General features: G+C 74.1%; 46 protein-coding genes. 28 read left to right on the forward strand and 18 right to left on the reverse strand.

Annotated elements, in window-relative coordinates; all coding sequences use genetic code 11:
• A partial coding sequence (locus OO48_RS20900) for a non-reducing end alpha-L-arabinofuranosidase family hydrolase (RefSeq protein ID WP_033218542.1) occupies window positions 1-1,044 on the reverse strand: 1,044 nt, incomplete at its 3' end.
• Between the two features lie 204 nt (window positions 1,045-1,248).
• On the reverse strand, window positions 1,249-2,730 hold the full coding sequence (locus OO48_RS20905) for a glycoside hydrolase family 10 protein (RefSeq protein WP_033218546.1): 1,482 nt from the start codon (window positions 2,728-2,730) through the stop codon (window positions 1,249-1,251).
• A gap of 870 nt (window positions 2,731-3,600) precedes the next feature.
• On the opposite strand from OO48_RS20905, the gene OO48_RS20910 reads away from it, so the two are divergent.
• Window positions 3,601-4,947 (forward strand): extracellular catalytic domain type 1 short-chain-length polyhydroxyalkanoate depolymerase, encoded by a 1,347-nt coding sequence (locus tag OO48_RS20910; protein WP_033218547.1) that lies wholly within the window; start codon window positions 3,601-3,603, stop codon window positions 4,945-4,947.
• A 65-nt stretch (window positions 4,948-5,012) separates the two neighbouring features.
• Here OO48_RS20910 and OO48_RS20915 read toward each other — a convergent pair whose 3' ends face one another.
• Window positions 5,013-7,508 (reverse strand): glycoside hydrolase family 9 protein, encoded by a 2,496-nt coding sequence (locus OO48_RS20915; RefSeq protein ID WP_033218548.1) that lies wholly within the window; start codon window positions 7,506-7,508, stop codon window positions 5,013-5,015.
• Window positions 7,509-7,791: 283 nt separating this feature from the next.
• Between OO48_RS20915 and OO48_RS20920 the strand changes: the two genes are divergently transcribed.
• The 4 genes from OO48_RS20920 (at window position 7,792) to OO48_RS20935 (ending at window position 10,860) form a co-directional block, all read left to right on the forward strand.
• Window positions 7,792-8,541 carry an IclR family transcriptional regulator gene (locus tag OO48_RS20920; RefSeq protein WP_033218550.1) on the forward strand — a complete coding sequence of 250 codons (750 nt, stop codon included), beginning with the start codon at window positions 7,792-7,794 and terminating at the stop codon, window positions 8,539-8,541.
• 161 nt (window positions 8,542-8,702) lie between these two features.
• On the forward strand, window positions 8,703-9,731 hold the full coding sequence (locus OO48_RS20925) for an aromatic ring-hydroxylating oxygenase subunit alpha (protein WP_033218552.1): 1,029 nt from the start codon (window positions 8,703-8,705) through the stop codon (window positions 9,729-9,731).
• Window positions 9,728-9,907: a hypothetical protein gene (locus tag OO48_RS20930; RefSeq protein ID WP_033218554.1), complete on the forward strand. Its 180-nt coding sequence runs from the start codon at window positions 9,728-9,730 to the stop codon at window positions 9,905-9,907. Before OO48_RS20925 ends, OO48_RS20930 begins: the two co-directional genes overlap by 4 nt.
• Entirely contained in the window at window positions 9,904-10,860 is a 957-nt protein-coding gene (locus tag OO48_RS20935; RefSeq protein ID WP_033218556.1) for a PDR/VanB family oxidoreductase, read from the forward strand. Before OO48_RS20930 ends, OO48_RS20935 begins: the two co-directional genes overlap by 4 nt.
• Window positions 10,861-10,864: 4 nt before the next feature.
• Here the strand turns inward: OO48_RS20935 and OO48_RS20940 are convergent, their stop codons facing one another.
• Window positions 10,865-11,677: a PaaX family transcriptional regulator gene (locus tag OO48_RS20940; RefSeq protein WP_033218557.1), complete on the reverse strand. Its 813-nt coding sequence runs from the start codon at window positions 11,675-11,677 to the stop codon at window positions 10,865-10,867.
• A gap of 125 nt (window positions 11,678-11,802) precedes the next feature.
• Between OO48_RS20940 and OO48_RS20945 the strand changes: the two genes are divergently transcribed.
• The 6 genes from OO48_RS20945 to OO48_RS38960 all read left to right on the forward strand — a co-directional run bounded on the left by OO48_RS20945 (window position 11,803) and on the right by OO48_RS38960 (window position 18,984).
• On the forward strand, window positions 11,803-12,705 hold the full coding sequence (locus OO48_RS20945) for an SDR family NAD(P)-dependent oxidoreductase (protein WP_033218558.1): 903 nt from the start codon (window positions 11,803-11,805) through the stop codon (window positions 12,703-12,705).
• 13 nt (window positions 12,706-12,718) lie between these two features.
• Complete coding sequence (locus OO48_RS20950; RefSeq protein ID WP_033218560.1) at window positions 12,719-13,612, forward strand: amidohydrolase family protein; 894 nt, start codon at window positions 12,719-12,721, stop codon at window positions 13,610-13,612.
• A gap of 21 nt (window positions 13,613-13,633) precedes the next feature.
• On the forward strand, window positions 13,634-15,133 hold the full coding sequence (locus OO48_RS20955) for an acyl-CoA synthetase (RefSeq protein WP_033218565.1): 1,500 nt from the start codon (window positions 13,634-13,636) through the stop codon (window positions 15,131-15,133).
• A gap of 44 nt (window positions 15,134-15,177) precedes the next feature.
• Window positions 15,178-15,633 carry a MaoC family dehydratase gene (locus OO48_RS20960; protein ID WP_033218567.1) on the forward strand — a complete coding sequence of 152 codons (456 nt, stop codon included), beginning with the start codon at window positions 15,178-15,180 and terminating at the stop codon, window positions 15,631-15,633.
• Window positions 15,634-16,004: 371 nt separating this feature from the next.
• Window positions 16,005-17,576, forward strand: a complete 1,572-nt coding sequence (locus OO48_RS20965; protein WP_033218570.1) for an MFS transporter — start codon at window positions 16,005-16,007, stop codon at window positions 17,574-17,576.
• A gap of 40 nt (window positions 17,577-17,616) precedes the next feature.
• Window positions 17,617-18,984, forward strand: coding sequence for a hypothetical protein (locus OO48_RS38960; RefSeq protein WP_033218571.1), 1,368 nt, complete (start codon window positions 17,617-17,619; stop codon window positions 18,982-18,984).
• Window positions 18,985-19,054: 70 nt separating this feature from the next.
• Here the strand turns inward: OO48_RS38960 and OO48_RS20975 are convergent, their stop codons facing one another.
• Window positions 19,055-21,781, reverse strand: a complete 2,727-nt coding sequence (locus tag OO48_RS20975; RefSeq protein WP_033218573.1) for a beta-L-arabinofuranosidase domain-containing protein — start codon at window positions 21,779-21,781, stop codon at window positions 19,055-19,057.
• Between the two features lie 176 nt (window positions 21,782-21,957).
• A complete protein-coding gene (locus OO48_RS20980) occupies window positions 21,958-22,947 on the reverse strand; it encodes a LacI family DNA-binding transcriptional regulator (protein WP_051732380.1) in 990 nt (329 codons plus the stop codon).
• A gap of 844 nt (window positions 22,948-23,791) precedes the next feature.
• Here OO48_RS20980 and OO48_RS20985 point away from each other — a divergent pair.
• From OO48_RS20985 to OO48_RS21035, 11 genes are all read left to right on the forward strand, one after another.
• Window positions 23,792-24,775 carry an ABC transporter substrate-binding protein gene (locus tag OO48_RS20985; RefSeq protein ID WP_033218577.1) on the forward strand — a complete coding sequence of 328 codons (984 nt, stop codon included), beginning with the start codon at window positions 23,792-23,794 and terminating at the stop codon, window positions 24,773-24,775.
• Window positions 24,776-24,877: 102 nt separating this feature from the next.
• On the forward strand, window positions 24,878-26,398 hold the full coding sequence (locus OO48_RS20990) for a sugar ABC transporter ATP-binding protein (RefSeq protein ID WP_033218578.1): 1,521 nt from the start codon (window positions 24,878-24,880) through the stop codon (window positions 26,396-26,398).
• Window positions 26,395-27,477 carry an ABC transporter permease gene (locus OO48_RS20995; RefSeq protein ID WP_033218580.1) on the forward strand — a complete coding sequence of 361 codons (1,083 nt, stop codon included), beginning with the start codon at window positions 26,395-26,397 and terminating at the stop codon, window positions 27,475-27,477. The genes OO48_RS20990 and OO48_RS20995 overlap by 4 nt, the downstream gene beginning before the upstream one ends.
• Entirely contained in the window at window positions 27,474-28,445 is a 972-nt protein-coding gene (yjfF, locus tag OO48_RS21000; protein WP_209439522.1) for a galactofuranose ABC transporter, permease protein YjfF, read from the forward strand. Before OO48_RS20995 ends, yjfF begins: the two co-directional genes overlap by 4 nt.
• A 234-nt stretch (window positions 28,446-28,679) precedes the next feature.
• Window positions 28,680-30,383, forward strand: coding sequence for a ribulokinase (locus OO48_RS21005; protein ID WP_051732386.1), 1,704 nt, complete (start codon window positions 28,680-28,682; stop codon window positions 30,381-30,383).
• A gap of 7 nt (window positions 30,384-30,390) precedes the next feature.
• Complete coding sequence (locus OO48_RS21010; protein ID WP_033218582.1) at window positions 30,391-31,062, forward strand: L-ribulose-5-phosphate 4-epimerase; 672 nt, start codon at window positions 30,391-30,393, stop codon at window positions 31,060-31,062.
• A 13-nt stretch (window positions 31,063-31,075) separates the two neighbouring features.
• Complete coding sequence (gene araA, locus OO48_RS21015) at window positions 31,076-32,581, forward strand: L-arabinose isomerase (RefSeq protein WP_033218584.1); 1,506 nt, start codon at window positions 31,076-31,078, stop codon at window positions 32,579-32,581.
• A gap of 167 nt (window positions 32,582-32,748) precedes the next feature.
• Complete coding sequence (locus tag OO48_RS21020) at window positions 32,749-33,831, forward strand: aldose epimerase family protein (RefSeq protein ID WP_033218585.1); 1,083 nt, start codon at window positions 32,749-32,751, stop codon at window positions 33,829-33,831.
• Window positions 33,832-34,347: 516 nt separating this feature from the next.
• Entirely contained in the window at window positions 34,348-36,345 is a 1,998-nt protein-coding gene (locus tag OO48_RS21025) for a LodA/GoxA family CTQ-dependent oxidase (RefSeq protein WP_033218586.1), read from the forward strand.
• Entirely contained in the window at window positions 36,342-37,457 is a 1,116-nt protein-coding gene (locus OO48_RS21030) for a tryptophan 7-halogenase (RefSeq protein ID WP_033218587.1), read from the forward strand. Before OO48_RS21025 ends, OO48_RS21030 begins: the two co-directional genes overlap by 4 nt.
• Window positions 37,454-38,170, forward strand: coding sequence for a hypothetical protein (locus OO48_RS21035; RefSeq protein ID WP_033218590.1), 717 nt, complete (start codon window positions 37,454-37,456; stop codon window positions 38,168-38,170). Before OO48_RS21030 ends, OO48_RS21035 begins: the two co-directional genes overlap by 4 nt.
• A 93-nt stretch (window positions 38,171-38,263) precedes the next feature.
• Here the strand turns inward: OO48_RS21035 and OO48_RS21040 are convergent, their stop codons facing one another.
• Window positions 38,264-39,091 (reverse strand): helix-turn-helix transcriptional regulator, encoded by an 828-nt coding sequence (locus OO48_RS21040; RefSeq protein ID WP_167346463.1) that lies wholly within the window; start codon window positions 39,089-39,091, stop codon window positions 38,264-38,266.
• 201 nt (window positions 39,092-39,292) lie between these two features.
• Between OO48_RS21040 and OO48_RS21045 the strand changes: the two genes are divergently transcribed.
• Together OO48_RS21045 and OO48_RS21050 are read left to right on the forward strand one after the other, a co-directional pair.
• Window positions 39,293-39,853: a quercetin 2,3-dioxygenase gene (locus OO48_RS21045; RefSeq protein ID WP_033218624.1), complete on the forward strand. Its 561-nt coding sequence runs from the start codon at window positions 39,293-39,295 to the stop codon at window positions 39,851-39,853.
• Window positions 39,854-39,979: 126 nt separating this feature from the next.
• Window positions 39,980-40,915, forward strand: a complete 936-nt coding sequence (locus OO48_RS21050) for an alpha/beta hydrolase (RefSeq protein ID WP_033218592.1) — start codon at window positions 39,980-39,982, stop codon at window positions 40,913-40,915.
• A gap of 79 nt (window positions 40,916-40,994) precedes the next feature.
• On the opposite strand, the gene OO48_RS21055 is transcribed toward OO48_RS21050, so the two are convergent.
• The 9 genes from OO48_RS21055 to OO48_RS21095 form a co-directional block, all read right to left on the reverse strand.
• Complete coding sequence (locus OO48_RS21055; RefSeq protein WP_033218593.1) at window positions 40,995-42,206, reverse strand: type III PLP-dependent enzyme; 1,212 nt, start codon at window positions 42,204-42,206, stop codon at window positions 40,995-40,997.
• Window positions 42,203-43,945, reverse strand: a complete 1,743-nt coding sequence (locus tag OO48_RS21060; RefSeq protein WP_051732381.1) for an IucA/IucC family protein — start codon at window positions 43,943-43,945, stop codon at window positions 42,203-42,205. Before OO48_RS21060 ends, OO48_RS21055 begins: the two co-directional genes overlap by 4 nt.
• The gene (locus OO48_RS21065) at window positions 43,942-45,141 is read right to left on the reverse strand and encodes an MFS transporter (protein WP_081952267.1); all 1,200 of its coding nucleotides are present in this window, start codon (window positions 45,139-45,141) and stop codon (window positions 43,942-43,944) included. Before OO48_RS21065 ends, OO48_RS21060 begins: the two co-directional genes overlap by 4 nt.
• Complete coding sequence (locus OO48_RS21070; protein WP_063830714.1) at window positions 45,138-46,808, reverse strand: IucA/IucC family protein; 1,671 nt, start codon at window positions 46,806-46,808, stop codon at window positions 45,138-45,140. Before OO48_RS21070 ends, OO48_RS21065 begins: the two co-directional genes overlap by 4 nt.
• On the reverse strand, window positions 46,805-48,001 hold the full coding sequence (locus tag OO48_RS21075; RefSeq protein ID WP_033218594.1) for an ATP-grasp domain-containing protein: 1,197 nt from the start codon (window positions 47,999-48,001) through the stop codon (window positions 46,805-46,807). The genes OO48_RS21070 and OO48_RS21075 overlap by 4 nt, the downstream gene beginning before the upstream one ends.
• 35 nt (window positions 48,002-48,036) lie before the next feature.
• Complete coding sequence (locus OO48_RS21080) at window positions 48,037-49,035, reverse strand: ABC transporter substrate-binding protein (protein ID WP_033218595.1); 999 nt, start codon at window positions 49,033-49,035, stop codon at window positions 48,037-48,039.
• A gap of 118 nt (window positions 49,036-49,153) precedes the next feature.
• Complete coding sequence (locus tag OO48_RS21085; protein ID WP_033218597.1) at window positions 49,154-49,957, reverse strand: ABC transporter ATP-binding protein; 804 nt, start codon at window positions 49,955-49,957, stop codon at window positions 49,154-49,156.
• A complete protein-coding gene (locus OO48_RS21090) occupies window positions 49,954-51,027 on the reverse strand; it encodes a FecCD family ABC transporter permease (protein WP_033218599.1) in 1,074 nt (357 codons plus the stop codon). The genes OO48_RS21085 and OO48_RS21090 overlap by 4 nt, the downstream gene beginning before the upstream one ends.
• A complete protein-coding gene (locus OO48_RS21095; RefSeq protein WP_033218601.1) occupies window positions 51,024-52,040 on the reverse strand; it encodes a FecCD family ABC transporter permease in 1,017 nt (338 codons plus the stop codon). The genes OO48_RS21090 and OO48_RS21095 overlap by 4 nt, the downstream gene beginning before the upstream one ends.
• A 114-nt stretch (window positions 52,041-52,154) precedes the next feature.
• On the opposite strand from OO48_RS21095, the gene OO48_RS21100 reads away from it, so the two are divergent.
• The 4 genes from OO48_RS21100 to OO48_RS21115 all read left to right on the forward strand — a co-directional run bounded on the left by OO48_RS21100 (window position 52,155) and on the right by OO48_RS21115 (window position 55,213).
• Window positions 52,155-52,880, forward strand: a complete 726-nt coding sequence (locus OO48_RS21100; RefSeq protein ID WP_033218603.1) for a (2Fe-2S)-binding protein — start codon at window positions 52,155-52,157, stop codon at window positions 52,878-52,880.
• Window positions 52,881-53,160: 280 nt separating this feature from the next.
• Window positions 53,161-53,520 (forward strand): CBS domain-containing protein, encoded by a 360-nt coding sequence (locus OO48_RS35275; RefSeq protein WP_051732382.1) that lies wholly within the window; start codon window positions 53,161-53,163, stop codon window positions 53,518-53,520.
• A 119-nt stretch (window positions 53,521-53,639) separates the two neighbouring features.
• Window positions 53,640-54,530 (forward strand): SDR family NAD(P)-dependent oxidoreductase, encoded by an 891-nt coding sequence (locus tag OO48_RS21110; RefSeq protein WP_033218605.1) that lies wholly within the window; start codon window positions 53,640-53,642, stop codon window positions 54,528-54,530.
• 104 nt (window positions 54,531-54,634) lie between these two features.
• Window positions 54,635-55,213, forward strand: a complete 579-nt coding sequence (locus tag OO48_RS21115; protein WP_033218607.1) for a TetR/AcrR family transcriptional regulator — start codon at window positions 54,635-54,637, stop codon at window positions 55,211-55,213.
• Here the strand turns inward: OO48_RS21115 and OO48_RS37525 are convergent.
• Both OO48_RS37525 and dacB read right to left on the reverse strand, forming a co-directional pair.
• On the reverse strand, window positions 55,210-55,548 hold the full coding sequence (locus tag OO48_RS37525; protein WP_106970375.1) for a transposase: 339 nt from the start codon (window positions 55,546-55,548) through the stop codon (window positions 55,210-55,212). The two genes, OO48_RS21115 and OO48_RS37525, sit on opposite strands and share 4 nt — an antisense overlap.
• A 180-nt stretch (window positions 55,549-55,728) precedes the next feature.
• Complete coding sequence (gene dacB / locus OO48_RS21120) at window positions 55,729-57,336, reverse strand: D-alanyl-D-alanine carboxypeptidase/D-alanyl-D-alanine endopeptidase (RefSeq protein WP_051732383.1); 1,608 nt, start codon at window positions 57,334-57,336, stop codon at window positions 55,729-55,731.
• Window positions 57,337-57,671 lie beyond the last annotated feature (335 nt).

Consider the following 57,671-nt stretch of genomic DNA (forward strand, 5'->3'; position numbering starts at 1 on the left):
GAAGTTGCCGGGGAAGTTGCCGATCGGCATGCTCGCCCGGTAGATGCTGCCGTTGTCACCGGCGAAGAACAGGTACATGTTCTGGTCGTCGGCGATCAGGGTCTGGTCGATCGGGCCGGTGCCGGAGTTCGGGATGCTGCCGGTGAACAGCGGCTGCGGCGCGGACCAGCCGTTGGGGTTGGTCGGGTCGCTGGAGGTGCGGTAGATGAACGGCCAGGCGCCCCACTGGTAGGCGAGGATCCAGATGTTCTTGGGCGCGAAGTAGAACAGCGTCGGCGCCACCGCGGACTGGCTCATCCCGGTCTGGGCGGCGGAGGCCATGTCGGACCAGTTGGTGAACGGGGCGAACGCCATCGAGCCGTACGAGGAGCCGTTCACGTCCGAGGCGTACACCAGGTGCTTGCCGTTGTAGACGACGTTGGTGAAGTCCTTCACCGCGGCCCAGCCGTTGGCGGGCTGCGCCAGGGCGCCGGTGGAGCTCCACCGGTAGGTCGACGGCAGCGGGCAGGTGGTGCCGGACGGCGGGGGCGTGGTCGGGGTGCTCGCGCTCAGGCCGGTCCACTGCTGGTTGCTGCGGCCGTTGCAGGTCCACAGCTCCACGGCGGTGCCGTTGGCGGTGGCGCCGCCCGTGACGTCCAGGCAGAGCCCGGACTCGACGCCGGTGACCGTGCCGTCCGCGTTGACCTGCCACTGCTGGTTCGCGCCGCCGCTGCACGCCCAGATCTGCACCCGGGTGCCGGCGGTGGTGGCGTGGTTGGGGACGTCCAGGCACTTGTTGCCGAAGACGGTCAGCTGGTTGGTGGACGTCAGCGTCCACTGCTGGTTGGTGCCGTTCCAACAGTCGTAGACCTGCAGCAGCGCGCCGTCGGTCTGGCTGCCGCCCGCGACGTCGAGGCAGCGGCCGGACGAGACGCTCTTCAGGGCGCCGGTGGTGGCCGCCTGGGCGGGGCCCGCGACCAGCATCGCGGCCAGTGCGGCCACGGCCGCGACCACGGCGGTGAGCAGGGCGGGCAGCCGCGTGCGGCGGGAACTTCGTCTGCGCATGGGGGTTCTCTTACTCCTGGGGGAACGGGTGGGACTGCCGCCCGACGGCGATGTTAGCGCTAACAATCAGCGTCGTCGGGCGGCAGCGTCGGAGGGGGGTGGGGCGGTGGCCCCGGTGGGGTGGTGGCCCCGGAGCCCGTCCGCGGCGGAGCGGACTCCGGGGCGGATCGGGACCGGGGCCGCTCAGGACCCGGGCGGCTCAGCTCACTTGAAGTTCCAGTGCTGGTTGGCACCGCCGTTGGAGTCCCAGATCTGGACCGGGGAGCCGTTGGCGGTCTGGCCGCCGGGGATCTCCAGCGCCTTGCCGCTGGCGACGTTGGTCAGCGTGTAGGAGCCGTCGCCGTTGCGGGCCGCCCGCCAGTGCTGGTTGGCGCCGTTGTTGGCGTCCCAGACCTGCAACCGCGTCCCGTTGGCGGTCTGGCTGCCCGGCTCGTCCAGCACCTTGCCGCTGGCGATGTTGGTCAGCGTGTAGCTGCCGTCGCCGTTCTGGGTGGCCCGCCACTGCTGGTTGGCGGCGGTGCCGTTGGCGTCCCAGACCTGGAGCTGGGTGCCGTTGCCGTTCTGCCCGGCGGGCTCGTCCAGGACGCGCCCGGCCGCCACGTCGGTGAGCGTGTACACGGTGCCGGAGACGATGCCGTCGCTCGGGGTCCCGCTGCCGCCGCCGGCGTTGTTCAGCGTGTTGAGCACCGAGGTGTAGGCGGCCTTCTTGTTGCCGTTGTTGTCGAACAGCAGCGGGTTCTCGCCGGTGCGCCAGGAGTCGTTGTCGCGGATGCCCCAGACCGTGATCCCGGTGCAGCGGGCGACGTCCAGGCAGGCCTGGACGGCGCCGGCGTACGCGCTGGCCGACGCCTGGGCGATGTCCAGCTCGGTGAGCTGGACGTCGACGCCGAGCGCGGCGAAGTTGGACAGCGTGGTGCGGAAGCTGGCGGGCGCGCCGCCGCTGCCGAAGTGGCTCTGGAAGCCGACGCAGTCGATGGGCACGCCGCGGGACTTGAAGTCCTTGACCATGTTGTAGACGCCCTGGGTCTTGGCGTCCGACCAGTTCTCGATGTTGTAGTCGTTGTAGCAGAGCTTGGCCGCGGGGTCGACGTTCCGCGCGGTGCGGAACGCCTCCTCGATGAAGCCGTTGCCCAGCACGTTCTGGAACACCGAACTGCGGTGCTGGCCGCTGCCGTTGTCGGCGAACGCCTCGTTGACCACGTCCCAGGCGTAGATCTTGCCCTTGTAGTGGGACATCTCCTGGGTGATGTGGTTGTTCATCACGCTGCGCAGGGTGTTGGCGTCGTTGATCGAGCCGACCCAGCCGGGCAGCTGGTTGTGCCAGACCAGGGTGTGGCCGCGCATCCGCTGGCCGTGCGCGGTGGCGTGGTTGACGATCGCGTCGCCGGGTCCGAAGTTGAACGACCCCCGGGAGGGCTCGATGGTGTCCCACTTCATCTCGTTCTCCGGGGTGATCATGTTGAATTCCCGGTCGAGAATGCTGCTGTACGTCGAGTCGCCGAGCTTGCCCGCGGGGACCGCGGTGCCGAAGTAGTGGCCGCTGCCGGCCGCTGCTGCGCCGAGCGTGGTCTGCCCGGCGGCGGAGGCCGCGGGGATCGCGGCGACGCTGCCGACCGCGCCCGCGATCAGGCAGGCGGTCGCGGCCAGGGCCGTGCGGAGACGGACGGACTCGTGGAACCGTGGCATGACGGAATCTTCTCCTCGTGGGTGGGGGGAGGTGTTCGCGCACCGGTCGGGACCGGCGGCTCGCCCGGGCCGCCGACCTTTCCGTTAGCGCTAACAATTCACGGGGGGAGCAGGTGTCCTTCCTGGCGGTCCGGGAGAACCTCCAACGGGGATACGCGGTGGTCGACCTCCGGCGCGACCGGCTCCTGGTCTGCGGGGGGTGGCGGAGCCGGTGCGTGCCGCGACGGCCGCCGGTGCCGCCGACGGAACCGTCCCGGCGCCGGGGTCGCGTCGCCCGAGGGGGGACGGCGCCTTCGGGCCTGTCCGGCCGAGGCTCCGATCCCGGGCCGCTCGGACGGGTCGATGGCGACAGTGTTGGTCCGCGCCGGACGGGCTGTCAACGGTTTCGACATGAACGGTGAAACGATCGGAAACAATCGACCTCCCCCGATCCGGGCAAGTCGGCCGGTCAGGCGCCGGTCGGCAGCCCTCCGGCTGACGCGAGGTCAATAGGCTTGCCGCACCCCGGTGGACTTCGTCGCGGTCTCCCGCCATGCTGGTCGGCAATCCATGACCGGTGAAGCGAAAGGTTTCGGAACGGCGGCCCGGGCCACCCGGTGACCGACCCGCCCACCCCACCGGTTCCCCGCCGCACCCGTCCCCGGTGCCGGGCGCCGGACCGGATCGTGCAACTTTCACCGCGCGCGGCGGGAACACCGGCCGGCCGGAGGCGAACCCGCAGGTCGCGGAGGTGCCACCGGACCCGCCGTCACGAGGCCGCGGCAGGCCGTTGACGGCCGCGGCGGACCGCCCCGAGCATCGGAGGCGTCCTCTCGGCGGTGGCGACCGGAGCCTCCTTCACCCGCATGGCAACCCCGACGGAGAGGTCCCATGTTCCGATCACGCTCGCTCACGTCCCGCCTCCTCGGCATCGCCGCCGCGGTCGGCCTCGCGGTCGGCCTGAGCCTGCAGGCGGCCCCGCAGGCCGCCGCCGCCTCGCTGACCCAGGTCACCAACTTCGGCACCAACCCGACCGGCCTGGCCATGCACCTGTACGTGCCGGCCGCCGTCAAGCCCAACCCGCCCGTCCTGCTCGCCCTGCACGGCTGCCAGGGCACCGGCCCCTACCTGTACTCGAGCACCGACTTCGCCCAACTGGCCGACCAGTACGGCTTCCTGGTCATCTACCCCTCGACCAGCCCGAGCGGCAGCTGCTGGGACGTCTCCTCCGACCAGGCGCTCACCCGGGGCGGCGGCAGCGACCCGGTCGGGCTGATGTCGATGATCACCTACACCGAGCAGCACTACGGCGGCAACCCCAACGCCGTGTACGTCACCGGGGAGTCCTCCGGCGGCATGATGACCAACGTGATGCTCGCCGACTACCCCGACGTGTTCAAGGCGGGCGCGGCGTTCATGGGCGTGCCCCAGCACTGCTTCTACACCGCCTCGGTGCGCGGCTGGAACGCGCCCTGCGCGCAGGGCCAGGTCTCGATGACCCCGCAGCAGTGGGGCAACCTGGCGCGGGGCGCCTACCCCGGCTACACCGGCCCGCGCCCGCGCGTGCAGCTGTGGCACGGCACCGCCGACACCATCCTCAACTACAACAACCTCCGCGAGGAGATCAAGCAGTGGACCGACGTCCTCGGCGTGAGCCAGACGCCGTCGGCCACCGACACCCCCGCCTCCGGCTGGACCAGGACCCGCTACAACAACGGCGCCGGCACCACCCAGGTCGAGGCGTACAGCATCGCCGGCGCCGGGCACCAACTGCCGGTCCAGGGCGCCGGGATGGCCGCCAACGCGATCCACTTCATGGGCCTGGACGCGGCGGCCCCCGCCGGCGGCGGCACCGGCCAGCTGCGCGCGCTCGGCGCGGGCAAGTGCCTGACCGACCCGAGCACGGCGGCCGGCTCCCAGCAGCAGATCGCCGGATGCAACGGCGCCGCCAACCAGACCTGGACCCGCACCGCGTCGAACCAGCTGACCGTGACCGTCGGCGGCGCCACCCTCTGCCTGGACGCCGAGGCCAAGGGCACCGCCAACGGCACCAGGGCGATCGTCTGGACCTGCAACGGCCAGCCCAACCAGCAGTGGCAGGTCAACCAGAACGGCACCGTCACCGGCGTGCAGTCGGGCCTCTGCCTGGACGTGGCCGGGCTGGGCACCGCCGACGGCACGCCCGTCCAGCTGTGGAGCTGCAGCGGCGGCAGCAACCAGCAGTGGAAGCTGGGCTGACGCCGTGACGGCCCGGCCGCCGGTCCCCGGGGAGCCTCCCCGGGGACCGGCGGCCGGGCCCCGGTTCAGGCGCAGTCGGCGCCGTTCACGGTGAACCGGGCCGGCGTCGCGTTGCCGCCGGAGTACGTCGCCTGGAAGCCGAAGCTCGCGCTCGCACCGGGCGCCAGGGTGCCGTTCCACCCGGCGTCCCGCGCGGTCACGGTGCCGCCGGACTGGGACACCGCGGCGTTCCAGGCGTTGGTGATCCGCTGGTCACCGCCGAAGCTCCACCCCAGCGTCCAGCCGGAGACGGTCGAGGCGCCGGTGTTCTTCACCGTCACCGTCGCGGTGAACCCGTTGCCCCAGGAGCTGTCGACCCTGTACGCCACCGCGCAGGACGCCACCGGCGGCGCGCTGTCGTCGTCCGCCTCGGTCGCCGTGAAGGTCGCCGACTGGACGCCGGAGCCGCCGACCGTGAAGAGGGCGCTGCCCGCCGCCGTGTCCGCGTCCTGCGCCGCCGACAGCGGAACCTGCTGCGCGGTCGCCCAGTTGGCGGGGGTGAAGACCAGCGAGGAGACGGTCGCCGACAGGTCGGTGTCGCCCGAGGTGCGGACGACCGTCACCGTCACGTTCTGGGCGGGCGCGGCCGAGAGCTTCACCGCGACCGCCGCGGAGCCGCCCTCGGGGACGGTCACCGCCGCCGGGGTCACCTGCACGGCGGGCGTCGCCGGGGCCGCGCGCCGTTCGGCGGCGAACGCGGTCAGCCAGGCCAGCGAGGCGTTCCAGTTGATCGCCACCTCGTTGGTCGAGTACGAGCCGATGTCGTCGACGTAGCAGGCCGCCGGCGCGCAGCCGGCCAGCTGGGCCTCGGCGATCGGGTCCTGCAGGCCGGAGTTCGGGCCGCCCGCGAAGGAGCCGGCCGGCGGGTGCGGCAGCGAGGCGTCGTTCTGGTGCGCCCAGAAGCGGTGGTGCTCGTTCTCCGAGGCGCGCTCGCCGTAGCCGCTCACGTAGGAGCGGTCCAGGGCGTTGCGGCCCAGCAGGTAGTCCATCGTCTCCAGCGCGCCGGCGCGGTAGCGGGCGGTGCCGGTCAGTTCGTAGGCGACGGCCAGCACCATCGCGTTGTTGGCGACCGAGCTGTTGGAGCCCCACACGTAGCCGTCGGGGGCGAGCGGCACCGCGTAGCCCTGGCCGCCCATGGTGGACAGGTAGCCGTCGGCGGCGGTGGTCAGCAGGCCGCGCAGCCGGGTCACGTCGTCGGCGGGCAGCGCCACGCCGGGCACGGTGGCCAGGGTGATCCGGCCGAGCGTCGCGGTGCCGCCCCACCAGAAGGCGTCCACCGGCTTGGTGTGCAGCGGCGAGGAGGTCACCGCGTCCCGGTACTGCGACTCGCCGGTGGTGGCGAGGAGTTCGGCCGCCGCCCAGTAGAACTCGTCGGAGACGTCGGCGTCCTCGTAGGCGCCGCCGCCGGTGCTGTCGGTGGCCGGGGCGAGCACGTTCGGGTTGGCCTTGGCGGCCGTCCAGGCGCGGCGGGCCGCGTCCAGGCAGCGGGCGGCGAAGGCGCTGTCGTAGGGCGCGTAGACCCGGGCGCACTGGGCGGCGGTGGCGGCCAGGTTGAGCGTGGCGGCGGTCGACGGCTTGTGCAACTCGCGCTGCTGGTCGTCGAGTTCGGGACGGGTCGGCAGACCGGTCCACTGCGCGTCGTGGATCTTGTGGAAGGCCATGCCGGCCATCGGCTTGCCGTCCGGAACTTGCATCCGCAGCAGGAAGTCCAGCTCCCAGCGGGCCTCGTCCAGCACGTCCGGCACGCCGTTGCCGCGCTCGGGCACCCGCAGCGTGGAGTCGCCGAGGGCCGCGTCGCCGCCCGAACGGCGGGCCCGCTCGAAGGAGTTGACCAGCTCCCAGGTCGCGATGCCGCCGTTGACCACGTACTTGCCCTGGTCGCCGGCGTCGTACCAGCCGCCGCGGACGTCCAGCCGGTAGTCGCACACCCCGGCCTGGCACGGCACGCTGGTGTCGCCCTTGTTCGGCGCCACCCCCAGGTGCCCGGCGGGGCGGGCGTACGCGCTGCCGCCCGCGAGGCTCGCGTCGATCGCGATGCCGCTGCGCTGCTGGTAGAAGAAATTCAGGCTGTCGGCGCGCAGCCCGTCGTACAGCGACGCCGAGATGTCGAACGGGTGGCTGGCCTGGCCGCCGACGGCCAGGGTGAAGCCGGTGCCGGTGCCGGTGTACGCGCCGAAGTCCACCAGGTGGGTGGACTGGCCGGACGCCTGGTCGGCGCCGTGCACGGTGGTGGTGCCGGCCGCGACCTGCGCGCCGGAGGAGTCGCGCAGCTGCCAGGCGAGCGGGGCGGTCGCCGAGCTGACCACGGTGGCCCGCTTGGGGCCGTCCGGGAGGTAGCCGAGCTGGTTGACCCGGACGGGGAAGTCGGTGGCCGCGCCGGCGCCGGCCGCGCTGACGGTGGCGGCGCCGGCGGTGGCCGGGACGAGCGCGGTGGCGGTGACGCCGCCGGCGGCCAGCGTCAGGCCGGTGAGCAGGGCGGCCGCGCGCCGGGGCAGCCCGCGGCCTGAGGTGATCGGAGGCACGGGTGGGAGCCTTCCTGTGTGGGGGAGGGGGTGCGGGGTGGGAGCCCGAAGTGATGTGGGAGCGCTCCCATCCGCCCCAATGAAGCCAGCCGGGCGGTGGTCACGTCAAGAGGCGGTAAACAGCCAGGAATTGACGACCGTTCAGTAGCGGGCGGGCCCGCCGCCCCGGCGATCCGCGCCGGGCCGGGGGGATCCGCGCCGGTCGCGCCCGCCGGGACCACCGGCCCGGCGGCCCCGGAGCCACCCCTGTTCGAACGCCGTCCGATGCCCTACGGTCGCGCCCATGACCCTCCAGACACCGGCCACCAACGCCGCCGGGCGGCTGCTGTCCGTGCTGGCCGCCTTCGACCGGGCGGCCCCCGCCCTGACCCTCACCGAGATCAGCCGGCGCGCCGGCCTCTCCCTGCCCACCGCGCACCGGCTGCTGTCCGAGCTCACCGGCTGGGGCGCGCTGGAACGGGACGCCGACGGCGTCTACCACGTCGGACTGCGCCTGTTCGAACTCGGCACGCTCGCCCCGCGCGGACCGGTGCTGCGCGAGGCCGCCCTGCCGTTCCTGGAGGACCTGTACGAGGCGACCCGCGAGAACGTGCAACTGGCGGTCCGCGAGGACGGCGACGCGGTCTACGTGGAACGCCTGGCCGGCCGCTCCTCGGTCGGCGTGCGCACCCGGCTCGGCGCGCACTGGCCGCTGCACGCCACCGGCGTCGGCCTGGCCCTGCTCGCGCACGCCCCGGCCGGCTTCCAGGAGACCTACCTGGCGGCCGAACTCGCCGCCTTCACCCCCTGGACGGTGACCGACCCGGACCGGCTGCGCCGGATGCTGGCCCAGGTGCGCACCACCGGCCTGGCGGTGAGCGACCGCCAGGTCACCGAGGACGCGCTGTCGGTGGCGGCCCCGGTCCGCGGTCCGGACGGCGCGGTGGTCGCGGCGGTCTCCGTCGTGGTGCGCGCCCCGGGCAGCGCCGCCGCGCTCGGACCGGCCGTGCGGCTCGCGGCGCGCGGCATCTCCCGGGCGCTGGGGCCCGTCTGACGATTCCCGCCGCGCGCCGTGCGACGCGAATCGTCAGACGCGCCCCAGTGGCGGCCCGGGCGGAGCCTTTCGCCTGACGGAAGTCCCGTTGTCGGCCCGCGGGCGCGCTGGGAGCCTCGTCGCATCCCGCTGAACCCCACCCACCCCAGGGACGGCTCCCCATGACCCTGTTCGCCCGCAACCAGTGGTACGTCGCCGCGTACGCGACCGAAGTCGGCGAGGAACTGCTCGGCCGCACGATCCTCGGCGAGCCCGTGGTGCTCTACCGCTCCCGGCGGGACGGCCGGGCGATCGCCCTGGCGGACCGCTGCGTGCACCGCCGCTTCCCGCTCTCCGAGAGCCGCCGGGAGGGCGACGACATCACGTGCGGCTACCACGGCTTCACCTACGACCGCACCGGCGCGTGCGTGTCCGTCCCCGGGCAGACCCGGGTGCCGCGCACCGCGAGGGTGGCCGCCTACCCCGTGGTCGAGCGGGACTCGCTGGTGTGGATCTGGGTCGGCGACCCGGCCGCCGCCGACGAGGGCCGCGTCCCGCGCGCCCCGCACCTGGTCGACCCGGCGATGACGACGGTGCGCGGCATGGAGCCGATCGACGCCGACTACGGCCTGCTGGTGGACAACCTGCTCGACCTCTCGCACGAGACGTACCTGCACGGCGGGTACATCGGCACCCCCGAGGTGGCCGCCACCCCGATCACCACCGAGGTGGACGAGGAGGGCGGCGTCGTCCGGGTCTCGCGGCACATGCTCGACGCCGAGTGCCCGCCGTTCTACGCCCGCTCCACCGGCATCGAGGGCCGGATCAGCCGGCTCCAGGACATCGAGTACTTCGCGCCCTGCCTGTACCTGCTGCACAGCCGGATCACGCCGGTCGGGCAGCCCGCGCCGGTCTTCCGCACCGAGATCACCTACGCGATCACCCCGTCGGCGCCCGGCAGGGTCTACGACTTCTGGGCGGTCTCGCGGGACTTCGCGCTCGACGACGAGGAGGTCACCGCGTTCCTGCGGGACTTCAACCACACCGTGGTCATGCAGGACGTGGACGCCCTCAACCTGCTGCAGCGCGCCCTGGACGGCGAGCCCGGCCCCTACCAGGAGCTCAGCATCAACATCGACACCGGCGCGCTGGCCGCCCGCCGGATCCTCGCCGCCCTGGCCGCCGCGGGCACCGACCGGGCGGGCGCGTGAGCGGCGACCCGGAGCGCCCGGTGTACCGCGTCGACTGGCTGCCGGGCGGCGACGTGCTGGAGGCCCGCTGCTTCTGCGGCGCCCGCCGCGGCCTGCCGGACCCGGTCACCGCGTGGACCTGGCTGCTCGACCACCCCCGCCACGCCGCCCCGCCGCCGGAAGGAGGGCCGCGGTGACCGCGCCCGAACAGACCCTGGACCTGGTCGTCACCGGCCGCCGGGACGAGGCCGAGGGCGTCGTCTCGCTCACCCTGGCCCGCCCCGACCGCGCCCCGCTGCCCGCCTGGACGCCCGGCGCCCACCTCGACCTGCTGCTCGGCGACGGGCTGGAACGCCAGTACTCGCTGTGCGGCGACCCGGCCGAGCGCACCGCCTGGACCGTCGCCGTGCTGCGCGAACCCGGCGGGCGCGGCGGCTCCGCCCTCGTCCACGACACGCTCCGCGAGGGCGCGGGCGTCCGGGTGCGGGGCCCGCGCAACCACTTCGCGCTGCGGCCCGCCCCGCGGTACCTGTTCGTCGCGGGCGGCATCGGGATCACCCCGCTGGTGCCGATGCTCGCCGCTGCCGAGGAGGCCGGCGCCGACTGGACGCTGCTCTACGCCGGCCGCTCCCGCGCCTCGATGGCCTTCGCCGGGCAGCTCGCCGACCGCTACGGGCCGCGCGTCCTGCTCCGGCCCCGGGACGAGACGGGCCGGCCCGACCTGGCCGCCCACCTCGACGCCCTGGACCCGCGGGCCGAGGTCTACTGCTGCGGCCCCCGCCCGCTGCTGGAGGCCGTCGAGCGGCACTGCGAGCGGACCGGGCGGGCGCCCGCCCGGGTCGAGCGGTTCCAGCCGCGCGAGCCGGCCGGGGCCGGTCCGGACCGCGCCTTCACCCTGGTGCTGGCCCGTTCGGGGCTGACGCTGACCGTGCCGGCGGACGCCTCGGTGCTCGACACCGTCCGCCGGGCCGGGGTCGACGTCCTCTACTCCTGCGGGCAGGGCACCTGCGGGACGTGCGAGACCGACGTCCTGGAGGGGCGCCCGGAGCACCGGGACTCGCTGCTCACCGAGGCGGAGCGGGCGGAGTCCGCCAGCATGATGGTCTGCGTCTCGCGCTGCCTGGAGGAGCGGCTCGTGCTCGACCTGTGAGCGCTCACCCGGTGGCGAGCGTGTCCATCAGCCGGGCGGCCTCCTGGCCCGCGGCGGCGGCGACCCGCCGGGCGATGGTGCGGAACAGCTCCTCGGCCCGGATCGCCGGCCAGTCGGCCGGGAGGTGCTCGGCGGGCAGGTGGGGATCCCGTCGGACGAGCTCCAACCAGTCGGTGTGAAGCAGGAGTTGGCGGCTCATGGGGTCGTCGGGCCCGGTCGCGGGGCCGCTCCAGCGCTCCAGGAACGCGCGGTAGCCGGCGGCGATGGCCTCGGTGTCGAAGGCGGACTCCACCACCTGCGCGACCTCGGTCGGCGCCAGCACCGTGCCCCGGAAGACCCGCAGGTGGGCGTCGAGGTCGAGGTCGCCGAGCAGCGCGGCGACGTCCACCTCGCCCGGCGCCACCCACAGGCCGTTCTGCAGCGGTCCGAAGCCGCCCCAGGTCAGCCGGGAGCGCAGGTCGTGGCGCTGGCGGCGCCAGGCCTCCGGCAGCGAGAACCCGACCAGGGTCCACTGCCCCCGCCAGTGCCGGTTGACCGCCCCGGTGCTCCAGACCCGGTCGTGCCCGTCCTGCAGGACGGAGACGGCCCGCGGCGTGAGGCCGAAGTACATCTTGCGCCCCTGCCGGTGCCGGGCGAGCAGCCCCCGGTTGACCATCCGGGTCAGCGTGGAGCGCACCGCCTCCTCGGTGACGCCGACCCGCTCGAAGATCTCGATGACGCAGCCGGAGGACAGGGCGACGTCCCGCCCCAGGACGTGGACGCCGAAGAAGGTGAGCATCAGGGACTGGGGGCGCGGGGCGGGGTCGAGATCGATCACGGGCCCAGCCTAGGACCCGGGCCCGGGCCGGAGGAGCGGGGACCGCAATGTTTGGCAGTATCTTGACGGCAGACATCAAGCTGCCTAAGTTGGGGCCCGTTCCGCCCCTCGAAGGAGAAGCCCTCATGGATCTGAACGGCAAGGTCGCCGTGGTCACCGGCAGCGGTCGCGGCCTCGGACTCGCCTACGCCAAGGCGCTGGCCGCCGCCGGCGCGGCGGTCGTGGTCAACGACGTGGACGCGGAGGCCGCCGCCGCGGCCGTGAAGGAGATCGAGGCGGCCGGCGGCCGGGCGGTCGCCCAGGTCGGCGCGGTCGGCTCCGCGGAGACCGCCGACGCCCTGACGGCCCGCGCCGTGGAGGCGTACGGGCGGCTGGACGTGATGGTCACCAACGCCGGCGTGCTGCGCGACCGGGTGCTGTGGAAGATGACCGACGAGGACTTCGACACCGTCGTCCAGGTCCACCTGCGCGGCACCTTCACCTGCGTGCGCGCCGCCGTGGCGCGGATGCGCGAGCAGGGCGAGGGCGGGCGCGTCATCGTGGCCGGCTCCCCGGCGGGCCAGCGCGGCAACTTCGGCCAGACCAACTACGCCGCCGCCAAGGCCGGCATCGCCGCCATGGTCCGCACCTGGGCGATGGAGCTGGCCAGGGCGGGCATCACCGCCAACGCGGTGATCCCGGTCGCCGCCACCGCGATGACCAAGACCATCCCCGCCTTCGCCCCGCACGTCGAGGCGCTGGAGCAGCACGGCACGCCGCTGCCGGACAGCCTGCGCAAGGGCGAGGGCTTCGGCACCCCCGAGGACGTCGCCTCCCTGGTCGTCTACCTCGCCTCGGACGCCTCCGGGGCCGTCACCGGCCAGTGCATCGGCATCGGCGGCGACAAGCTCGCCCTCTGGTCGCACCCGCAGGAGGTCTCGGTGGCCTACGCGGACGGCGGCTGGAGCGCCGACGCGATCGCCGCGGCCTGGCCCGTCTCGGTCGGGCGGACGCCCGAGACCTACGGCATCCCCGCCCCGCGGATCTGAGCGGCGGCCCCCGATGACCCCCCGGCAGCCGCGCCTGCGGCTCGACGAACTCGTCGCCATCGACGTCCACACCCACGCCGAGGTCTCCGCGAACGGGCACGGCTCGCTCTCCGCCGAACTCGACGCCGCGGCCGGCGCCTACTTCCACGCCGACCACCGCCGGCCGACCCTGCCGGAGATCGCCGCCCACTACCGCGAGCGGAAGATGGCCTGCGTGGTCTTCACGGTGGACGCCGAGGCCGCCACCGGCACCCCGGCCGTCCCCAACGAGGAGGTCGCCGAGGCCGCCCGCGACAACCCCGACGTGATCATCCCGTTCGCCAGCATCGACCCGCACAAGGGCCGGGCCGGGGCGCGCCAGGTCCGCCGCCTGGTCGAGGAGTTCGGCGTCCGCGGCTTCAAGTTCCACCCCAACGTGCAGGCCTTCTTCCCGAACGACCGGCTCGCCTACCCGCTGTACGAGGCGATCGAGGAGGCCGGCGCCATCGCGGTCTTCCACACCGGCCAGACCGGCATCGGCGCCGGCGCGCCCGGCGGCGGCGGCATCCGGCTCAAGTACTCCGACCCGATGCTGGTGGACGACGTCGCCGCCGACTTCCCCGGCATGCCGATCGTGCTGGCCCACCCGTCCTTCCCCTGGCAGGACGAGGCGCTGGCGGTGGCGACCCACAAGCCGCAGGTCCACATCGACCTCTCCGGCTGGTCGCCCAAGTACTTCCCGCCGCAGCTCGTCCAGTACGCCAACAGCCTGCTCCAGGACAAGGTGCTGTTCGGCTCCGACTACCCGCTCATCAGCCCCGACCGCTGGCTCGCCGACTTCGCGAAGCTGCCGATCAAGGACGAGGTGCGGCCGAAGATCCTCAAGCAGAACGCCGCCCGCCTGCTCGGCCTCGACAAGCAGCAGTGACGCAGACGGAGGAGTCCCGCGTTGCACAACGACGGCATCGGTTCCTGGCCCGCCCGCCGGGCCCGTAAGACACCGCACCGCACCGCCCTGGTCCACGAGGGCCGGTCCACCAGCTACGCCGAACTGCACCGCCGGTCGAGCAGCCTGGCCCGGCTGCTGCACCTGCGGGGGGTGCGGCGCGGCGACCGGATCGCCTTCCTCGGCCCCAACCACCCCGCCTTCCTCGAAACCCTCTTCGCCGCGGGCCTGCTGGGCGCCGTCTTCGTCCCCCTCAACACCCGGCTGGCCCCGCCGGAGCTGCGCTACCAGCTCCGCGACTGCGGCAGCACCCTGCTGCTGGCGGTGCGCCAGGACGCCGCCCTGCTCGACGACCTGTCCCGGGACGCCGAGGTGTGGGAAGTCGAGGGGGAGGAGTTCGAGGCGCTGCTCGCCGGAGCCCCCGGCGAGGTGCCGGACCTGCCGGTGACCCACGACGACCTGTGCATGATCATGTACACCTCGGGGACCACCGGCCGGCCCAAGGGCACCCTGCTGACCCACGGCAACGTCGTGTGGAACAGCCTCAACGTGGTGGTCGACGTGGACCTCGCCGGCGACGAGGTCACCCTGGTCAGCGCCCCCCTGTTCCACACCGCCGCGCTCAACATGACCTGCCTGCCGACCCTCCTCAAGGGCGGCACCGCCGTCCTGGAGTCCGGCTTCGACGCCGAGCGGACCCTCGCGCTGATCGAACGGCTCGGGATCACCTGCCTGTTCGGCGTCCCGGCGATGTACGACGCGATGGCCCAGGCGCCCGGCTGGGCCGGGGCCGACCTGAGCAGCCTGCGCAACCTGATGTGCGGCGGCGCGCCGGTGCCCGCCCGCACCATGCGCAGCTACCTCGACCTCGGGCTGGCGTTCGTCCAGGGCTACGGCATGACCGAGACGGCCCCCGGCGTGCTGCTGCTCGACCGGGCGGACGCCCTGGAACACGCCGGCACCGCCGGCGTGCCGCACTTCTTCACCGACGTCCGGCTGCTCGACCCGGCCGGCGAGGAGGTCGGCACCGGCGAACCCGGCGAGGTGGTGGTCAGCGGCCCCAACGTCACCCCCGGCTACTGGGGGCTGCCGCGGGAGACCGCCGACGCCTACCACGACGGCCGGTGGTTCCGATCCGGCGACATCGCCGTCCAGGACCGGGACGGCTACGTCCGGCTGGTCGACCGCCTCAAGGACATGATCATCTCGGGCGGCGAGAACATCTACCCCGCCGAGGTGGAGGACGCCCTGCTCGAACACCCCGCCATCGCCGAGTGCGCCGTCTTCGGCGTCCCCGACGAGAGGTGGGGCGAGGTGGGCCGGGCCGTCGTGGTGCTCCAGCCCGGCGCCACCGCGAGCGCCGAGGAGATCCTCGCCCACCTCGACGGCCGGCTGGCCCGCTACAAGATCCCCAAGTCCGTGCGCTTCACCGAAGCACTGCCCCGCAGCGGCGCGGGCAAGCTCCTCAAGGGGCCGATCCGCACCGCCCACGGGCACGCCTGACCCCGCTCCCCGCGCGCCCGGCGCGCCCCAGGAAGGACCCCCACGTGCCCCGCACCGTCCACGGCCTCACCGACCTGCTCGCCCTCGGCGCCACCGACCTCGGCCACAGCCAGTGGCTGGAGATCGCCCAGGACCGGGTGAACACCTTCGCCGACGCCACCGGCGACCACCAGTGGATCCACACCGACCCCGAACGCGCCGCCCGGGGGCCGTTCGGCGCCCCGATCGCCCACGGCTACCTGACGCTCTCGCTGCTCATCCCGCTGTGGAGCGAACTGCTCCAGGTCGAGGACGTCGCGATGGCCGTCAACTACGGGCTCAACAAGGTCCGTTTCCCCTCGCCGGTCAAGGTCGGCGCCAAGATCCGCGCCCACGGCGCGATCGCCTCGGTCGCGGAGGTGAAGGGCGGCGCCGAGGTGACCGTGGACCTGACCATCGAGATCGACGGCGAGGCCAAGCCGGCGGTCGTGGCCCAGGCCGTCTACCGCTTCTACGCCTGAGCCCGGCGCGAGCCGCCCGAACGGCGCGAGCGGCCGCCCCGACCGGGGCGGCCGCTCGCGCCGTTCGGCGTCTGGGCTGGCGGTGCTGGCGGTGCTGGCGGTGCTGGCGGTGCGGGCGGAGCGCGGAGCGGGCGGCGGGCGGGTGGCGAGCGGCGGCCAATCTTGTGCAGATTATTGACGGCCGACAAAGAGTAGCCCTACATTCGCCGCACGGCCGGTACCCCGCCCCTTCGGCGCCCACTCGAACCGGCCCCCCCGTCCGGTGCCCCGCCGTTCCCCTCCGTGCGAACGCCGCCCCTCCGGCCCCCGGCCACCGCCTTCGCCCGGGCCCCACCGCATCCCCGCTCGCGCCCTCCCCAGGAGAAGCACCCATGTCCACCTCCACCCGCCCGACCGCGCGCACCGAGCAGGGCAGACCCGCCCTCCGGCGCGGCACCCTCGTCGCCGGACTGCTGGCCGTCTGCACGGCCCAGATCGGCCTGGCCATCCCGGCCACCCTCAACGGCCTCTTCCAGAGCCAACTGCACCCCGTCGGCTCGCAGTTGACGTGGATCTCGGACGCCTTCCTGCTGCCGGTCGCGGTGCTGGAACTGACCTTCGGCCTGCTCGGCGACCTGCTGGGCCGCAAGCGGCTGCTGGTCGGCGGGGCCGCGCTGCTGGCCGCCGGCGAGATCGTCAGCACCACGGCCTCCGGCATCCACCAGCTCTGGGTCGGCCAGGCCCTGGCCGGCCTCGGGGCCGCCGCGCTCTTCCCGACCTCGCTGGCGATCCTCGCCGCCGGCGCCGCCTCCACCGCTGAGCGGGCCCGGGTCGTCGCGCTGTGGGCCGCCCTGCTCTCCACCGGCGGCTTCGTCGCCCCGCTGATCGGCGGCATCACCGCCACCTACGGCTCCTGGCGGTGGGCCTTCGTGGTCGTCACCCTGGTCGGCGCGGCCAGCGCCGCGATCAGCGCGGCCTTCGCCACCGAATCGCGCGCCCCCGAGGGCCGCTCGCTCGACCCGGCCGGCCAGATCACCATCGGCGTCGGCCTGTTCGCCCTGCTCTACGCGATCATCCAGGGCCCCGAGGACGGCTGGACCTCCACCCCCGTGCTCGCCGCCTTCGTCCTCGCCCTGCTCGGCCTGGCCGGCTTCGTGGTCGCCGAACTCCGGGCCGCCTCACCGCTGCTGCGCCTGGACCTGTTCCGCAACCGCTCCTTCGCGGTCGCCTCCGTCATCGCCGTGGTCGGCATGTTCAGCTTCCTCGGCACCGCCTACTCGGTCAGCATCCGGCTCGGCCCCGTCCAGGAACTGCCCCCCATGCGGACCGCGATGGCCTTCCTGCTGCTCAACGGCATCGCCCTGGCCATGCTGCCGGTCACCCACCGGCTGCTGAACGCGGTCGCGCCGCGCCTGCTGCTCGGCTCCGGCCTGCTGCTGATCGCGGCCGGCAACTACTGGGCGGCGGCCCTGCCGGTCCACGACCACTCCTTCGCCCCGCTGATCGCGCCGCTCGCCCTGGTCGGCCTGGGCTTCGCCGTGACCGTCTCCTCCGTCACCGCCACCGCCGTCACCACCGTGCCCCCGCACCTGGCCGGCATGGCCAGCGCCACCACCAACCTGCTGCGCGACTTCGGCTTCACCCTGGGACCCGCCGTGATCGGCGCGATCGCCCTCAGCCGGGCCGGCGACCACTTCACCACCGCCCTCGGCGCCTCCGACCTGCCCGCCCCGCTCAAGGGCGCGGGCACCGCGATCCTGGAGGAGGGCGGCCCGCTGGCCGTCAACGGCGCGTCGAACGCGCCGAAGCTCTCCGCCCTGCACCCGCTCGCCGAGAACGCGCTCGGCGCCGGCTACTCGGTCGGCTTCGTGGTCTGCGGCTGCGCCGCGCTCTTCTCCGCCGTGCTCGCACTGCTGGCCCTGCGCGGCCGGGCGGCGGCCACGGAGCCGGCGCCCGCCCACTAGGCCCTGCGCCCCCACCCACCCCACCGTGATGGAGCCCTCCATGACCCGATCGCCCCGCCGGGCCCTGGCCGCGCTGTGCGCCGCCACCGCGCTCGCCCTCACCGCACCGCTCGCCGCCACCGCCCCGGCCGCCGCCGCCCCGGCCACCACCACGGCCACCCACTACAGCGGCACTCTGCCGGACGGCGCGACCTGGATCGCCGACAAGCCCGCCCGGTGGAACGGCGTCCTGCTGCTGTTCAGCCACGGCTTCGGCCCGCTCACCGCCGCCGACGCCCCGTCCGACGCCGCCAAGGCCGAACTCCTCGCCGAGGGCTACGCCCTGGCCGGCTCCTCCTACGACCCCAACGGGTCGGCCTGGGCCCTCAAGTCCGCCGAGCAGGACCAGTACGCCACCATCACCGCGTTCGGCAGCACCGCCGGCCGGCCCGCCCACGTCGTCACCGTCGGCGCCTCGATGGGCGGCCTGGTCAACGCCCGGATCGCCCGCGACGGCGCCGGGCGCGTCGACGGCGCGCTGAACCTGTGCGGACTCGTCGCCGGCGGCGTCGACCTGGAGGACTACCAGCTCGACGCCGAGTACACCCTGGCCTGGTTCTTCGACCGCGCCGACCTGCCGCTGCTGGTCGACCTGCCCAGCCAGGCCGCCGCCGCCGCGCTGGCCGACCGGCTCACCGCCGCCGTCAACGCCGCCCAGCAGACCCCGGCGGGCCGCGCCCGGATCGCCCTCGCCGCCGCCTACCTCAACCAGTCGGCCTGGGCGCCGAACCAGGCCCCGCCCGCCCCCGCCGACTACGCCGGCCAGCAGGCCCAGCAGTACCAGTGGCTGCAGCAGGGCGTGCTGAACTTCATCGTCCCCGGCCGCTACGCCGTCGAGCAGTCCGCCGGCGGCAACCCGTCCTCCACCCGGGGCGTCGACTACGCCGCGGTGCTGAACAAGTCCTGGCACGCCGACGAGGTCCGGGCCCTGTACGCCGCGGCGGGGCTCGACCTGAACGCCGACACCGCCGCCCTCACGGCCGGCGCCACCATCACCGGCTCCGCCACCGCCCGGGCGAACCTGACCGCCAGCTCCACCGTCAGCTCGCTCGGCGTCCCGATGCTGTCCCTCCACACCACCTCCGACCAGCTCGTCCCGGTCGAGCAGGAGAACGCCTACGCCGCGCGGATCCAGGCCGCAGGCAGGGGGGACCTGCTCCGGCAGGCGTACGTCGCCCGGCAGGGGCACTGCAACTTCACCACCGCCGAGATCGTGGCGGGCCTGCACGCCCTGGAACAGCGGCTCGTCACCGGATCCTGGGGCACCGCCACCACCCCCGGCGCCCTGCAGAGCCGAGCCGTCGCGCTCCACCTGGACGGCGCCGCCTTCACCGGCTGGACGCCCTCCCCGCTGACCGGAGTCCGCTGAGCCCCGGGCCCCGGGCGGCCGGACCACCGTCCGGCCGCCCGGGGCCGTTCCGCCCCGAGGGGCGGTTCCGTCAGAGGAAGCGCCAGAGGTGGTCGGACGTGCCGTTGTCGTCCCAGAGCACGACCTGCGCCCCCTGGGCGGTGGACGCCCCGGAGACGCCGAGCACGCGGCCGCTGACGGCGGACCGGATGCGGAAGGTGTCGCCGCCGCCGTGCGCCAGGCGCCAGCGGTGGTCGGCGGCCCCGTCGTCGGCCCACTGGACGACCCGGGAGCCGTTGGCCGTGGCGCCGCCCTCCACGGCGAGGACCTTGCCGCTGTTGGCGTTGCGCAGCCGCAGGTAGCCGCCGGAGTCGACCACCGCGGTCCACAGGTGGTCCGCGGTGCCGTTGTCCGCCCACTGGAGCACGAGGGCGCCGTCGGCGGTCGACATGTTCTGCACGCCCAGCAGCAGTCCGCTGCCGACGTTCTGGACGCGCCGGGTGCCGGTCGGGAGGAACCACCACCGGCTGGTCGGCGCACCGGTGTCCGGGACCTGCGCGGCGAAGGCGCCCTGGGCCGTCGAGCCGCCGGCGATGCCGAGCAGCTTGCCGCTGTTGGCGTTGCGCAGGCCGTGCGAGCCGTCGGCCGTCCCGACGACGGTCCAGCGGTGGTCGGCGGTGCCGTTGTCCGCCCACTGGAGCACGGGGGCGCCGTCGGCCGTGGACATGTTCTGCACGCCCAGCACCCTGCCGCTGTTGGCGTTGCGCAGCCGCAGCGCGGTGCCGTCGACCAGCAGCCCCCAGTCGTGGTCGGCGGTGCCGCTGTCGGCCCACTGCAGGGCGCGCCCGCCGTCCGCGGTGGACATGTCCTGCACGCCGAGCACGAGTCCGCTGCCCGCGTTGAGCAGCCGGAACCCGCTGCTCCTGGTGTTCCAGTAGACGGTGTAGTTGAAGCCCTGCGCGTCGTGGAACGGGCCCAGGGCGACGGGGGAGCCGTCGGCGGTCGCGGTGAAGGACAGGCCCGTGGTGCCGTTGCGGGTGATCGAGTCCGGGTTCAGGGCCGGGAGCGCGGCGAGGGCGGTGCTGCCGTAGTTGCCGCACAGCACGACCGGGCCGTAGGTGACGGCGGCGACGTCCGGGTTGTCGTTGGCGGGCGCGAGCGCGACGCGCATGGGCAGCTTGACGGTCACCGTGTCGCCGGAGGCCCAGGCGCGGGTGAGGACGGCGTAACCGCCGGGCGCGGCGGTGACGTTCTGCACGGCGCCGTTGACGCTCAGGGTGGCGCCGGACGTCCAGGCCGGGATGCGGACGCGCATCGACCAGGTGTCGCCGGTGCTGCCGGACAGCTTGATCGTGGTGGTGTCCTCGGCGGGGTACGCGGTGGTCTGGGTGACCGTGAGGCCGCGCTCGGCCCAGGTGAGGACGGTGGGCACGAACAGGTTCACGATCAGCGTGGTGCCGTCGTGGAAGTAGACCGAGTCCGCCAGCTTGGTGTTGGACTCCACGCCGGTGCCCTGGCAGCACCAGAAGGAGTCGTAGTCGGTGCTCCAGGTGCCGCCGCCCCAGGCCGGACCGACGCCCCGGCGGCCGCCGGGCTTCAGCGGGGTGAAGTAGGTGACGTGCCCGTGCGGGTCGGCGGGGTTCTGCGCGCCGACCACGTGGTTGAGCAGGGTGCGCTCGTAGAAGTCGAAGTACGCGGCCCGGCCCGGGTCCAACTGCCAAAGCTCGCGGGTGAGTTTGAGCATGTTGTACGAGTTGCACAGTTCGCAGTTGTCGTTGGTCAGCTGCGAGGCGATGGCGTTCGGGGCGCGGAAGTGCTCGGCCTGGCTGTTCCCGCCGATGGCGTAGCTGTGCGCGGTGGTGCAGATGTTCCAGGCGTTGGAGGCGATGTCGTGGTAGCGGGCCGTCCCGGTGGCCAGGTACTCGCGGACGGCGCCGATCCACTTGGGCACCTGGGTGTTGGCGTGCAGGCCGTTCAACTGGTCCTGGCCGGCCGCCAGCGGGTTGAACACGGCGGCGTGGTCGAAGCGTTGGGCGACGGTCAGCCAGCGGGCGTCCCCGGTCCGCAGGTGGAGGTCGGCCAGGACCTCGTTCATGCCGCCGAACTCGGTTCCCAGCTGCGCCTGCAGCTGGCCCTGCGACAGCGCGGCGGTGCGCCGGTCGACCCAGCCCGCCAGGGCCAGCAGGACGTCCCGGGCCTGGGCGCTGCCCATCAGGCGCCACACGTCGAGCAGACCGGCCATGGTCTTGTGGACGCAGTAGTAGGGCACGTTGCCGTTCTTGAGGGTGCCGGCCTCCAACTGGGCGAAGTCGCTCTCCGGGAAGCCGGAGAGGTATCCGGCGGAGAAGCCCGCCGCGGCGTTGTTGGCCTGGCACTTGGCCAGTTCGGCGACCGTGTACGCGGCCTTGTCCCGGCAGACGGTGTCGCCCGTCCCGGCGTAGGCCTGGGCCCACGCGCTGAGGAAGTGCCCCTGCACGTGGGTGCGGAACGGGAACGCCGGGGCGTCCCAACCGCCGTTCGCGGCAGCGGCGTTGGTGGACAGGCGGTGGTTCGCGCGGAAGTTGTACAGCAGGCGGTCGGCGTCGACGAACCGCAGGTACGCCAGCGTGCGGTCCTGGTTCTCGCGCAGCCGGCCGGCGGTGAGCCGGACCTGGCCGAGGTCGAACGGCTGCGTCGAGGAGCCGACGGCGGCCGCCGCCGTCGCTTCGGCCGCCGCCGCGGACGACGCCGTGGCCGTGGAGGCGAGAGCGGCGGTCGGTGCGAGGGCCAGCACGCCGGTGGCCTTGAGCAGGCTGCGGCGGTTGGGGGAGGGCGACATCGCGGATCTGGTCCTTCCGGGTGGGGGAGGAAACCGATGGGATGTTAGCGCTAACAAGGTTGTTATATCCCGGCGCCCGGAGCCCGTCCAGGGGTACGGCAGCACCGGACCGGAGCGGCCCACGACGGGCTCGCCCGGGGGCGGCGCGGAGCGGTCAGGGTCGACGCGCGGAGCGGTCAGGCGCGCCGCGCGGGCCCCGCGCTGCGGCGCAGGACCATCTCGGGGGCGATCCGGATCCGGCTGATCGGGTGGTCGCTGCCGCCGAGTTCGGCCACCAGCAGTTCCAGGGCGCGGCGGCCGAGCTCGCCGAAGTCCTGCCGGACGGTGGTGAGCGGCGGGATGAAGTAGGCGGCCTCGGGGATGTCGTCGAAGCCGACCACGCTGATGTCGCCCGGCACCGAGCGGCCGGCCTCGTGCAGGGCGCGCAGCAGCCCGAGGGCCATGTGGTCGTTGGCGCAGAAGACCGCGGTGACGTCGGTGAGCAGGGCGATCCGCTGCCCCGCCTCGTACCCGGATCGGGAGCTCCAGTCGCCGGCCGCCAGGGTCGGCACCCGGGCGTCGGCGGCCTTCAGGGCGCGGCGCCAGCCCTCCTGGCGGTCCTGGCTCTCCAACCAGCCGGCCGGGCCCGCCAGGTGGTGGACGGTGCGGTGGCCGAGGTCGAGCAGCTGCCGGGTGGCGGCCTCCGCGCCGGAGCGGTTGTCGACCGTGACCGTCGGGATGCTGGAGCGGGCGCCGGAGCCGACCGCCACCACCGGCACCGAGCTGGAGACCTTGGCGACGGCGCTGACGGCCGAGGTCTGCGGCGCGATCACCACGATCCCCTCGACGCCCTGGTCGCGGAGCCGGTCGACGGCCTCCTGGACGGAGCGGGTGTCCAGCGAGCGCAGGCTGGCGACGCTGACGAAGTACCCGGCGCTGCGGGCGGCGCGCTCGATGCCGTCCAGCATCGAGGCGGGCCCGTACAGGGTGGACTCGAAGCTGACCACGCCGAGGGTCTGCGAGCGGCGGGTGACCAGGGCCCGGGCCGCCGAGTTGGGACGGTAGTCGAGTTCCCGGATGGCGGCGAGCACCCGGTCCCGGGTGCCGGGGCGGACGTGCGGGGCGCCGTTGAGGACCCGTGACACCGTCTGGTGGGACACCCCCGCCAGTTTCGCGACGTCCGCCATCACGGGCTGCCGTGCCTCCGGGCCGGCCGTTTCGGTCCCCAACGTTCCACTCCCTCGCCGACCGCGGACGTGCGCCGGGCGGCCGGTCCGCCCCGTGCGGTGCGGGGAGAGCGGTGGTGACGTCACGCGCCGGTGCTTCAGAAGAGTACCCGTTCCGTTTGTTCGCGCTCACAACCGGGCCCGGCCGCGCTCGGCGACCGGGCCCGAGGGGCGCCGGACGGGGTTCAGCAGGTGCGGTTGGTCTGCGTCGGCAGGCCCGTGCGGTAGGGGAGTTGGAGGTGGTCGCCGGTGGCGGCCGGGTCCGGCCCCCGGTGGACGTACTGGAGGTTGCAGGGGTTGACGGCCAGCGTCTGGTCACTGCCCGCCCGGACCGTCTCGCCGTGGCTGGTGCCCTGGGCTCACGCGCCGCAGCCGGATGATCTCCGTTAGCGCTCACAACAGGAAGGGGAGCGGCTCGTGGGACGGAGAAAAGCACCGGCGGGGGAGAGGTGTCAAGGAAGGCGGCGCACGGCCGCCGACGGCCGTTCCGGGCGGTCGGGGCGGGGTGCGGGCGGGGGCGGTGGCGTGCACTCCCCGCGAACTGCGGAAAGGGGGTCCGCCGTCGGCTCCGGGCAGGCCGAGCCCCGGTCAAGATTGGGTAACAGGCGGTGACTTGGCTTGTCGACCACGAATGTGAGCGCTAACAATCTCCCTCAAGCGAAACGGCGCCGCCACACCGCGTTCACACGGACGAGATGGTGCGCCTTCCCCGGTCGCGCCCCGGCCCGGTCGTCTCGCCCCACCCCGTGAACGCCGGCCGGTGCTGCCGTCCGTGCGATCGACGATCCCGAGAGGAATTCCCCACATGTCCAAGAGAGCTGCGGCGGCCCTGGTCGCCGGCGCGATGGTCGCCGTCCTCACCGCGTGCGGTTCCGGCGGTGGTTCAGGCTCCGCCGACAAGGGTTCCGGCCACAAGCTCGTCGTGGGCTTCTCCCAGGTCGGCGCCGAGAGCGGTTGGCGCACCGCCAACACCAAGTCGATCCAGGAGTCGGCGAAGAAGGCCGGCGTCGAGCTGAAGTTCTCCGACGCGCAGCAGAAGCAGGAGAACCAGATCAAGGCGATCCGCTCGTTCATCCAGCAGAAGGTCGACGTGATCGCCTTCTCGCCGGTGGTCGAGTCGGGCTGGGACACCGTCCTGAAGGAGGCCAAGGACGCGCACATCCCGGTCATCCTGACCGACCGCGCGGTCGACTCCAAGGACGAGTCGCTGTACGTCTCCTTCCTCGGTTCCGACTTCGTCGAGGAGGGCAAGAAGGCCGGCGACTGGCTGGTCAAGGAGTACGCGGCCACCAGCGGCGACGTGAACATCGTCCAGCTGGAGGGCACCACCGGCTCCGCGCCCGCCAACGACCGCAAGTCCGGCTTCGCGGACGCCGTCAAGGGCGAGCCGAAGTTCAAGGTGGTCGCCTCGCAGACCGGCGACTTCACCCGCGCCAAGGGCAAGGAGGTCATGCAGGCCTTCCTGAAGTCCCAGCCGAAGATCGACGTGCTGTACGCGCACAACGACGACATGGCGCTCGGCGCGATCCAGGCGATCGAGGAGGCCGGCAAGAAGCCCGGCACCGACATCAAGATCGTCTCCGTCGACGGCGTCAAGGACGCCTTCACCGCGATGAGCCAGGGCAAGATCAACTACGACGTCGAGTGCAACCCGCTGCTCGGCGACCAGCTGATGGAACTGGTGAAGAAGGTCAAGGCGGGTGAGAGCGTGCCGCGCCGGATCAAGACCGAGGAGGGCACCTTCACCCCCGAGCAGGCCGCCGCAGCCCTCCCCAACCGCCAGTACTGACCCACCCCGCCGTGCGGGGCCGCCCCTGAGGTCCGGCCCCGCACGGCCGGGCCGGGCCGCCCGCGGGCGGCCCGGCCCGGGAGACACGAGAGGAGAACCGGGGTGCGGCAGCAACCGGTCCTGGAAGTCCGGGGGATCCGCAAGGAGTTCCCCGGGGTGGTGGCGCTGGACGGGGTCGACTTCCGGCTCTTCCCCGGCGAGGTGCACGCCCTGATGGGGGAGAACGGCGCCGGGAAGTCCACGCTGATCAAGGTGCTCACCGGCGTCTACCAGTCGGACGGCGGCGAGGTCGTGCTGGCCGGCGAGCGGGTGCGGATCGCCGGGCCGTTGCAGGCCCAGCAGGCCGGCATCAGCACGGTCTACCAGGAGGTGAACCTCTGCCCCAACCTGTCGGTGGCGGAGAACATCTTCATCGGCCGCGAACCCCGCCGGTTCGGCCTGGTCGACTGGGCGGCGATGCGCCGCCGGGCCGCCGAACTGGTCCGCGAACTGGACCTGGACGTCGACGTCAGCGCCCCGCTGAACAGCTACTCCATCGCCGTCCAGCAACTGGTGGCCATCGTCCGCGCGGTCGACGTCTCCGCCAAGGTCCTGATCCTGGACGAGCCGACCTCCAGCCTGGACCGCGACGAGGTGCGCCAGCTCTTCGCCGTCATGCGGCGGCTGCGCGACCAGGGCGTGGCGATCCTGTTCGTCTCGCACTTCCTCGACCAGATCTACGAGATCTGCGACCGGATGACCGTGCTGCGCAACGGCCGGCTGGAGGGCGAGTACCTGACCAGCGAACTGAACCAGGTCGAACTCGTCTCCCGGATGATCGGCGCCGAACTCGCCGGACTCCACCAGCTCGGCGGCGGCAAGCGGCGCGAACGCACCGCGCCGACCGGCAAGGCGTTCCTGCAGGCCGACCGGCTGACCAGGCGGGGCGCCGTCGAACCGTACGACCTGGACATCCGGCCCGGCGAAGTGATCGGCCTGGCCGGGCTGCTCGGCTCCGGACGCACCGAGGCCGCCCGGCTGCTGTTCGGCGCCGACCAGAGCGACGGCGGCACGCTGCGGATCGAGGGCGCCGTGACCGCGCTGCGCAGCCCGCGCGACGCGATCGCCCACGGCATCGCGTTCTGCTCGGAGAACCGCAAGACCGAGGGCCTGGTCGGCGAACTCACCGTCCGCGAGAACATCGTGCTGGCCCTGCAGGCCTCCCGCGGCTGGATGCGCCCGCTGCCGCGCGCGGCGCAGGACGCGTACGCGCTGCGCTGGATCCGCGCCCTGGACATCCGCCCCAACAACCCCGAGGCGCTGGTGCGCAACCTCAGCGGCGGCAACCAGCAGAAGGTGCTGCTCGCCCGCTGGCTGATCACCGACCCGAAGCTGCTGATCCTCGACGAACCCACCCGCGGCATCGACGTCGGCGCCAAGGCCGAGATCCAGAAGCTGGTGGCGAACCTCGCCGAGGACGGCATGGCGGTGCTGTTCATCTCCGCCGAACTGGAGGAGGTGCTGCGGCTCAGCCACCGGATCGGCGTGCTGCGCGACCACCGGATGGTCGCCCAGCTCGACAACGACGGCGAGCTCACCCCGGAGCGCGTCATGGCCACCATCGCGAGCGGAGCGGACCAATGAGCACGGCAACGGCGACGAGCCCGGTGAGGGCGGTGACCCGGTCGCGGCTGTTCTGGCCGGCCGTGGTGCTGGTCGTGCTGCTGCTCGCGAACCTCGCCTTCACCCCCGACTTCTTCGCCCTCCACCTCCGGGGCGGCCACCTCTACGGCTCCCTGATCGACATCCTGCACTTCGGCGCCCCGCTGATCCTGGTCTCCCTGGGCATGACCCTGGTGATCGCCACCGGCGGCATCGACCTCTCGGTCGGCTCCACCGTCGCGATCTCCGGCGCCCTGGCCTGCCTGCACATCAGCGAGTCCACCGACCCGGGCAGCCTCGCCACCGTGCTGACCGCCCTCGGCATCGCGCTGGGCACCGCCCTGGTGCTCGGCGCCGTCAACGGCCTGCTGGTGGCCAAGGCCGGCGTCCAGCCGATCATCGCCACCCTGATCCTGATGGTCGCCGGCCGCGGCGTGGCCCAGCTGATCACCGACGGCCAGATCATCACCGTCACCAGCGACCCGTACAAGATGATCGGCGGCGGCTACTGGCTGACCATGCCGTTCGCGATCCTGCTCAGCGCCCTGGTGGTGCTGGCCACCGTGCTGCTGACCCGCTCCACCGCCCTCGGCCTGCTGCTGGAGTCCGTCGGCGGCAACCCGGTGGCCAGCCGGCTGGTCGGCATCCGGGCGATGCGCCTGGTCGCCCTGGTCTACGTGTTCAGCGCGCTGTGCGCGGCGCTGGCCGGCCTGATGGTCTCCTCCAACGTCTCGGCCGCCGACGGCAACAACGCCGGGCTGTGGATCGAGCTCGACGCCATCCTCGCGGTCGTGCTCGGCGGGACCTCGCTCAACGGCGGCCGGTTCTCGATCGGCGGCACCGTCCTGGGCGCCCTCATCATCCAGACCCTCTCCACCACCGTCTACACCATCGGCATCCCGCCGGAGACCACCCTGGTGTTCAAGGCGTTCGTGGTGATCGTGGTCTGCCTGATCCAGTCGCCCGTCTTCCGCGCCAAGTTCGCCGCCCGCGGCGCCCGTACCCGGCGCACCACCCGGTCGCACACCGCGGCCCCCACCAACCGGGAGGTCGGCGCATGAACGCCCACGCCCTGCTGACCCGCCTGCGCGGGCAGATCCCGCTGCTGGTCACCGCGGTCCTGCTGGTGTCGATGTTCAGCGTCGGCTCGGTGCAGTACGAAGGCTTCTTCTCCGGCCAGGTCGTGCTCAACCTGCTGATCGACAACGCCTTCCTGCTGGTCGTCGCGGTCGGCATGACCTTCGTCGTGCTGACCGGCGGCATCGACCTGTCGGTCGGCGCGGTGGTGGCGCTGTCCACCATGGTCTCCGCCTGGCTGGTCGAACAGCACGGCTGGCCGCCGCTGCTGGTGATCCCGCTGGTCCTGCTGATGGGCACCGCCGGCGGCTGGCTGATGGGCTGGATCATCCACGTCTTCGAGATCCAGCCGTTCATCGTCACCCTGGCCGGCATGTTCCTGGCCCGCGGCCTGTGCTACACCATCAGCGTCGAGTCGATCTCCATCACCGACCCGCAGTACACCGCCATGGCGCAGACCCGCATCCCGCTCGGCAGCCTGTTCGTCTCGCCGAGCGCGCTGATCGCCCTGCTGGTGGTCGCCGTCGCGTTCGTGGTCCTGCACTACACCCGGCTGGGCCGCAACGTGTACGCGCTCGGCGGGAGCGAGCAGTCCGCGCTGCTGATGGGCCTGCCGGTGCAGCGCACCAAGACCACGGTCTACGCGATCAGCGGCTTCTGCTCGGCGCTCGGCGGCGTCCTGCTCACCTTCTACATGCTCTCCGGCTACGGCCTGCACGCGGTGGGCCTGGAACTCGACGCGATCGCCGCGGTCGTCATCGGCGGCACCCTGCTGACCGGCGGCTCCGGCTACCTGCTGGGCACCCTGCTCGGCGTGCTCGTGCTCGGCCTGATCCAGACCGTGATCAGCTTCCAGGGCACCCTCAGCTCCTGGTGGACCCGGATCGTCATCGGCGCCCTGCTGTTCGTCTTCATCGTCCTGCAGCGCCTGATCACCGCCCGCCGTCGCTGACGCCCCGCCCGGGCCCCGCACCCGCGCCGCGGGGCCCGGGCGGGCGCCGCCCGAAACCCCGCCGGACCGTCCGGCCCCCCGCTTCGCCGGGCGGCCCGCGCGGCTCCCGTCCGCCCTCCCAACAGGCGACGACGGGACCAGGCCGGCCGCCGGCCCGCAAGGACGCGGAACCGCCGGCGGCCGCCAACCCCACCGTCCACGCCCCCACCCCATGCCAAGGAAGAGACAGTGAGCTTGACTCCCCACCACGACCGGGCGAACGAGCCGGAGAGCTACGTCGTCGGCGTGGACTTCGGCACCCTGTCGGGGCGCGCGGTCGTGGTCCGCACCGGTGACGGTGAGGAACTCGGCACCGGCGTGCACGTCTACCCGCACGCCGTGATCGAGGACCGGCTGCCCGGGACGGGCCGCCGGTTGCCTCCGGACTGGGCGCTGCAGCATCCCGAGGACTGGCGCGAGGTGCTGCGGGTCGCGGTGCCGGCGGCGCTGGCGGCCGCCGGGGTCGACCCGTCCCGCGTGGTCGGCATCGCCACCGACTTCACCGCCTGCACGGTGCTGCCGGCCCTGGCCGACGGCACCCCGCTGGCCGAGGTGCCCGAGTGGGCCGGGCGTCCGCACGCCTGGCCGAAGTTGTGGAAGCACCACGCCGCGCAGGGCCAGGCGGACCGGATCAACGCGCTGGCGCACGCCCGTGGCGAGAAGTGGATCGGCCGTTACGGCGGGAAGATCTCCGCCGAGTGGCAGTACGCCAAGGCGTTGCAGGTGCTGGAGGAGGACCCGCAGGTCTACGCGGCGTGCGAGCGGTGGATCGAGGCGGCGGACTGGATCGTGTGGCAGCTGACCGGCGCCGAGTCCCGCAACACCTGCACCGCCGGCTACAAGGGGATCTTCCAGGACGGCGGTTACCCGTCCGAGGAGTACCTGGCCGCCCTGCACCCCGACTTCGCGGACTTCGCCCGCACCCGTCTGGAGCACCCGAAGGGTCTGGCGCCGCTGGGCTCGCGGGTCGGTTCGCTGACGGCCGAGGCGGCCGCCTGGACGGGCCTGCCGCAGGGCATCGCGGTCGCGGCGGGGAACGTGGACGCGCACGTGGCCGCGCCCGCCGCGCAGGCCGTGGACAACGGCAGGCTGCTGGCGATCATGGGCACCTCGACCTGCCACGTCGTCAACGGCCCGGTTCTGGCCGACGTCCCGGGCATCTGCGGGGTCGTCGACGGCGGCATCGCCGAGGGCGCCTGGGGCTACGAGGCCGGGCAGAGCGCGGTGGGCGACATCTTCGCCTGGTGGCTGCGCCAGGGCCTGCCCGCCGACTACCTCGCCGAGGCCGAGGCCAACGGCGAGGACGCCCACCAGCTGCTGACCCGCAAGGCCGCCGCGCAGCGGGTCGGCGCGCACGGCCTGGTGGCGCTGGACTGGATGAACGGCAACCGCTCCACCCTGGTCGACCACCACCTGTCCGGTGTGATCGCCGGGCTGACCCTGGCCACCACCCCCGAGGACGTCTACCGGGCGCTGCTGGAGGCGACCGCCTACGGCACCCGCACCATCGTCGAGGCCCTGGAGAGCGGCGGCGTCCCCGTGAGCGAGTTCGTCGTCACCGGCGGACTGAAGAAGAACGCCCTGCTGATGCAGATCTACGCGGACGTGCTGCGCCGCCCGGTCTCGCTGGCCGTCTCCGAGCAGGGCCCGGCGCTGGGCTCGGCGATCCACGCCGCCGTCGCCGCCGGCGCCTACCCGGACGTGCGGGCCGCCTCCGCCGCGATGGGCCGCCTCCAGCGCCACGCCTACCTGCCCGACGCGGAGCGCGCCGACGCCTACGACGCGCTCTACGCCGAGTACCGCCTGCTGCACGACCACTTCGGCACCGGAGGCGACCTGCTGCTGCACCGCCTGCGCCGCCTGCGCAACACCGCCCTCAGCCACGACAACGAGGACTGACACCCCTATGAGCGACACCATCGACCTGCTGCGCCGTCAGGTCTGCGACCTGCACCAGGAGCTGGTCCGCTACGGCCTGGTCGTGTGGACGGCGGGCAACGTCTCCGCCCGCGTGCCCGGTGAGGACCTGCTGGTCATCAAGCCCAGCGGCGTCTCCTACGACGAGCTGACGCCGCAGAACATGATCCTGTGCGACCTGGACGGCAACGTGGTGGAGGGTGAGCACGCGCCGTCCTCCGACACCGCCGCGCACGCCTACGTCTACCGCCACCGCGCGGACGTCGGGGGTGTGGTGCACACCCACTCCACCTACGCCAGTGCGTGGGCGGCGCGCGGTGAGGCGGTGCCGTGCGTGCTGACGGCGATGGCCGACGAGTTCGGCGCGGAGATCCCCGTCGGGCCGTTCGCGCTGATCGGCGACGACTCGATCGGCCGCGGCATCGTCGAGACCCTGGACGGGCACCGCTCGCCGGCGGTCTTGATGAAGAGCCACGGTGTGTTCACCATCGGCAAGGACGCCCGGGCCGCGGTCAAGGCCGCCGTGATGTGCGAGGACGTCGCCCGCACCGTCCACCTCTCGCGCCAGCTCGGTGAGCCGCTGCCCATCGCGCAGGCGGACATCGACCGCCTCAACTACCGCTACCAGAACGTCTACGGCCAGCGTCCCGCTGCCCAGTGAAGGAGTACCACCAGTGACCGAGGTTTTCACCGGACGCGAGATCTGGTTCCTCACCGGGAGCCAGGGCCTCTACGGCCCCGACACGCTGCAGCAGGTCGCCGAGCAGTCGCAGCAGGTCATCAACCAGCTCGCCCGCACCGGCCTGCCCGTGCGCCTGATCTGGAAGCCCGTCCTGACCGACGCCGACGCGATCCGCCGGGTGTGCCTGGAGGCCAACGCCGACGACGCCTGCGTGGGCCTGATCGCCTGGATGCACACCTTCTCCCCGGCGAAGATGTGGATCTCCGGCCTGGACGCGCTGCGCAAGCCGCTGCTGCACCTGCACACCCAGGCCAACCGCGACCTGCCCTGGGCCACCATCGACATGGACTTCATGAACCTGAACCAGGCCGCCCACGGCGACCGCGAGTTCGGCTACATCCAGTCCCGCCTCGGCGTCGCCCGCAAGACCGTCGCCGGCCACGTCAGCGACCCCGCCGTCGCCCACCGGATCGCCGCCTGGTCCCGCGCCGCCGCCGGCCGTGCCGACCTCGCCGGCCTCAAGCTCGCCCGCTTCGGCGACAACATGCGCGACGTCGCCGTCACCGAAGGCGACAAGGTCGAAGCCCAACTGCGCTTCGGCGTCTCCGTCAACACCTACGGCGTCAACGACCTGACCGCCGCCGTCGACAACACCGCCGACGCGGACGTCGACAAGCTCGTCACCGAGTACGAGGAGCTCTACCGCCTGGCCCCCGAACTGCGCACCGGCGGCGAGCGGCACGAATCCCTGCGCTACGCCGCCCGGATCGAACTCGGCCTGCGCCACTTCCTCACCGACGGCGGCTTCGGCGCCTTCACCACCAACTTCGAGGACCTCGGCGGCCTGCGCCAGCTCCCCGGCCTGGCCGTGCAGCGCCTGATGGCCGACGGCTACGGCTTCGGCGGCGAAGGCGACTGGAAGACCTCCGTCCTGCTGCGCACCCTCAAGACGGTCGCCACCGGTCTGGACGGCGGCACCTCCTTCATGGAGGACTACACCTACCACCTGGAGCCCGGACGGGAGTTGATCCTGGGCGCGCACATGCTGGAGGTCTGCCCGACCATCGCCTCCGCCACCCCGTCCTGCGAGATCCACCCGCTGTCCATCGGCGGCCGCGAGGACCCCGTCCGCCTGGTCTTCGACGCCGCCCCCGGACCGGCCGTCGTCGTCGGCCTGGCCGACCTCGGCGAGCGCTTCCGCCTGGTCGCCAACGAGATCGACGTCGTCGACCCCGCCGAACCGCTGCCCCACCTGCCCGTCGCCCGCGCCGTCTGGCAGCCCCGGCCGAACCTGCGCACCTCCACCGAGGCGTGGCTGACCGCCGGCGGCCCCCACCACACCGTCCTGTCCAGCGCCCTCACCACCGAACACCTCGACGACCTCGCCGAGATGCTCGCCACCGAACTCGTCGTCATCGACGCCGACACCACCATGCGCGCCTTCACCCGCGAACTGCGCTGGAACCAGGCCTACCACCGCCTCGCCCAACGCCTCTGACCGTCCGCCGGAACAACCGCCGGAACACCCGCCCGGGAGCGACCGCACCCGGAACGACGACGCCCGCCACCCGGCGGGCGTCGTCCCCTTTCCCCGCCCGGTCGGCCGTCCACCCGGCCGTCCGCGCTGCGATCCCCCTGATGCCCGCACACCGAACGGAGCCCCCCGTGTCCTCAGAAGCACCCGCCCGACTGAGGGTCACCCAGACCGAGACGGCGCCCCTCCCCGATGGCCGGCGGATCACCCGCTGGACGTTCGGCGCCCCCGGCGGCGTCACGGCGGAGGTCCTCGACCTCGGCGCCCGCCTCGAAGCCCTGCACGCCCCCGACCGGGACGGACACCGCGCCAACGTCGTCCTCGGCGCCGGACACGTCGCCGAACTGCTCGGCCCCGCCGCCTACTTCGGTGCCACCGTCGGCCGCTACGCCAACCGCGTGGCCCGCGGCCTGCTGCCCCTCGACGGCACCGTCCACCGCCTCGCCACCCAGGACACCGGCCACACCCTGCACGGCGGACCCGACGGCTACGCCACCCGGCTGTGGGACGGCGAACCCGTCCGGGAAGCGGACCGGGTCGGCGTCCGCCTGCGCCTGCACAGCCCCGACGGCGACCAGGGCTTCCCCGGCGCGCTCACCGCCGAAGTCGGCTACCTGCTCGACGCCCACGGCGAGCTGACCATCGAGTACCGGGCCACCACCGACGCGCCCACCGTCGTCAACCTCACCAACCACGCCTACTTCAACCTCGCCGGCGAGGGCAACGGCACCGTCCTCGACCACCTGCTGCGCGTGGACGCCTCCGGCTACCTCCCCGTCGACGACGAACTGATCCCGCTCGGCCCGGTCGAACCCGTCGCCGGCACCCCCTTCGACCTCCGCGAACCCCGCACGCTCGGCGACCGGTTCGCCCTGCCCCACCCGCAGCTCGGCCCGGCCGGCTCCGGCTACGACCACAACTGGGTCCTGGACGGCACCGGCCTGCGGACCGCCGCCGTCCTCACCGACCCGGCCAGCGGCCGCCGCCTGGAGTGCCGCACCACCGAGCCCGGCCTGCAGGTCTACAGCGGCAACCTCTTCGACGGCTCGGTCACCGGCCGCTCCGGCCGCCCCTACCGCGCGTACGCGGGCGTCGCCCTGGAGACCCAGCACTTCCCCGACTCCCCGAACCGGCCCGACTACCCCTCCACCGTCCTGCGCCCGGGGGAGGAGTACCGCTCCACCACGGTCTACCGGTTCACCACCGAGAGCTGACCGACCCCGAGGAGCGGCGCCGGGAATGCCGAAGAAGGCGGCGGCGTGCCCGCGCCGGACGTCCTTGCCGTGGTACCGCTCCGGGGCGGGTCGCGGACGGTGGTGGAGCGTGTGCGCACCACTCTCCGTTGCCACGGCCGCAGCCCTGGGCGGCCCGGGCCTCCCGCCGGGACGCCGGAATCCGGGCGAGCCCCGCGTGGCGAGATCCCGGTTCGCCGATTCCCTTTCTGCATATGGGAATCGGCGCGCCGATCGAGGCGGGGGAGCCCCGGCGTGCCCGGGTGGCGCGGAGGCCGCCCGCGCTCCGGCACGCCGCCCATTGGGGTGACATCGCGTAGTCGGTGACGGGTTGTGAGGCCCGCCGCTGATAGCCGTAGGGGTGGCCGCGGCGTGCTGTCGTCCAACCGGTCGTTCACGCACGACCGTCCGGGTGCGAGGGGAGCGCAGCGCAACGGGGCGGCCCGCCGACGGCTCGCGGCTCCCTTCCCGCCCACCCACGAAAGGACAGCGCGACCCATGACGGACGAGATCGCCTACGCCAAGATCCACCCCGCGATCGGGGTGGCCCGCGTCGGCAACAGCACCGCCGAGGACGGCTGGTTCTACGGCCCCGAGACGCCCGCGCCCGAACCGGCGCCGGTCGGCTTCTACAAGGACGCCGCCGGCGCGATCAAGCGCCAGGCCGCCCGGTTCCGGATCTACGGCTACGACGCCCAGCACCGCGTGGTGAAGGAGCTGAAGCCCTCCGAGGCCGGGGTCGAGGTCGAGTGGACCGTGCACGTGGCCAACCGCAAGGCCGCCTGGTACAACTTCGACCTCGCCCTCGACATCCCCGACATGCGGGGCAAGGCGTCGCTGCGCCGCAACGGCAAGACCGGCGACGCGGACCGCGCGCACCTGATCATCGACCCCGGCCGCAAGACCCTCGTCCCCGGCAGCAAGGAGGCGGTGGAGTTCACCGGCGGCAGCTGCTTCGGCGTCCCCGTCCCGCTGGGCCGGATGCAGGCCGACGAGGACGGGCGGCTGGTCGTCCTCGGCGGCAGCGGCACCTCCGCCTCGCCCGGCAACGACCCGCTGGTCTCCTTCGGCAACAACGACGGCTGGTACGACGACACCTCCGACGGCCCGGTCACCGCGACCCTGGAACTGAACGGCAGGCCCGTCGAGGTCAAGGGCGCCTGGGTGGTGGTCGGCCCGCCCAACTTCGCCCCCGACGTGAAGACCCCGCGCACCCTGTGGGACCTGCTGCACGACGTCTTCCGGCCCGAGCGGCCGGTCGGAGCGGGCGAGGAGGTGGTGTTCGAACGGGACATCAAGCCGATCCTGCAGCGCTTCTGCGAACTCCAGTGGGTCAACAAGGGCTACGCCACCCACCACGGCTTCGGCGGCCCCGAGGACTTCACGGCCCCCGCCCTGCTGGAGCGCCTGGCCGGCAAGGCCGAGCGCAACCGCGAGCTGCGCCGCCAGGTGTTCACCGCGATGCGCGACTACGAGCGCGACGGGCTCTCCCCGCAGCCCTGGCCGTGGTTCTACGGCGACGGCATGGCCAGCAGGCCCAAGTCGAAACTGCAGTACATGACGCTGTCCGACACCCAGATCGAGCAGCTGGAGAAGTGGGCGAACGGGGAGTTCAGCACCGCCGCGGTGCCAGACTTCCCGAGCCGGATCGAGGACGCACCCCTCGCCGAGCAGCCCGGCCTGCTGGACCGCGCCGCCCTGGACTTCTGCCTGGCCGACGCCTTCCACCCCGGCTGCGAGGTCACCTGGCCGATCCGGCATACCAGCATGTACCAGGAGCCCTTCCGCATCCTGCACCGCGCCGAGAACGACCCCGAGCCCGACTACGGCCCGCAGCTGAGCGCCGAGCGGGCCCTCGGCGCGGACGGCCCGCTGCACGCCCAGCCGCCCGGCGGGCTGACCCGCTGGATGGCGATCCCGTGGCAGACCGACACCGCCAGCTGCCGCTCCGGCTACGAGTCCAACGCCCTGCCCAAGGGCCGCTACGACCCGCACCTGCCGACCTTCTGGCCGGCCCGGGTGCCCAATCACGTGCTCACCGAGGAGGACTTCCGGATCGTCAACGAGGAAGGCGGCGGCGGTTCGGAGGACGAGCGGCTGGACGCGTTCGCCCGCCGGGCCTCCTGGCTGCGCGGCCTGCGCGGCGAGTACCGGGAGCAGCTCGCCCAGGCGGTCGAGGAGTGGCACCACTTCGGCATCGTGGAGACCCGCCGCTACACGGTCGGCGACGGGAAGTTCCCCGAGACCGTCCAGGTCGAGTCCGAGCCGGGCTTCCCGCTGGAGGGCGTCTCGCCGGACCGCAACCTGGTGACCGTGCACGTCCCGGAGGCCACCGCGCTGGACACCGCCGCCTACAGCGGCGTGCTCGGGGACGTCGTCGAACGGACCGGCTACAGCGCGGAGGAGGTCACGGTCGGCTACATCGACAAGCTCGACCCGTTCGGCGAGGAGTCCGCCAACGGCGGCGGCGCCCGTCCCGCGGACGGCGGCGCGTGAGCCCGGCCGCACCCGCCGGGGCCCGCGCCCCCCGCGTCGACGTGGTCGTGGCGGGCGGCGGTCCGGCGGGTGCGGCCGCCGCCCTCGCCCTGGTCCGGGCGGGCCGGACGGTGCTGCTGGCCGACGCCGGGCGCGGCCCGGCCCCGGTCGGCGAGGCGCTGCCCGCCGCCGCCCGCGTCCTGCTGCGCGACCTGGGCGCCGACGGCGTCCTGGCCGACGGCCACCTGCCGTGCCTGGCCAACCGCTCCGCGTGGGGAGGTCCGGCGCTGGGGTCGACGGACAGCATCCTCGATCCGCACGGCCACGGCTGGCACCTCGACCGGCAGTCGTTCGACCGTCAACTGCGCGCCCGGGCCCGGGAACAGGGTGCCGTGCTCGCCACCGGGTCGGCGGTCCGCCCGCTGGACCGCACGGCCGACGGCGGGTGGACGGTCGGGCTGGGCGGCCGGGAGACGGTCCGCTGCCGGTGGATCGTGGACGCCACCGGCCGCCGGGCCGCCGTCGCCACCGCCTGCGGGGCGCGCCGGCTGGTCCGCGACCGGCTGCTGGCCGTCCACCTCACCCTCGGCCCCGCCGCGCGCCCCGCCGACACCACCACCACGGTCGAGGCGGTCCGGGACGGCTGGTGGTACACCGCACCGCTGCCCGCGGGCCGCCGCCTGCTCGCCTGGTACACCGACGCCGACCTGCCCGCCGCCCGGACCGCCCTACCGGCCGGCCTGGCCGCCACCCGGCACATCGGACCCCTCGCGGACGCCCACCCGTGGCCCCCGGGCGCCGCGCCCCGGCGCGCGCCCGCCCACACCGCCCGCCTCGACACCGTCCACGGCGAGGGCTGGACCGCCGCCGGGGACGCCGCCCTCGCGTTCGACCCGCTGTCCTCGCAGGGCATCCTCACCGCCCTGTTCACCGGCCTGAGCGCCGGCCGGGCCGTGCACGCCCACCTGGACGGCGACCCGGCCGCCCTCGCGGGCCACGCGCGCGCCGTCGACCAGGTCCACGCCCTCTACCTGCGCAACCACCGGACCCACTACGCCGCCGAACAGCGCTGGCCCGACCGGCCGTTCTGGCAGCGCCGACACACCCGAACCCACCAGGAGGTCCCCGCATGAGCACCGAACCCCTCGCCGACACCGTCAGCGCCGACGCCGCCGACCGGCACGGCCACCGCTTCCTGCTGATCGGCAAGAAGACGATCTTCAGCTACCACCTGGGCCTGTACCACGTCCCGATCCACGCCTTCCAGCTGATCACCAGGTTCGGGCTGCCCGACACCCTGCGCGAGAGGTACCTGGCCGACCTGGCCGCGCACGAGAACCAGCAGGTCTACTACTCGCTGTTCACCGAGGGCCACTGGCCGCTGAGCGAGCTCGTCGAGGGCACCCGGACCTCGCTGGAGGTGGAACTGGAGCGGGTCACCGTCAACTCCGCGGGCGAGCGGACCTTCACCCCGATCCTCGACGCCGTCGACGTCACCAGCCGCAAGGAGGACGTCGCCCACTACCGGCCGCTCGAACCCGGCTCCGATTACCCCGACTTCGTGACCGAGCTCTCCTTCGGCCAGGACGACGAGGTCCACCTCGCCCACCAGTTGGCCGGCGCCCCGAACTGGGACGAGGTGATCACCACCGTCGACCCCCAGGGCCTCCGGCCCGGCTCCGCCACGGAGACGGTCGTCCTGGCGGTCAAGGACCCGCACGGCGCCGCCCCGAAGAGCCCGCTGACCCCCGGCACCCGCTACGAGGGGAGGACCGGCGACCGCGCGGTCTCCTTCACCGTCGGCCGACAGGGCTGGTGGAACAACACCTCCCTCAACAAGGAGTAACGCCGCGGCGTCGCCGGGGACCCGCGGGTCCCCGGCGGCACGGTGCTCCCCGTACGCACTGATCGGCGCTCCGGCCGACCGGCCGGGCCGGGGTCAGGCCCGGGTCAGGGTGCGGAACTCGGTGGGTGTCATGCCGGTGCGGTGGCGGAAGAAGGCGCTGAAGGCGGTCGGGTGGGTGAAGCCGACGCGTTTGCCGATGGTGCTCTGCGGGAGCGAGGTGTAGATCAGCAGGCGTTTCGCCTCCAGCAGGACGCGGTCGTCGATGTACTGCTTCGCCCCGCACCCCAGCGCCTGCCTGGTCGCACGGGTGAGGGTGCGCGGGCTGTAGCCGAGCCGGGCGGCGTAGCTCTCCAGCCGGTGGGTGCGGGTGAAGTCCTCCTCGACGGCGCGGCGGAACCTGTCGAACAGTTCGTCGGTGCCCGACCGGCCCTGCCCGCCCGGGCCGACGAGGTGGGCCAGCCGCATGACGATCACCGAGAGGAGGCTGCGCAGGGTCTCCACGTAGGACTCCAGGGCCAGGCCGGGCAGGTCCCCGTACTCCTCGACCAGGGCGTCGAGCAGCCGCAGCAGGGTCTCCTGGCGCGGTGCGCCGGGCGCGACGAGGCGGGACGGCGCGTGTTCGGCCTCGCGGATCGCGCGGTGGGCGACCTCGCCGAGGAAACCGGCGGGGAAGATCAGCGCCGTCCCGTCGCCGTCCGGGGCGACCTCCATCGAGTCCAGTACCTGGCCGGGCCGGATCCAGAGCCAGTCCCCGGGCCCGGCGGTGTACTCGGTGAAGTCGAGCGAGCACGACAGGGTGCCGGCGCGCACCGCGACGAGCAGGTGGAAGGCGGGGCGGGCGGGCAGGGCCGGCAGCGGCGGGGAGGGGCCGGACGGGGCGGCGAGCTCGCGCAGCCCGGCGACGTTCAGGCCGGGGGGCATGCCGGGCGAGGGACGGTACGGGACCGCCGGCGGGCCGTACTGCCGCGGCCCGGAAGCAGTGTGTCCGTTTTTCTTCATGGTGCGGCCGAGTGTATGCCGTCCGCCCCGCCCACCGGGCCTAGGTTGGGAGGCGCTCCGCGGGTCGCGAACCGCCCGAGCGGTCACCGGAAAGAAAGTGGTCACCGGCAAGAAGGGGTCATGATGACCATCCAGTTCTCCACCCGCCACCGCGAGCGCTCCCACATCCCGCCGGGAGCGGGAAAGCCGTACTTCATCGAGAAGGGCATGGGGGACCGCGCCCAGCTGTTCACGGACGTCTTCACCATCTACGCCGGGGGCGAGCAGACCGAGAACACCTTCAACTTCTTCACCTGCGAAGGGCCGAAGGGCGACGTGATCCCGGCGCACTCGCACGCGGACACCTACGAGGTCTTCTTCGTCACGGACGGCGCGGTCCGCCTGTTCGTGGAGGACGCCGAGGGCGAGCAGCGCGACCAGCTGCTCACCAGCGGGGACTTCGGGTTCGTACCGAAGAACTGCCCGCACGCCTACCGCATCGAGCGCCACCACAGCAGGATCGTCGGCGTGGCGGCCGGCCCCGGCGGCACCTTCGAGCGGTTCTTCGAGAACCTGGGGACGCCCACCGACGCGATCGGACTGCCGGCCGCCCCCTTCGTGCCCGAGCCGCACAAGTTCGGCACCGTGCCGCAGCAGTACGACGTGACCTTCCTGCCCGACCACCGGTGGCGCTCCCTCGGATGAGCGGCGCCGCGCGGCCGTTTTTCTTCATCCGCACCCGCCCGTCCGCGCCCGTCCGCGCCCGTCCGGCGCCACCCGCCTCTTCTCTCGTCCAGTGAACCCCGCCCAGCGAACAGGGAAGGACCGACCATGCCGGAGAGCCGCCCCGCGCCCTTTCCGTTCCACCTGCTGTCGCCGCCCGACCCGGCCGCGCTCCCGCTGCCCCGTCCGGTCCGGCCGGCGGAGGGCGTCCGGCTGCTGCGCGACGCGGTCTACCGGGTGCCGGAGGGCGGGCGCCCCCTGACGGTGGACCTGTGGCTGCCCGAGACCGCCGCCGCGCAGCCCGTCCCCGTCGTCGTGTTCGTGCACGGCGGGGGCTGGCGGGCGGGCCGCAAGGACGATCCGGGGCCGAGGTTCCGGGACTGGGAGCCGGGACCCTTCGCCCGGCTGGCGCAGCAGGGCTTCGGCGTGGCCTGCCCGCAGTACCGCCTCAGCGGCGAGGCCCGCTACCCCGCGCAGAGCGACGACCTCGCCGCGGCGCTCGCCTGGCTCCACGCCCGCGCCGGCGAACTGGGCCTGGACACCGCCAGGACCGTGCTGTGGGGCGAGTCCGCGGGAGGGCACCTCGCGGCCCTCGCCGCGCTGTCGTCGCCCGCGCCCGGGGCGAGCGCCACGATCACGGGCTGCGTGACCTGGTACGCCCCGACCGACCTGCCGAACCTCGGCGAGGACCTCCCCGGGGAGGGCCGCCACCACGCCGACGACCCCTGCTCGCGCGAGGCGCTCCTGCTCGGCGGCCCTCCCGGCCGCGAGCGGGAGGCCGCGCGCGCCGCCAGCCCGGTCTCGCACGCGGGCCCCGGCGCGCCGCCGTTCCTGCTGCTGCACGGAACGGACGACGCCCTGGTGCCCGCCCGCCAGTCCGTCCGCCTCGCGGAGGCCCTGCGGGAGCACGGACACCAGCCGGAGCTGCGCCTGATCGCGGGCGGCAACCACCTCTGGGTGGGCCTGGACGACGAGGAGGTCCGGGACTGCTACCTCCGCACGCTCGACTTCGCCCGCCGGTGCACCCGGGCCCGCGGCGACTGAACCGGCCGCCTGCCACCGGCACCCCGCGTGCGCGCGCCCGCACCTCCGGCGCCCCCGGCCCCACGGCCGGCCGGGGGCGTCAGGGAGCCCGCGCCGGGTGGTCGGGCGTCTCGTCGGGGAGGTAGTGGAACGCCGGGCGGGGGTGCATCAGGAACTCGTGGTGCGAGATGTTCCAGGCGTAGGCGCCGGCCATCGCGAACAGCAGGCGGTCGCCGGCGCGCAGGGCCGCCACGGGGGTGCGGGCGGCGAGGACGTCCTTGGGGGTGCAGAGTTGGCCGGAGACGGTGACGGGGACGTCGGTCACGCCGGGGCGCGGCCAGGGGTGCGGCCAGTGGTCCACGGGCAGGACGGTGAAGGGCTGCGAGTGCCCCCGGGTGGCGGGGGTGCGCAGGTGGTGGGTGCCGCCGCGGACGACCGCGAAGTCCTCGCCGTGGCTGTGCTTCACGTCCAGGACCTCGGTGGCGTACCAGCCGCAGTGGGCGGTCAGGGCGCGGCCCGGTTCGATGCGCAGCCTCAGGGACGGGTGGCGGGCGAGCAGGTCGGCCAGGCCCCGGCCGAAGGCGGGCCAGTCGAACCGGGCGTCGGGGTCGTCGTAGTCGACGGCCATGCCGCCGCCGACGTTCACCTCGTCGAGGGCCAGGCGGTGGCGGACGGCGAGGGCGGCCGACCAGGTGACGATCCGTTCGGCGACGCGCAGGTGCTCGACGGCGGACAGGCCGCTGGCCAGGTGGGCGTGGATGCCGCGCAGCCGCAGGTGGGCGAAGCCGGGGGAGGCGAGCAGGGACAGGCAGCGCTCGACCCGCTCGGGGTCCAGGCCGAACGGGGTGGGGCGGCCGCCCATCGCGAGGGCGACGCCGTCCAGGGCGCCGCCGCCGACCGGGAGGTTGACCCGCAGCAGCACGTCCACCGGGCGGGCGGCGGTCGCGGCGGCCGCGGCCAGCGCGTGCAGTTCGCGTTCGCTCTCCACGTGCCACCGGTGGACGGCGGGCAGCCGGAGCGCGGCGGCGATCTCCTCCGGGGACTTGCCCGGGCCGCCGAACGCCAGCGGCGCGTCCGGCACGGCGGCGTGCACGTGCGCCAACTCGCCGCCGGAGGAGACCTCGTAGCCGTCCACCAGGCCGTGCAACGCGGCCAGGACCGGGACTTCCGGGTTGGCCTTGGCGGCGTAGTACAGCTCGACCCGCCCGGGCAGCGCGGCCCGGACCCGCCGGACGTGCGCCCGCAGCGCCGCCAGGTCGTAGAGGTAGGCCGGAAGTTCGCTCAGCCCGGCGGCCGTCGTCTGGACGTTCACGGGCGCTCCTGCACGGAGGGGGAGGGGGCGGGGGAGACGGGGGCGCAGGCCGCGGCCGGGATCGACAGCGGCGAGGCCAGCGGGACGTAGCCCGCCTCGCGGTCCGGGCGGCGGCTCCACCGGGTGAGCAGGTTGGCCTTCGCGGGCAGCGGGACGCCGGCGAGCAGCGCGGCCAGCCGGGGCGGGCAGCCGTGCGCGGCGGCGTACTCCGCCAGCACGGCCCGGACGTCCGCCCACAGGGCGGCCTCCAGGTGGGGGTGCCGGTCGGCGAGGGCGGCGAGCAGCTCGGCGAGGTGGTTGACGACCAGGCAGTACACGACGCGGTCCCAGCCGCGCTGTGCGTCGTACGTCATCGGGCCGGCGGTTCCGGCGGGCAGCGCGGCGAGGGCGTCGGCGTGGTGCTCGGGCAGCAGCTTGGTGCCCTCCAGGTCGCGGAAGAGCACCTGGGCGGGCCGGCCCCGGCCGTCCACGCAGATCAGCACGTTCTGCAGGTGCGGTTCGAGGACGACCCCGTGGTCGAAGTACGCGGCGAGCACCGGCGGGACGACCAGCCGCAGGTAGGCGGCCCACCAGTCGCGGGCGGCCGCGGCGTCCAGCCCGGCGGGCAGCGCGCCGATCTGGGCCGAGCTGGTCGGGTACTCGTCGGCGACGGCCCCGGCCAGCAGCGGGGTCAGGCCGGGGCGGACGACTCCGTCCAGGCCCTCGCGCACGATCAGCCCGAACCCCTCGTACAGGGCGAGGTCCGGCGTGCCGTCCGGGCCGGGCAGCGCCAGCGTGCGGAACGCGGGCTCGCGCAGCACCGCGGTGCCGGGGAAGCGGCGGGCCAGGTCGGCGAGGGGCTCGGCGAGCAGCCGGGTGAGGGTGACGGCGCCGGTCAGCTCGTACGCGGAGTTCTTGCGCAGGCAGTTGGTGATCCGCACGTTCAGGCTGAACTTCAGGAACGCGCCCTCGCCGTAGAGGGTGCGCACCGAGGCGGTGGCCGCGTACGGGGCGCCGCCCTCGCCGAGGTCGAGCACGTCGCCGCGGGCCAGGGCGGCGGTGAACAGCGAGTGGTCGGCCAGCAGCCGGTACTGCCAGGGGTGGGCGGGCAGCAGGGTGTAGCCGTCCGGCACCGGGCGCAGCGCGTCCAGGCGGGCGAGCGCGGCCGGGTCGGCGGTGTCCTGCGCGACGTACCCGGTGCGCACGGCGAGGTGCCGCAGGCGGAACGCGGCGCGGGCCTCGGGGGCGTAGTCGGACCAGGAACCGCGTTGCGCGGAGCGGGACTTGGGCGCCGGGTGGAAGCGGTGGCCGAAGAGCAACGCCTGCTCCGACTCCAGGTACCGGTCGCCGCCGGGGGCCGGGCGCCCGGCGAGCGCGGCGGCCACCACCCGGTGGCTGGAGGCGACCTGGTCGAGGAACTCCTCGTTGGCGACACCGGTGCGCAGGGCCAGTTCGGCGCGGACGTGCTCGGCCAGCTCGCGCCAGCCCAACTCCCGCCAGCCGCCAGGGACCTGCTCGCCGACCGGGCCGGTGAAGCGGTGCGCGCCGAGCAGCGAGGTGCGGCGCAGCGCGACCCGCAGCAGCACCCCGCGACGCGGCAGGCGCAGCAGCAGGGTGCCGTCCGCGACGGCGGTCTGGTGCTCGGGCCCGGAGACCTCGCGCAGCAGGCAGTTGAGCAGGGTGTGGGCGACGGCGTCGTCGGCGGCGGGCAGGGCGTCCGGGCCCGCCGACGTCGGCCGGCGGTCGGTCTTCGTGGTCATCGGGGGCTCCAGCGGGTCAGGAGGACGAGGGCGGCGGCGAGGGCGGCCGCGGCGGTGCCGGCGAGCACGGGGGCGGTCGGGCCGAAGGCGCCGTTGACGACGGCGGCCACCGCGCCCGCGGCGACCGCGCCGCCCTTGGAGACCAGCTCCAGGGTGCCGAACATCCGCCCCGGGGCCCGCCCTTCGGCGGCGGCCGCGGCGAGCACGGACAGGCAGACCAGGCCGAGCGTCAGGCCGGCGCCCAGGACCGTCCGGGCGAGGACGAGGGCGGGCAGCGTGTGGGCGGCGCCGTGCCCGGCGAGGCCGAGGCCGACCAGCGCGAAGGAGGCGAACAGGCCGCTGCGCGGCCGCTGGTGGAACAGGTGGTGCACCCGGCCCGCGGTGAGCAGGTACACCAGGTGCGGCAGCGCGAACAGCACGCCCGCCACGGTGCCGGAGACGCCGGGCAGCCGCTGCTCGACCAGTGCGACCAGGTAGGGGAAGGAGACGATGGTGGCGAAGACGAACGCGAACTCGAAGGCGTAGAGCAGGCGCAGCAGCCGCGCCGGCGCCGGACCTGTCCGCTCGCCGGACGCTTCGGCGCGGGCCGGCTGCTCCGGCTCGGGCAGGAAGGCCAGCAGCACGGCCGCCGCCAGCGGCAGTACGGCCATCAGCAGGTACTGCCGGTGCGGCGGGAGCCACGGCGAGAGCGCGCCGACCAGGATCGGGGCGGCCACCAGCGAGGCACGGGCGCTGCCCTGCATCAGGGTGAGCGCCCGGGACAGGTCGGGACCGCGCAGCGCCGCCCCAAGGTAGCCGTTGGTGGCGGCGAACGTGCCGCCGAGGAAGCCCTGCAGGACGAGGGCGGCGGTGAAGGCGGGCAGCGAGTCGGCGGCGCCCGCCAGCAGGAAGGAGACGGTGAGCCCCAGTTGCGCGCGCAGCAGCAGCCGTTTGCGGCCGAACCGGTCCGCGAGCCGCCCCCACAGGGGCGCGCCGAGGGCACTGAACACGGTCGGCACGACGTACAGCAGGCCGGCCCAGTGCCCGTCGCGGTCGCCCAGGGCGGGCAGGATCTCGGTCAGGTACGGCGGCAGGCCGAGCGCCGCGAACGAGGCGACGAAGTAGCAGGCGGCCACGCCGTGGACCTGGCGGCGGTCCAGGCCGCCGCCGGGCCGCTCGACGGCGCGGGCGCCGCGTTCCAGTGCGCCGGTGCTCACGGCCGCCCCGCAGCGCGCAGGTAGTTGGGGCCGTCGGTGTAGTGCTTGTTGACGTCGGCGGCGCCCGAGCGCTCCTTGGTCAGCAGGGTGCCGGCGGTGACCATCGCCTTGACCGGCAGCCGCCGGGCCTCCAGCAGGTCGGCGCGCAGCGGGTCGCCGGCCGGCCCGAGCCGGTCGACGGCCGAGCCGAGCGTCTCGCGCAGCAGGCCGAGGGTCCGCTCCAGCGGGGCGCGGCCGTGCTCGGCCAGGCCGAAGGCGAGCGCGGCGGTGCACAGGTGGCCGGTGATGGTGGTGAACAGGTCGGTCAGCGGCCGGTCCCGGTCGCCGAAGATCCGCTCGTCGTCGAACAGCCTGCGGTAGGGGGCGAGTTCACCGAGCCGGGCGAGGTTGACCCGGGGGCCGTCGTTGTCCTTGTACAGCAGCCGCAGCCTGGTCCGGCCGCCCTCGTCGTCCAGCACCAGCGAGGTGTTCTGCTGGTGCGACTCCAGCGCGATGCCGTACCCGAACAGGGTGGTCTGCCAGTCGACCAGCAACCCGGTGAGCTCCCGGTACAGCTCCAGGGCCGAGCCCGCGTAGAAGCGGTCCGCGAGGTGGTCGACCACCAGGCGCCCGCCGGGTGCGACGGCCAGCAGCGCCGCCAGCGGGACGGTGACCGCGTCGTCGAGCCCGGCGGGCTGGCGCCGGACCAGGACGGCGAGCAGTTCCTCGCCGGCGGCCTGCGCGTGGCCCTGCTCGTCGGCGTGCAGGATCCGCCCGGCGAACCGGGGTTCGCGGTCCAGGACGGCCTGGAACAGCAGTTGCCCGGCGGCCCCGTCGGCGAGGGTGCCGGGTTTGATGGTGCGCCGGTTGCGCTGGCCCAGGGTGGCGGTGGCCAGCGGCAGTTTGAGGTGGACCGAAGGGTCCCGGGAGACCGCGACGGTGCGCATCGACAGGGTCGGCACCACCTCCAGGTACGGCTCCTCGGCCAGCACCGCGCCGGGCAGGTCCGGGAGCCGGTCGGCGGCCAGCGGGTGCACCGGGACGGTCAGGTAGGCGCCGTCCACGCCGAAGCGGCGGGCGCTCGGCCACCAGTGGGGGAGCGGCTCGGTTCCCCGCACGTCCAGTTCGCCGGCCGGCACGGCCAGCCAGCGCAGCTCGAACGACGGATGGAACTCCGGCGCATACGACCGGAGTTGATGCTCCATCAGGCCGGAGCGGCCGCGTGCGGTGGGGTACACCGGGTGGTCGAGGTAGGCGGCGAGGGTGTCGAAGGCGAGCGAGGCGGCCGGGCCGGTCCAGCGGGCCGGGTCCGGGCCGTGCGCCGCGGCGAGCCGGTCGTGCACCCCGTCGCGGACCGCCTCGTGCAGCTCCATGGTGGCCAGGGTCTGGCGGCACTCCTCGGCGAAGGCCAGGTGCCCCGGCCGGTCCGGCGGATCGGCCTCCTCGGCCAACCGGGCCAGGATCGCCGGGAGTCCGGTCAGCGGCGCGCCGTCCGCCTCCAGCAGCGGCAGCCGGGCGGCGTACTCGCACTGGAAGCCGTCGGGCGCCACCGGCAGGGCGAAGGCGCCGCTGCGCAGCCACGGCCCGTCGGCGCGCTGTTCGAGGGCCGCGCCGCCGCGCAGGCCGAGCACGTCCTCGCGCAGCAGCGCGCTCAGCACCCGCAGCGTCAACTGCTCCGCGGGGCTCACGGGGTGATCTCCCAGCGGTTGGCCGCGAGGAACTCGGCGACGGCGGCGTCCACCCGCTGCTGGCTCGGACCGACGGCCCAGACCACGCCCAGGTAGTCGCGGTTGGTGCGGTGCAGCGGGTGGTGCTCGCCGATCCGGCGCACCGGCCGGTAGGAGAGCTCCACGCCGTCGTGCTCGGCGTCGTACGGGCCGGGGGCGGCGGTGAGGGTGCCGGCCCGGTCGGCGAGGACCGCCTCGTTGCGGGCCCGCCGGTCGGCGCGCGGGCCGAGGTCGGCGGGCAGCCGCTCGCCGAGGTGGGCGCGCAGCACCAGTTCGAAGAACGGGACGCCGAGGATGCGTTCCAGCATCAGGTCGCACTGGTCGCCGATGGCGCGGTAGTTGACCTCGATGATCCGGGCCCGGCCGTCCGGCTGGACGACGAACTCGGTGTGGCAGGCGCCGAGCCCGACGCCGAGCGCGTCGAGCTGGGCGAGCACCTGCGCGGTGACGTCGGCCGGGTGGGCCGGGACGAAGGTCAGGACCTCCTCGACGAAGTCCGGCGGCGGGGAGAGCCGGGTGCGGAACCCGCCGAGGACGTGCCGGGCGTGCCCGTCGCCCAGGGTCTCCAGGGTGTGCAGCTCGCCCGCCAGGAACTCCTCGACGACCAGCACCGCCCCCGGCCGCCGCGCGCGGACCTCCGCGCAGCGGCGGGCGAGTTCGGCCGCGTCGGCGACCAGCGAGACGTCCTCGCTGGCCACGCCCTCGCGCGGCTTGACCACGCACGGGAAGGGCACGTCCAGTTCCGCCGGGTCGGCGCCGGGCGGCAGTTCGGCGGAGCGGACGGTGTCCAGGCCGGCCAGTGCCAGGTGGCGGCGCGACTGGCCCTTGTCCTTGGCGCGCAGCGCCGCCCGCCAGTCCTTGCCGGGCAGCCCGAAGTACTCGGCGGCCAGCGCGGTCTGGGTCTGCAGGTGGTCGCTGTTGCTGAACACCGCGTCCGGGGCGCCGAGTTGCGAGACGGTACTGATCACCGAGCGGAAGTCCCGGACGTCGCACTCGACCAGGCGCGGTCTGAACTCCCGTCGGGCGTAGGCCCGGCGGTGGTCCTCGACGCTGTCGGTGAGGATGGTGACGTCGAGTCCGAGCCGGGCCGCGGCGGGCAGGAAGCCGTCGGTCACCGAGTCGGTCGGGTTCAGGGCGAGCAGGTGGAGCCGCAAGGCGATCAGTCCCGTTCGAGTAGGGGGGCGGGTGGTTACTTGGGCGCGTCGACGCCGGCGGCCTCGGCGATGTCACCGAGCATCTGGTCGGCGGCCTGGACGCCGATGCCGGACATCCAGGTCTCGTCCGGCACGGTGAAGACCTTGCCGTTCTTCACGGCGTTCAGGCCCTGCCAGACGGCGGTCTGCTGGACCTCGGCCTGCTTGGTCTTGGACGGGTCGTCGGAGGTGGTGACGAACACCAGGTCGGCATCGGCCTGGTTGATCAGCTCCGGGCTGACCTCCAGCATCGACTTGTCGACGTCCGGCGCCTTGATCGCGCGGGCCAGGCCGACGTCCTTGAGCACCACGCCGCTGAACGAGGCGTTCTGGTACAGGCGGGTCGGGCCGGCCACGAAGCGGACCACCGAGACGGTCGGGGCGGTGCCGTCGTACTTGGCCTTGATCTCCTCGCCGAGCTTGGCGGCGCGGGCCTCGTAGTCGCTCAGCGCCTTCGCGGCCTCGGTCTCCTTGCCGAGGGCCTGCGCGTACAGCTTGAGGTTGGCCTTCCACGGCTCGCCGGTAGTCTCGGCCATCACGGTCGGGGCGATCGCGTTGAGCTTGTCGTACACCTTCTCGTGGCGGACCTTCGAGGTGAGGATCAGGTCCGGCTTGAGCGAGGCGATCAGTTCGAGGTTCGGCTCGTTCATCGGGCCGACGTCCTTGGTGCCGTCGATCTTGCCCTTGAGGTACGCGGGGAAGCCGCCCTCGGTCTTCAGGTGCGGGGCGACCGCGCCGACGGGGGTGATGCCGAGCAGCGTGACGTCGTCCAGTTCGCCCGAGTCCAGCACCACGACGCGCTTGGGCCGGGCCTTGATCTCGGCGGTGCCCATCGTGTGCTTGACGCTGCGCGGGAAGGCGGCGGCGCTGTCGCCGGCCGCGCTGCCCGCGGCGGCGGGCCCGGCGTCCGTGGAGCCCTCGCTGCCGCAGGCGGCCAGCAGGGTGGTGGACAGGACGGCGGCGAGCACGGTGGCGGAGATCTTGCGGTTGATCATGTTTCGGTCCTTGCGGGAGGTGTCGTGCGGGCAGGGTCCATCGCCGGTGGAGCGCGCGGGCGCCACCGGAAGCTCGGGGAGCGGGGAAGCGAGGAGGGAAGGGGGAGGGCGGGTCCGGTCAGCGGCGGGCCAGCGGCACGACCAGCGGGGTGCCGGTCTCGGGATCGGGGACGATCCGGCACGGCACCTGGAAGACCCGCTCGACCAGTTCGGCGGTCAGCACCTCGCCGGGCGGCCCGGCCGCGGCCAGCTCGCCGCCGTCGAGGACCACCAGGTGGTCGGCGTAGCGGGCGGCCTGGCCGAGGTCGTGCAGCACCATGACCACCGTCCGTCCGGCGTCCCGGTGCAGGTCGGTGACCAGGTCGAGGACGTCCAGCTGGTGGCGCAGGTCGAGGAAGGTGGTCGGCTCGTCCAGCAGCAGCAGGTCGGTGTCCTGGGCCAGGGCGAGCGCGATCCAGGCGCGCTGCCGCTGGCCGCCGGAGAGCTGGTCGACCGGGCGGTCGCGCAGCGCGTCGGTGCCGGTGCGGCGCAGCGCCTCCTCCACCGCGGCCTGGTCGGCCGCCGACCACGGGGTGAGCATCCGCTGGTGCGGGTAGCGGCCGAGCCGGACCAGCGCCTCCACGGTGACCGCCTCCGGGGTGACCGGCTGCTGCGGCAGCAGGCCCATCCGGCGGGCCAGCGCCCGGGCCGGCATCCGGTGGATGTCGGCGCCGTCCAGGGTGACGGTGCCGGCCGCCGGGTCCAGCAGCCGGACCAGGCCGCGCAGCAGGGTGGACTTGCCGCAGGCGTTCGGCCCGACGATCGCGGTGACGGCGCCGCCGGGCAGCTCCAGGTCCAGCTCCCGGACGACCGTGCGGTCGCCGTAGCGCAGTTGGAGGCCGTGCGCGGCCAGCCGATCGGTGGAGAGCGCGGTCTTGGTCATCGGGAGCTCCTCTGCGGCGGTCGGCCCTGGCGGATCATCAGCACCAGCAGCCACGGGGCGCCGAGCGTCGCGGTGACGGCGCCGACCGGCAGGCCGTGCACCGGCAGCACGTGCAGGACGAGGTGGTCGGCGGCGGTCAGCAGCAGCGCGCCGGTCAGCGCGGTCAGCGCCAGCGACGCCGGCGTCGGCGGGCCCGCCAGCAGCCGCACCAGGTGCGGCACGGCGAGGGCCACGAACCCGACCGGCCCGGCCAGCGCGGCGGCCAGCGAGGCCAGCACCACGGCGAGCAGCAGCAGCCCCAGCCGGGTGCGGTGCGGGTCGACGCCCAGGCCGCCGGCCGAGTCGTCGCCCAGGTCGAGCACCGCGACCCGGCGGTTCGTCAGGAACACCGCGGCCACCACGGCGGCGATCGCCCCGCCGGCGCCCCACAGTTCGGGCCAGGTGCGGCCGTACAGCGAACCGGTGGTCCACTGCAGCGCCTGCCCGGCCAGTTCGGCGGGGAAGCGGACGATCATCAGGTTGACGGCCGCGGCCAGGCCCGCCTGCACGGCCAGGCCCACCAGCACCAGCCGGGTCACCGCCATCCGCGAACGCCAGGCGAACGCGCCGAGCAGCGCGGCCGCCAGCAGCCCGCCGCCGAGCGCCGCCAGCGGCGTCAGCGCCTGCGAGGCGCCGGTGGCCAGCAGCAGCACCGCGCCGAACGAGGCGCCGCCGGTCACCCCGATCACGTCCGGCGACGCCAGCGGGTTGCGGAACAGCCGCTGCAGCAGCGACCCCGCCACCGCGAGACCGGCACCCGCGACCAGCGCCGACAGCACCCGGGGCGCCCGGAACTCCCGCACCACCAGGACATCGCCCTCCGCGCCGAACCCGAACAGCGCGCGCAGCGCGTCCGGCAGCGCGATCGCCACCTGACCGGTCGACAGCGCCACCCCGGTCATCAGCACCAGCAGGACGGCGGCCGCCGCGATCAGCACCAGGGTCCGCCGCCGGGCCCGGCCCAGCGCACCGGGCTCCGCCCCGGCCGCGGCGGTGCCGGGACGGGCGGGGGCCAGGGTGTCCGGGCTCATCGCGCCGCCGCCTTCCGGGCCAGCACCGCGAGCAGCGGCGCGCCGAGGAACGCGGTGACGATCCCGACCTCGATCTCGGACGGCCGCACCACCAGCCGGCCCAGCACGTCGGCCAGCAGCAGCAGGACCGGTCCGGCGACCAGGCAGCCGGGCACCAGCAGCCGGTGGTCGTTGCCCAGCAGCGGGCGCACCAGGTGCGGCGCCGCCAGGCCGATGAACGCCACCGGTCCGGCCACCGCGACCGAACCGGCCGCCAGCAGCACCACCGCCAGGCCGCCCGCCACCCGGATCCGCGCCACCGGCACGCCGAGCGCCTGCGCGGTCTCGTCGCCGAGCGCCAGCGCGTTCAGCGCGGGGGCGATCAGCAGGGCCAGCACGGCGCCGACCGCGAGCAGCGGCAGCACCTGGTACAGCCCGTCCAGGCTCCGCCCGCCGATCGAACCGGCCAGCCAGAACCGGGCCTCGTCCAGCGTCCGCCGGCTCGCCAGCATCAGCGCCGACGTCCAGGACGCCAGCACCGCCGACAGGACGGTGCCGCCGAGGGCGAGGCGCACCGGGTCCAGGTCGCCCGAGCGCCGGGCCATGCCGTACACCAGCAGGGCGGCGCCGGCCGCGCCGGCGACGGCGAACCAGACGAACTGCAACGGGTGCGACAGGCCCAGTGCGAAGATCGCGGTCACCACGGCGAAGCCCGCTCCGGCGTTGATGCCCAGGGTGGTCGGCGAGGCCAGCGGATTGCGCGTCACGCCCTGGGCGACCGCCCCGGCCGCGCCGAGCGCCGCGCCGACGGCGATCCCGATGACGGTCCGCGGCACCCGCAGGCCGACCACCACGTCCGCATCGGCGCCGTGCTCCGTGCCCGACAGGGCGTCAATCACCGTGGGGAGCGGGATCGATCGCGATCCGAGGGCGAGGCTGAGGGCCGCGCACAGCGCGAGCGCCCCGAGGCCGGCGGCGAGCAGCAGGGCGTGCCGCGCCGCCGCGGGCCGGGGCGCCGGAGGTGCGGCGGACACGGATGGTCGGGTTCTGAGCACGGAACGAGATTTTGGTTAGGCTAACCTAAATAAGTCAAGTCCTGGTGGGAGGCGCGGACAGCGCCGACCGCCGCGCGTCCGGAGGAAACACCCGTGCTCGACCTGCCCGCCCCGCCCGCGCCGACGGTCGACCGGCTCGTCCTGACCTACCGTCAACTCATGGGCGAGTGCCCGGGATTGACGGTCCGGCTGGTCGACGGCGCACCGGCGGACGGCGGGAGGTGGGTGCCCGTCGACCGGCTCGCTCCCGCCGTCGGGGAACTCGTCGAGAACGAGGCCGCCCGCATCCGGGACCGCCACGGCCGCGCACCCCGCCCGCACGTCGCCGCCTCCCGGCTGCTGCACCACTACCTGTGGACCAGCTCCCTGCTGATCAGCGGCGTCTGGTACCTGGAGCGGCGGGTCCCGGCCCTTCCCGCCGACCGCCTCTGGATCGACGCCGCGACCGGGGAGTTCGGGCTCCGGCCCGGCGACTGGGCCCCCGGCGACGAAGCCGTCCTGCGCGACGCCGTCGCCGCCCACGTCGGCCCCGTCCTCGCCGCCTTCCAGCCCTTCGTCCGCCGCGGCCCCCGCGCCCTGTGGGGCATGGCCACCGACGACCTGCTCTCCGGCATCTGGTACCTCGGCCGCATGCTCGGCGAGGAGGACCGCGCCGTCGCCACCGCCGCCGCGCTCCTGCCCGCCGACGCCCGGCCGTGGACCGGGCCCGCGAACTTCCGCCGCGAACACGGCGGTTGGACCCGCACCCGGCAGGGCTGCTGCCTCTACTACGCCGTCGACCCGGCCAACCCCTGCGCCACCTGCCCGCGCCGGGCCTGAAGCACCCGCCCTCGACCAGTCCTCCTGCCGGGCCGGGCCTTCCGCCGGGCCGGGCCTCCCGCCGGGCCGGGCCTCCCGCGGGCCGGCCGGGATGCTCCGGCGGGGCCATGCGCGGAGTAGGGTCGGAGGTGTCCAGGGCATTTCGCATCCCGGTACCGTTCCGGCTTCGTCCTGGGTGGACCGGACGGCCCGCAGGGCGTGTCCGGGGACGGGAACGGTGGATGCCGTGACCCCGAACTCTCCGCGACCGGCGGGCCCCCGCCTCACGGTCGCCGATGCCATGGATGCCTGCGACTACCAGATCGCCGACGACCGCACCGCCGAACAGGCCGACGACGTGCTGCGCGGCGCCCACGTCGACTACCTGCCGGTGCGCGGCCACGACGGCCGCTGCGAGGGGCTGGTCACCCGGGCCGGCCTGCGCCCCTTCCTCCGGCTCTCCGGTTCCGCCGAGCGGGCCGTCAGCGACACCGCCCACCAGCGGGGCCCGTTCGCCTGGCCGGCCCTGGGCCTGGTGCTGGCCATCCGGGTCATGGGCATCATGCGTTGGACCGTCTGGCCCGTCACCGACGACGACGGCTACCTCGTCGGCGTCCTCACCGCGAACCGCGCCGCCGGCGTCGCCGCCACGCCCGCCTGATCCCGGGAGTCCGGGCCGCACCCCCCGACCCGTCCGGACGAAAAACGGATAGTCCATCCGAATGTGCTAGCGTCCAGCATCAAGCGGATGACCTATCCGGATTTCGGGTGGAGGAACACATGGGGAAGACAGCAGTGGTCACGGCCGGGACGGCCGGCATCGGACTGGAGACGGCGGTGGGGCTGGCGGCCGCCGGGTACGCGGTCACCGTGGTCGGCCGCGACCCCGACCGGGGCGCGCGAGCCGTCGAGCGGATCGGTGCGGCGAACCCGGCGCACCCCGGCCGGTTCCTCGCCGCCGACCTCGGCTCGCTCGACGAAGTGCGCGCGCTGGCCCGCCGGATCGCCTCCGAGCACGACGCCTCCGGAGAGCCGCTGGCTGTGCTGGTCAACAACGTCGGGGCGATGTTCCCCCGGCGCGCGGACCTGGACGGCATCGAGGCGTCGTTCGTCGTCAACCACCTCTCGCCGTACCTGCTGACGGAGTTGCTGCTGCCCACGCTGACCGCCGGCGCCCCGAGCCGGATCGTGAACGTCACCTCGGGCGCAGTCGGAGTCGCCAAGCGCACGTTCGACGCCGTCGAGCCGCGCGGCGGCTACTACGGCTTCCACTGGTACGGCCGCGCCAAGCTCGCCAACCTCGCCTACACGCTCGACCTGGCCGCGCGCCTGGACGGCACCGGCGTCTCGGTCTTCGCGGCCGACCCCGGAGGCGCCGCGACCGACATGACGAAGGGCACCATGACCGACCCGAAGATCGTCTCGCCGGGCCTGCGGCTGCTGTGGCCGCTGGTGCGCCGCAAGTTCGAACGCTCGACCTCCGGCCCGGCGGCCACCGCCGCCAAGCCCTCGATCACCGCCGCCACCGACGAGACCCTGACCGGCCGGACCGGCGTCCTCATCGGCGCCGACGCCCGCCCCGCGGCGCCGCCGCGCGCGGCGGCCGACCCCCGCCTCGTCGAAGCCGTGCGCCGGCTCAGCGAACGGCACGCGCCCCTGTCGGCGGCCTGACCGCCCGACCGCCTGACAGGCCGGACGGCGCGGACGGTGCGGACGGCGTGAACAGCGCGGACGGCGCGGACCATCCGGATGGGCCATCCGGTTAGCATGTCCGCATGACGACGCCCCTGCGCAAGGACGCGGCCCGCAACTGGGACCGGATCGTCTCCGTCGCCCGCACCCTGGTCGACCGGGGCGATCCCCTCCAGCTCAACGACGTCGCCCGCCGCGCCGGCGTGGGGGTCGGCACCGTCTACCGGCACTTCGCCACCCCCGAAGCCCTGTTGGAGACGGTCGCCGCCCCCTGCCTGGAGGGCCTGGCCGCGCACGGCGAACGGGCACTGGCCGACCCCGACCCCCGGCGCGCGCTCGAAGGCTTCCTGCTCCGCACCGTCGAGGCGCAGGTCACCGACGCCTCCCTGGCCCCCGTCACCGCCGCGGCCACCGACGCACTGCCGCGCACCACCGAACTCAAGCACTCCCTCCGGTCGACCGGCACCCGGCTCCTCGACCGGGCCCGCGACGCCGGAGCCGTCCAACCCGACCTCGACGCCGCCGACCTCGTCCCGCTCATGTGCGGCATCGCCCACGCCGTCGACGTCCACGGCGGCACCCCCACCGACCGCGTCGACACCGCCCGCCGCTACCTCGCCACCTTCCTGACCGGCCTGTGCACCGCCCCGCCGCCCGCCTAGGTGTGTTGTTCGGGCAGGTGGGGGCGGATGGCGCGGGAGGAGTAGGCGTTGTCGGCGAGGACGGCGTCCGGCGTCGTCCGTGGGCGGCCGATCGGACGGGGCGCTCGGATCCGTGCCATGACCCGCTCGAACGCGGGCGCGTCACCGGCCTGGCCGGGCGTGAGGACGAACGCCAGCGGCCTGCAGTGCCCGTCGGAAGGCAGATGGATCTCGGTGGTCAGTCCGCCGCGGGAGCGTCCGAGGGCGGGGTCGTGCGGCTCGCCGGCCGGGGCCCCTTTTGACGGGCCCGGCGGCGTGCCGATGCGCGCGAACGATCGTGGAGTCGACCGCGACAACCCGGTCGAGGTCGCCGGCGGCGTCGGCCCGGGCCGGCAATGCGGTGAAGCCCCTCTCCCACGTGCCGTCGGCGGCCCGCATCCGCAAGCGGTCGTGGGCGCCCTTCCACGATCCGAAGTCGGACCGGCACGACCGCGCGGGCGGTCGGGGAGAGTCCGACCGCCCGCGGCGTGGTGGGGTCAGGCGTGGTGGCCGTCGCGGTGTTCCGCGCACGCCTCCTGCTGGAGGACGACGGCGATCTGGTCGACGTCGTCGTTGACGTCGAAGAACCCCTGGATGTCGGGGGCCGCCGCGCCGTTGACGCCGACGAAGAAGGTGAAGAGGTGGCCGTCCTCCGCCTCCAGGTAGCCCGCGTAGGTCTGCGCGTTCACGGCGAGCTGCTGGTTCAGCTCGTCGAAGCCGATGATGGTGCCGGGCTTCGCGAAGACCTTGCCCTTGGCCGGGCAGTCGTCACTGGTGCAGTAGAGCGCGCCGGTGCCGGAGACGCCCAGGATCGGCAGCGAGGTGCGGAAGGCGTCCGCGTCGGGGGTGCGCAGCCAGTACGCGAGCAGCTGGTTGAGCCCGGCGGGGGTGACGCGGTCGACGGGCACGTCGCCGCGGCCGTCCGCCATCTGGAACTGCGTCGGGTCGAGCTGCGCCGTGTTGGCGAGGAAGTCGCGGATGACGGGGAAGCCGTCGAAGCAGTTCGTGCTGCCGTGCAGGGTGGCGATGTTGCACAGGGCCAGGTTGGCGCCGAGGTTGTGACTGACGTTCAGGATCAGCTTGGCGTAGTCGCGGTACGGCGGTGAGACGTAGGCGGCCACCTGCGGGTCGCCGTCGTAGTCGGCGGGCAGCGCGCCGTCCGGGTTGGGCCCGGTCGGCGGGGCGGTGACGGTGACCCCGGCGCGGCCGAGGGCCTCGATCAGGGCGGTGCGCCCGAACGCGTTGGGGTCCTTCACCTGGGAGATCTTCAGGGCGGGCGCGGAGTCCGCGGCGATCGTCCCGGTGAGCGAGATACCGGTGCCGTCGGGGGACGTGGAGACCTGGATGTCGGTGGTGCCGCCGGCCTCCACCGTCCGGACGTCGGAGGTGACCTGGTACGGCGCGACCTGCGGGCGCCAGGTCAGCTGGGCGGCCTGGCCGGGGGAGGTCGGGGTGCTCAGCAGGTCGATGACGTTGTCGTTGACGATCAGGGGCGTCGGCTGGGGGCTGATCGGCGGGGGCGTGAACAGACGGGCGTCGATGACGACGTCGCCGTCGACCCTGGTGATGCCCGCGTCCCGGACCTGGCGGGCGATCTGGTCCAGGCCGGCGAGCGGGTCCTCCGGGGTGAGGGTCGCGCCCGGGATGTCGTTGGCGTAGGTGTGGTCGATGGGGGTGAAGTCGACCGACCCGTCCGGCTCGGTCCGGCCGCCCATGGTGAGGTCGCCCTGCGCGACGAGCGCCAGGTTCCCGGTGAGGGTCGAGCCGTCGAGCCGGCCGATCGCGTGCACCGGCGTGGTGAAGCGGCGGTCCGGGCCGAGGGCGTGCCAGGCGCCGGAGATGGTGATCACCTTGACGGTCGACCCCGGCATGAAGAACTGGTCGGGGTACTGGGAGTGGACGACCCGCCCGTTCGCGGGGTCGACCTCCAGCAGGCCCCACTGCGCGTTCCGGTACGCGGGCTTGCTCATGATCGCGGTGATCTCGGGCGGGAGGCCGCCGTCGGCGTTCCTCGGAGGCGCGGCGGCAGCCGTACCGGCCACGACCGCGAGTGCGGCGCCGACGGTGGCCCAGGTCCGCAGCCGACCACGGATTCTTGATCGCATATACCCAGCCGTTTCTGGAATCGGGAAGACCCGCTGTGCGGGCACTCACGGCGCATCCTGGTGCACCGGGTCCGACAACGGCGGCTGCTGAGCGGTGTGCTGACGGCGTGGGAGGCAAAAACCATTCACTCGGTCGAAGGCGGGGCGCCGCGGGGCCTGGCCCGCCGTCCGAACCGCCGTCGGCGCCCCGCCCCGACCGGCCGCGCTCCGGGCCGCGCTCCGGGCCCGCGCGGGGCCCCGGGCATGCGGGCCGGTGGAGCGGGCAGAAGGCCGCCGGGTGTGCCGGCCGCTGTGCCGTGGCGCTCCGGGCCGGCCCGCACGGGCGGAGACGAACG

This window comes from Kitasatospora phosalacinea, from assembly GCF_000716545.1.
GTDB classification, from domain to species: Bacteria; Actinomycetota; Actinomycetes; order Streptomycetales; family Streptomycetaceae; genus Kitasatospora; species Kitasatospora phosalacinea.

Coding starts and splice junctions, on each gene's coding strand:
- OO48_RS20905 (WP_033218546.1), bottom strand. CDS start 2,730: ATGCCACGGTTCCACGAGTCCGTCCGTCTCCGCACGGCCCTGGCCGCG.
- OO48_RS20910 (WP_033218547.1), top strand. CDS start 3,601: ATGTTCCGATCACGCTCGCTCACGTCCCGCCTCCTCGGCATCGCCGCC.
- OO48_RS20920 (WP_033218550.1), top strand. CDS start 7,792: ATGACCCTCCAGACACCGGCCACCAACGCCGCCGGGCGGCTGCTGTCC.
- OO48_RS20925 (WP_033218552.1), top strand. CDS start 8,703: ATGACCCTGTTCGCCCGCAACCAGTGGTACGTCGCCGCGTACGCGACC.
- OO48_RS20945 (WP_033218558.1), top strand. CDS start 11,803: ATGGATCTGAACGGCAAGGTCGCCGTGGTCACCGGCAGCGGTCGCGGC.
- OO48_RS20950 (WP_033218560.1), top strand. CDS start 12,719: ATGACCCCCCGGCAGCCGCGCCTGCGGCTCGACGAACTCGTCGCCATC.
- OO48_RS20965 (WP_033218570.1), top strand. CDS start 16,005: ATGTCCACCTCCACCCGCCCGACCGCGCGCACCGAGCAGGGCAGACCC.
- OO48_RS38960 (WP_033218571.1), top strand. CDS start 17,617: ATGACCCGATCGCCCCGCCGGGCCCTGGCCGCGCTGTGCGCCGCCACC.
- OO48_RS20975 (WP_033218573.1), bottom strand. CDS start 21,781: ATGTCGCCCTCCCCCAACCGCCGCAGCCTGCTCAAGGCCACCGGCGTG.
- OO48_RS20980 (WP_051732380.1), bottom strand. CDS start 22,947: ATGGCGGACGTCGCGAAACTGGCGGGGGTGTCCCACCAGACGGTGTCA.
- OO48_RS20985 (WP_033218577.1), top strand. CDS start 23,792: ATGTCCAAGAGAGCTGCGGCGGCCCTGGTCGCCGGCGCGATGGTCGCC.
- OO48_RS20995 (WP_033218580.1), top strand. CDS start 26,395: ATGAGCACGGCAACGGCGACGAGCCCGGTGAGGGCGGTGACCCGGTCG.
- yjfF (WP_209439522.1), top strand. CDS start 27,474: ATGAACGCCCACGCCCTGCTGACCCGCCTGCGCGGGCAGATCCCGCTG.
- OO48_RS21010 (WP_033218582.1), top strand. CDS start 30,391: ATGAGCGACACCATCGACCTGCTGCGCCGTCAGGTCTGCGACCTGCAC.
- OO48_RS21025 (WP_033218586.1), top strand. CDS start 34,348: ATGACGGACGAGATCGCCTACGCCAAGATCCACCCCGCGATCGGGGTG.
- OO48_RS21035 (WP_033218590.1), top strand. CDS start 37,454: ATGAGCACCGAACCCCTCGCCGACACCGTCAGCGCCGACGCCGCCGAC.
- OO48_RS21040 (WP_167346463.1), bottom strand. CDS start 39,091: ATGCCCCCCGGCCTGAACGTCGCCGGGCTGCGCGAGCTCGCCGCCCCG.
- OO48_RS21045 (WP_033218624.1), top strand. CDS start 39,293: ATGACCATCCAGTTCTCCACCCGCCACCGCGAGCGCTCCCACATCCCG.
- OO48_RS21050 (WP_033218592.1), top strand. CDS start 39,980: ATGCCGGAGAGCCGCCCCGCGCCCTTTCCGTTCCACCTGCTGTCGCCG.
- OO48_RS21060 (WP_051732381.1), bottom strand. CDS start 43,945: ATGACCACGAAGACCGACCGCCGGCCGACGTCGGCGGGCCCGGACGCC.
- OO48_RS21080 (WP_033218595.1), bottom strand. CDS start 49,035: ATGATCAACCGCAAGATCTCCGCCACCGTGCTCGCCGCCGTCCTGTCC.
- OO48_RS21085 (WP_033218597.1), bottom strand. CDS start 49,957: ATGACCAAGACCGCGCTCTCCACCGATCGGCTGGCCGCGCACGGCCTC.
- OO48_RS21090 (WP_033218599.1), bottom strand. CDS start 51,027: ATGAGCCCGGACACCCTGGCCCCCGCCCGTCCCGGCACCGCCGCGGCC.
- OO48_RS35275 (WP_051732382.1), top strand. CDS start 53,161: ATGGATGCCTGCGACTACCAGATCGCCGACGACCGCACCGCCGAACAG.
- OO48_RS21110 (WP_033218605.1), top strand. CDS start 53,640: ATGGGGAAGACAGCAGTGGTCACGGCCGGGACGGCCGGCATCGGACTG.
- OO48_RS21115 (WP_033218607.1), top strand. CDS start 54,635: ATGACGACGCCCCTGCGCAAGGACGCGGCCCGCAACTGGGACCGGATC.
- dacB (WP_051732383.1), bottom strand. CDS start 57,336: ATGCGATCAAGAATCCGTGGTCGGCTGCGGACCTGGGCCACCGTCGGC.